This window comes from Ruegeria sp. D1(2025) (assembly GCF_056536425.1).
Genome location: NZ_JBQFPO010000007.1, coordinates 173,015 through 218,770 on the forward strand (window position 1 = coordinate 173,015; position 45,756 = coordinate 218,770).

General features: G+C 53.7%; 38 protein-coding genes, 1 tRNA gene and 1 pseudogene (1 of these 40 running past the window's edge). 12 read left to right on the forward strand and 28 right to left on the reverse strand.

All coding sequences use genetic code 11. The annotated features are described in order from the left end of the window. The 8 genes from ACR1XU_RS16555 to ACR1XU_RS16590 all read right to left on the reverse strand — a co-directional run. Positions 1 to 324 carry the start of a protein kinase domain-containing protein gene (locus ACR1XU_RS16555; RefSeq protein ID WP_480813522.1) on the reverse strand. It extends 1,896 nt beyond the left edge of the window, so the window shows 324 of its 2,220 coding nt (coding positions 1-324); it begins with the start codon at positions 322 to 324; its stop codon lies off the left edge, out of view. 338 nt (positions 325 to 662) lie between these two features. After that, complete coding sequence (locus tag ACR1XU_RS16560) at positions 663 to 1,955, reverse strand: dynamin family protein (protein WP_170681371.1); 1,293 nt, start codon at positions 1,953 to 1,955, stop codon at positions 663 to 665. Then, complete coding sequence (locus tag ACR1XU_RS16565; protein WP_480908791.1) at positions 1,952 to 3,949, reverse strand: dynamin family protein; 1,998 nt, start codon at positions 3,947 to 3,949, stop codon at positions 1,952 to 1,954. Before ACR1XU_RS16565 ends, ACR1XU_RS16560 begins: the two co-directional genes overlap by 4 nt. 112 nt (positions 3,950 to 4,061) lie before the next feature. Next, the gene (locus ACR1XU_RS16570; protein WP_480908790.1) at positions 4,062 to 4,916 is read right to left on the reverse strand and encodes a hypothetical protein; all 855 of its coding nucleotides are present in this window, start codon (positions 4,914 to 4,916) and stop codon (positions 4,062 to 4,064) included. Between the two features lie 22 nt (positions 4,917 to 4,938). Further along, entirely contained in the window at positions 4,939 to 5,340 is a 402-nt protein-coding gene (locus tag ACR1XU_RS16575) for a hypothetical protein (protein WP_170681377.1), read from the reverse strand. Positions 5,341 to 5,392: 52 nt separating this feature from the next. Further along, positions 5,393 to 7,120 carry a dynamin family protein gene (locus ACR1XU_RS16580; protein WP_480908789.1) on the reverse strand — a complete coding sequence of 576 codons (1,728 nt, stop codon included), beginning with the start codon at positions 7,118 to 7,120 and terminating at the stop codon, positions 5,393 to 5,395. An 8-nt stretch (positions 7,121 to 7,128) separates the two neighbouring features. Beyond that, entirely contained in the window at positions 7,129 to 9,141 is a 2,013-nt protein-coding gene (locus ACR1XU_RS16585; RefSeq protein WP_480908788.1) for a dynamin family protein, read from the reverse strand. Positions 9,142 to 9,144: 3 nt separating this feature from the next. Further along, positions 9,145 to 9,636 (reverse strand): hypothetical protein, encoded by a 492-nt coding sequence (locus ACR1XU_RS16590; protein WP_480441549.1) that lies wholly within the window; start codon positions 9,634 to 9,636, stop codon positions 9,145 to 9,147. A 303-nt stretch (positions 9,637 to 9,939) separates the two neighbouring features. Here ACR1XU_RS16590 and ACR1XU_RS16595 point away from each other — a divergent pair, with 303 nt between their 5' ends. Beyond that, on the forward strand, positions 9,940 to 11,436 hold the full coding sequence (locus ACR1XU_RS16595) for a trimethylamine methyltransferase family protein (RefSeq protein ID WP_480908787.1): 1,497 nt from the start codon (positions 9,940 to 9,942) through the stop codon (positions 11,434 to 11,436). 422 nt (positions 11,437 to 11,858) lie between these two features. Then, a tRNA-Leu gene (locus ACR1XU_RS16600) sits at positions 11,859 to 11,943 on the forward strand. Between the two features lie 399 nt (positions 11,944 to 12,342). Here the strand turns inward: ACR1XU_RS16600 and ACR1XU_RS16605 are convergent. After that, a pseudogene (locus tag ACR1XU_RS16605) lies at positions 12,343 to 13,100 on the reverse strand (IS5 family transposase). A 305-nt stretch (positions 13,101 to 13,405) separates the two neighbouring features. On the opposite strand from ACR1XU_RS16605, the gene ACR1XU_RS16610 reads away from it, so the two are divergent. Continuing rightward, entirely contained in the window at positions 13,406 to 13,609 is a 204-nt protein-coding gene (locus tag ACR1XU_RS16610) for a hypothetical protein (RefSeq protein WP_170807619.1), read from the forward strand. 54 nt (positions 13,610 to 13,663) lie between these two features. Here the strand turns inward: ACR1XU_RS16610 and ACR1XU_RS16615 are convergent, their stop codons facing one another. From ACR1XU_RS16615 to ACR1XU_RS16630, 4 genes are all read right to left on the reverse strand, one after another. After that, positions 13,664 to 13,894 carry a hypothetical protein gene (locus ACR1XU_RS16615; RefSeq protein ID WP_170807620.1) on the reverse strand — a complete coding sequence of 77 codons (231 nt, stop codon included), beginning with the start codon at positions 13,892 to 13,894 and terminating at the stop codon, positions 13,664 to 13,666. 163 nt (positions 13,895 to 14,057) lie between these two features. Beyond that, complete coding sequence (locus ACR1XU_RS16620; RefSeq protein WP_480813514.1) at positions 14,058 to 14,441, reverse strand: hypothetical protein; 384 nt, start codon at positions 14,439 to 14,441, stop codon at positions 14,058 to 14,060. A gap of 668 nt (positions 14,442 to 15,109) precedes the next feature. Then, on the reverse strand, positions 15,110 to 16,735 hold the full coding sequence (locus tag ACR1XU_RS16625) for a hypothetical protein (RefSeq protein WP_170807622.1): 1,626 nt from the start codon (positions 16,733 to 16,735) through the stop codon (positions 15,110 to 15,112). A gap of 191 nt (positions 16,736 to 16,926) precedes the next feature. Further along, positions 16,927 to 17,871, reverse strand: a complete 945-nt coding sequence (locus tag ACR1XU_RS16630) for a helix-turn-helix domain-containing protein (protein ID WP_170807623.1) — start codon at positions 17,869 to 17,871, stop codon at positions 16,927 to 16,929. Between the two features lie 158 nt (positions 17,872 to 18,029). Between ACR1XU_RS16630 and ACR1XU_RS16635 the strand changes: the two genes are divergently transcribed. The 4 genes from ACR1XU_RS16635 (at position 18,030) to ACR1XU_RS16650 (ending at position 22,089) form a co-directional block, all read left to right on the forward strand. Next, entirely contained in the window at positions 18,030 to 19,772 is a 1,743-nt protein-coding gene (locus ACR1XU_RS16635; RefSeq protein WP_170619764.1) for an amidohydrolase family protein, read from the forward strand. 64 nt (positions 19,773 to 19,836) lie between these two features. Continuing rightward, positions 19,837 to 20,262: a putative quinol monooxygenase gene (locus ACR1XU_RS16640; protein WP_480915637.1), complete on the forward strand. Its 426-nt coding sequence runs from the start codon at positions 19,837 to 19,839 to the stop codon at positions 20,260 to 20,262. 66 nt (positions 20,263 to 20,328) lie between these two features. Continuing rightward, entirely contained in the window at positions 20,329 to 21,156 is an 828-nt protein-coding gene (locus tag ACR1XU_RS16645) for a hypothetical protein (RefSeq protein ID WP_170807626.1), read from the forward strand. A gap of 144 nt (positions 21,157 to 21,300) precedes the next feature. Next, the gene (locus tag ACR1XU_RS16650; RefSeq protein WP_170613821.1) at positions 21,301 to 22,089 is read left to right on the forward strand and encodes a DUF3299 domain-containing protein; all 789 of its coding nucleotides are present in this window, start codon (positions 21,301 to 21,303) and stop codon (positions 22,087 to 22,089) included. 559 nt (positions 22,090 to 22,648) lie between these two features. Here the strand turns inward: ACR1XU_RS16650 and ACR1XU_RS16655 are convergent. Then, on the reverse strand, positions 22,649 to 23,536 hold the full coding sequence (locus ACR1XU_RS16655) for a LysR family transcriptional regulator (protein ID WP_170807627.1): 888 nt from the start codon (positions 23,534 to 23,536) through the stop codon (positions 22,649 to 22,651). A gap of 78 nt (positions 23,537 to 23,614) precedes the next feature. Between ACR1XU_RS16655 and ACR1XU_RS16660 the strand changes: the two genes are divergently transcribed. The 3 genes from ACR1XU_RS16660 to ACR1XU_RS16670 are packed head-to-tail and all read left to right on the forward strand — an operon-like array spanning position 23,615 to position 25,693. Then, the gene (locus tag ACR1XU_RS16660; protein ID WP_480908785.1) at positions 23,615 to 24,502 is read left to right on the forward strand and encodes an SDR family NAD(P)-dependent oxidoreductase; all 888 of its coding nucleotides are present in this window, start codon (positions 23,615 to 23,617) and stop codon (positions 24,500 to 24,502) included. Then, complete coding sequence (locus tag ACR1XU_RS16665) at positions 24,499 to 24,876, forward strand: DoxX family protein (protein WP_480908784.1); 378 nt, start codon at positions 24,499 to 24,501, stop codon at positions 24,874 to 24,876. Before ACR1XU_RS16660 ends, ACR1XU_RS16665 begins: the two co-directional genes overlap by 4 nt. Before the next feature lie 46 nt (positions 24,877 to 24,922). Next, positions 24,923 to 25,693 (forward strand): nuclear transport factor 2 family protein, encoded by a 771-nt coding sequence (locus ACR1XU_RS16670; protein ID WP_480908783.1) that lies wholly within the window; start codon positions 24,923 to 24,925, stop codon positions 25,691 to 25,693. A 178-nt stretch (positions 25,694 to 25,871) separates the two neighbouring features. Here ACR1XU_RS16670 and ACR1XU_RS16675 read toward each other — a convergent pair whose 3' ends face one another. The 6 genes from ACR1XU_RS16675 to ACR1XU_RS16700 form a co-directional block, all read right to left on the reverse strand. Continuing rightward, entirely contained in the window at positions 25,872 to 27,176 is a 1,305-nt protein-coding gene (locus ACR1XU_RS16675) for a mechanosensitive ion channel family protein (RefSeq protein ID WP_480908782.1), read from the reverse strand. A 131-nt stretch (positions 27,177 to 27,307) separates the two neighbouring features. Next, a complete protein-coding gene (locus ACR1XU_RS16680) occupies positions 27,308 to 28,066 on the reverse strand; it encodes a DUF3299 domain-containing protein (protein ID WP_480908781.1) in 759 nt (252 codons plus the stop codon). A gap of 255 nt (positions 28,067 to 28,321) precedes the next feature. Next, a complete protein-coding gene (locus ACR1XU_RS16685; RefSeq protein ID WP_480908780.1) occupies positions 28,322 to 28,702 on the reverse strand; it encodes a hypothetical protein in 381 nt (126 codons plus the stop codon). 24 nt (positions 28,703 to 28,726) lie between these two features. Beyond that, on the reverse strand, positions 28,727 to 29,125 hold the full coding sequence (locus ACR1XU_RS16690; protein WP_170463053.1) for a hypothetical protein: 399 nt from the start codon (positions 29,123 to 29,125) through the stop codon (positions 28,727 to 28,729). 64 nt (positions 29,126 to 29,189) lie between these two features. Beyond that, positions 29,190 to 30,581: a metal-dependent hydrolase family protein gene (locus tag ACR1XU_RS16695; protein WP_480908779.1), complete on the reverse strand. Its 1,392-nt coding sequence runs from the start codon at positions 30,579 to 30,581 to the stop codon at positions 29,190 to 29,192. 69 nt (positions 30,582 to 30,650) lie between these two features. Beyond that, a complete protein-coding gene (locus ACR1XU_RS16700; RefSeq protein WP_480908778.1) occupies positions 30,651 to 32,012 on the reverse strand; it encodes a metal-dependent hydrolase family protein in 1,362 nt (453 codons plus the stop codon). Between the two features lie 182 nt (positions 32,013 to 32,194). Here ACR1XU_RS16700 and ACR1XU_RS16705 point away from each other — a divergent pair, with 182 nt between their 5' ends. Beyond that, positions 32,195 to 33,220 carry a helix-turn-helix domain-containing protein gene (locus tag ACR1XU_RS16705; protein ID WP_480908777.1) on the forward strand — a complete coding sequence of 342 codons (1,026 nt, stop codon included), beginning with the start codon at positions 32,195 to 32,197 and terminating at the stop codon, positions 33,218 to 33,220. 276 nt (positions 33,221 to 33,496) lie between these two features. On the opposite strand, the gene ACR1XU_RS16710 is transcribed toward ACR1XU_RS16705, so the two are convergent. Together ACR1XU_RS16710 and ACR1XU_RS16715 are read right to left on the reverse strand one after the other, a co-directional pair. Further along, complete coding sequence (locus tag ACR1XU_RS16710; RefSeq protein WP_480908776.1) at positions 33,497 to 35,356, reverse strand: adenylate/guanylate cyclase domain-containing protein; 1,860 nt, start codon at positions 35,354 to 35,356, stop codon at positions 33,497 to 33,499. Positions 35,357 to 35,490: 134 nt separating this feature from the next. Next, complete coding sequence (locus tag ACR1XU_RS16715) at positions 35,491 to 36,123, reverse strand: tyrosine-type recombinase/integrase (RefSeq protein WP_170807636.1); 633 nt, start codon at positions 36,121 to 36,123, stop codon at positions 35,491 to 35,493. Between the two features lie 208 nt (positions 36,124 to 36,331). Here ACR1XU_RS16715 and ACR1XU_RS16720 point away from each other — a divergent pair, with 208 nt between their 5' ends. Further along, entirely contained in the window at positions 36,332 to 38,212 is a 1,881-nt protein-coding gene (locus ACR1XU_RS16720; RefSeq protein ID WP_480908775.1) for a tetratricopeptide repeat protein, read from the forward strand. Between the two features lie 358 nt (positions 38,213 to 38,570). Here the strand turns inward: ACR1XU_RS16720 and ACR1XU_RS16725 are convergent, their stop codons facing one another. The 6 genes from ACR1XU_RS16725 to ACR1XU_RS16750 form a co-directional block, all read right to left on the reverse strand. Then, positions 38,571 to 39,428, reverse strand: a complete 858-nt coding sequence (locus ACR1XU_RS16725; protein ID WP_480908774.1) for a DUF302 domain-containing protein — start codon at positions 39,426 to 39,428, stop codon at positions 38,571 to 38,573. A 1-nt stretch (position 39,429) separates the two neighbouring features. Beyond that, positions 39,430 to 39,819, reverse strand: a complete 390-nt coding sequence (locus tag ACR1XU_RS16730; RefSeq protein ID WP_480908773.1) for a DUF4345 domain-containing protein — start codon at positions 39,817 to 39,819, stop codon at positions 39,430 to 39,432. Between the two features lie 126 nt (positions 39,820 to 39,945). After that, positions 39,946 to 41,508 (reverse strand): arylsulfatase, encoded by a 1,563-nt coding sequence (locus ACR1XU_RS16735; protein ID WP_480908772.1) that lies wholly within the window; start codon positions 41,506 to 41,508, stop codon positions 39,946 to 39,948. A 343-nt stretch (positions 41,509 to 41,851) separates the two neighbouring features. Next, positions 41,852 to 42,673: an ankyrin repeat domain-containing protein gene (locus ACR1XU_RS16740; protein ID WP_480908771.1), complete on the reverse strand. Its 822-nt coding sequence runs from the start codon at positions 42,671 to 42,673 to the stop codon at positions 41,852 to 41,854. A gap of 591 nt (positions 42,674 to 43,264) precedes the next feature. Next, positions 43,265 to 44,038 (reverse strand): SDR family NAD(P)-dependent oxidoreductase, encoded by a 774-nt coding sequence (locus ACR1XU_RS16745; protein WP_480908796.1) that lies wholly within the window; start codon positions 44,036 to 44,038, stop codon positions 43,265 to 43,267. Positions 44,039 to 44,342: 304 nt separating this feature from the next. Then, on the reverse strand, positions 44,343 to 45,422 hold the full coding sequence (locus tag ACR1XU_RS16750) for an AI-2E family transporter (protein WP_170681394.1): 1,080 nt from the start codon (positions 45,420 to 45,422) through the stop codon (positions 44,343 to 44,345). Positions 45,423 to 45,756: the final 334 nt, after the last annotated feature.

Genomic DNA, 45,756 nt, shown 5'->3' on the forward strand with positions numbered 1-45,756 from the left:
ATCGACGATATTGGGGTGGACAAGCCGCGCGTGGTTGCGGGCTTCCTGAATGAACAGGTCGATGATCGCGCGCAGGTCTTCTTGATACGAGGGGTCGTTGGGTTCCACCAGATCGCCATTCCGGCGGCAAAGGGCACCGGGATAGCATTCCTTGATCACCACATCGCGCTCCAGGCTGTCGCGCGCCAGATAGGTAATCCCAAATCCGCCGTTGCTGAGATAGCGAAGGATTTCATACTGGCCGCGCAACAGCTTTGCGCCCGGTTCCAATCCTTCAATTTTCGGTTCGTCGTGCGATGCACCGACTGCCTGGTTGCGGCTCATTCTTTCCACCCGTTCTAAACTTTGCGGCGTAATGACAACCGGGCAAATGGCCCTCGAACTCACAACCAGAAACAACCGCAGAACACTTGAGAACGGTTAGACGTTTCAAATTTGACTTTATTGGGGCCACCTGATGGCTTCACTAAGGATCGTTTTTGATCAAAAACTACATACAGTAACAGAGGCGGGTGTTGTAGCTATATGTTGTGTTCCAGCTCGTCAAGCGTGTGAACTGATCGTCCGCTAAACGCTCTTGGTCCACGAATTAGAAACAATAAAAGCCCGATTCTGCCGAGCTCGATTCGCGATATCCAAGATCAATTTTAAAGAGAAAATTGTCAGGTGCCGGTTTTCGGTTGTGGTGAGGAAACCTTGCTTCCGGCCCAGGCCAGGTTGTCGCCCAGTTGCGCCAAGATGCTGATCGCGTCCTTGAGCGGCGCATCGCCACTTTCGAACTGAAGCAACAGCAGCAGGTCGGTGGCCTTTTCGAACTCACCCGGTATCCAGTCTGCCTCGGGGTCGATTTCATCCCCCTGTTCCAGACGTTCGGCGAAGTCTTCGACAATATCCTGACAGCTTTGAAGGAAGGCTGCGGGTTCGATACTGGACGATTCCCGCAGGTCCTCGTAGATGCTGGTGATTGCGGCCAGCCAGTCTTCCAGGATGGGGTTGTCCAATGGGGGCAGTGCAGTCCCCAACGCCGTGTGCATTGCCGACGCATCGGTGCTTTCTGGCTCTGGCGCCGGTTCCTCACCGGGCAGGCTTTCCAGATAGGGCAGAAATTGTTGCCGCAGGTCGGTGCGAGCAGCCTCCAGATCCTTCAGGCGTCGGTCGGATGCGACCTGCAATACCTGTTCCGCCAAATTTTGCCCGCCGCATGTTTCCCATAGGTCGAAATCGGGCTCGGGCTCTTGCGCCATTGCCTTGACCGCTATCGGTGTGCCGATAGGGACAACCGCACGGAACAGGTTGCCCTTTTCCTTGTTCAACCGAGCCAGAACACGATCCAGCGCATCGCGGACCGGCGGCAGATCGGTATGAGTAACGGCCAGCAGGCTGTTTGCCCGCAGTTCTTCCGGAACCCGGGCCCACAGATGGCGTTCGGTTTCGCGCCAAGCATTGGTTCCGTTTGTGCACCAGATCGCGCAGTCGACAAACTTCAGAAGGTCCAGCGTTTGCTTGTACGTATCGTCAAGCGCACCTGACCCCGGCAGATCGAACAGCGAGATTTCCTTGAGTGCAGGTGTATTCAGCCCGACTGAGATGAAATCTGGATTGTCCGCAGCCGCCTTCTCAAGCGCTATGCCAGAGTACACCCTTGGCTCTTTATCCCACCATCCGACGGTTGTTTCCGGTGTATCGGCATAGGCAACAATCACCAAAGGCAGTTTCAGATGTTGCGGCCCGGTCGGCAGTATGTCGGCCCCGGCCAGCATGTTGGCCAGACTGGATTTGCCAGCCCCGAACTCGCCCGCGAAACCGATATTGACAGCATTGGACAACCGTTCGGCGTGGGCCAGCGCACGCTCGCGCATTTTGTCCAGCGCCGTATCGGAAGGCAATGCCTCCGTCGCGGTCAGAAAGCGCTCAAGCTGGCGCACTTCCTTTTCGGTTCCGGGAAATTCAATCATTCAGCAGCCTCTGCTTGTGTGTTTTCCGCCAAATTCGGTCCGAAAACGGAACCCAGTTCATCGGCAATCCGCCGGGCGCGATCATATGCGGTCTGCGCCTGTGTTCTCGCATTTGCCTCACCGCTACCGGCGCGATGTTCAAGATGTCCGGCCAACAGAGCCATGTAGTGATCCAGAACAGTATTCAGACGTTCCAGTAAATCCCCGCGCGCGGTGTCGACCAGATCATCTCCGATCATCTCGAATTCCTGAACGATCATTCGTTCGGCCCTGGATACCACACTATTACGCGATATCAGGCGAGAGAGCCAGTTCACACGCAACTCTACCGTGATTCCGCGTGTCAGGGCGGTTGTGTCCGGCCGGTACCACCGCACGGCACTGGTGTTCATGCGGTTGTCAGCCGGATCATGCCAGCCTGCCAGTGTCCGCAGTGCCGCGTTGCATTGCATGTCGATGGCGTAAAGTTCGCTCAGCATCCGTTGACGGACGACCTGCGTCGCCCCCTGAACCAGTTCCCGCATCCGGTCGCGCAGCGGGGTAAAGTTCAATTCGGTATCGCCGCCCCTGATCAGCAGCGGCGATTGCCCGTTCGGTCCGCGCACCACGCCCGATACGGATTCAGCCACCGTGTCATCCATGACACCTCGCAGATTGGCCAGAACGTCGTCCATATCATTTGTGATTTCGCTGGTTTTTTCGACCACCAAGGCGCGAAGATCGCCCAGCGTCTTGTCGTTTTCATCCGCACTTGAAGTGTCTTTGCCGGAATCGACTTCTAAAGCGCGAAGATGCGCGCCAGAGCGTTCAACCTCGCCCTTGGCGAAACTGTTCAGGTGCTGCCACGCCATGCGCATCTGTTCGTTCCGGGGGCCCTCGGTGAGGGCGCGGGTCACATGCCGGCGCAGATCCGGAAGGCCCGAGGCGATCATGGCCGCAAAGCGCAGGACACCTTCGCGACTGATGGGACCGGGCCCCTGTTTGATCTCCTCAACACCTTTCAGATATTGCTTCATCTGTTCGGGATGGGCTCGCAACCAGGCAAGAACGTGATCGTGATTGATCCCGGTGTCATCTCCAGTGAGGGCATAATGTGCCCATTGGGCACTGCCCATCAAAACGTCGATATCCGAGTTTCCAAGGGCTTTCTCAAGTCCGTCGCGAACATCCGCACGCACTTTCGTGGCATCTTCGGCACCACCGCCCAGTTCGTCCACGCGGTTGATGAACACGACGATCTGGCCCAACTCCAACGCCTGCATCAAACGGAAGAGTTTCAGGTCAGCCCGGGACAGGGCCTGATGCGCCGACAGAACCACAACAAAAAAGTCGGATTCCTTCAGATACTGGCGCGAGATTTCCTCGCGGATCAGCAGCGGGTCGTTGACACCGGGTGTGTCCGTGACGGTCAGCGGGAACGGAAAGTGGCCGATGTCAAAATAGACTTCGGCCTTGCGGGTAATGTCACTGTAGAGGCCCCGGTCAGAACCGGGGTCGTGCGTTTCAGTATCGGTTGGATCATCCCCGGCGCAGACATAGCGCGCCAGATCGTCCGTATTGAGATGTTCCAGATCGTGGTGCTGACCCAGCAGTTGTTCATAGCTTTCGCCCAGACGCAGCCGGGCGCGGGTTTTCATCGCCTCGACCTGTTCCTCGATCATCTCGCGCTTATAGCTGTCCTCGTCATCGGGGAACATGTTGCGCAGTTCTTCACCTTCGGCGATCAGCGCCTGCCATTGGCGATTGTCGAAGAAATGAAACTCGGCCCCGTCCGTCCGGCCCGAAGGATGCCCGAAATGCATATCGGTGATTACGGTGGTCCAGGGGTTTACATCCGACGGAAGGAACTCGGCCTGCCCGGTGAAGCCATTGATCAGACGAGACTTACCGGCCTTGATCTGACCGACAAAAGCGATGGAGGGCCTCAGATTTGTAAGGTCTCTGACAATACGCGAAATGAACTGACGGGTCTCGTCATTGCTCACTTCATTCATGTCTTCTGCGATGCGAATTAACTCGCGACGATTATTTTCACTCATAACGTTATACCTGTTTACTCGTACTCACGGATTGAATTATTCGAAAAATTGATTGTTTTGGGCGCGGTCATTCCTCTGATCCCTTCAGAGAGGTCCACAGATTGACCGCTGAACCCAGCTTGCGCGCCTCATGCAAGGCGACCGCGAATTGATCACCATGCTGCAGAACCGCCAGACCGGCTCCTTTACCGCCGGACGGACGCATGACAATTAGTTGCGGCTTTTCGGGATCGATAGCCAGATCGGCGTTCCATCCGCTCAAATCCTTCGCAAATTGTGCAAGAAGTTCCTGATCTGGCCCAGCGCTATGGCCGGGTGCGCAAATACCATCGGATTGCAATTCGCGCCCATCTGAGCTTTCCGCCAGAATGCGTCCCAGCGCAAATTTGTCGGCCGCGTCAAAGAACCTTGCCGCCAGTGTATCCGGTTGAGGTGCAGGCGGTTGCGGGTCCGGCTGGACATCAGGCACAATCGAAACAATTGGTTCGGTGGGAAACTCAATACTCTGGCAGGCAACCTGAATTTCGCTGAGGGTTATCCCAACATCATCTGCTTCCAGCGCAGTATCCGGTTGTAATGACGTCAGTTCCAGCGGGGCAGGGGCAGCGGCAATGTCCGACACCAGATGGGCCAGCCTGTCGGTCAACACGTCCCGGGCTTCGGTTTCAAAATCCGGCACCAAACCGGACCGGACGCGAAAGACATCCGTGACCCTTGAACTGTTGACCTCAATTGCAAGGCAATCTCCATTTGCAGCCGTAAATTCTAGGCGGCGCGGCAATACGGTTCGGCGAATGGCGCGCAATACTTCAGCGCGACGTGTTAAGGGCGTGTCGCCCACTAGGGTCACAGCCGGAGAAAGCCGGGCAACAGATGACCGCCCGATGTCTTCGAGCATGTCAAGTATGTCAGTATCCATCATGTCTTGACCCCCTCAGGTCGAACTAGACTGCAGCCGCCACCGACCCCAGACTCAGATGTGATTTCGCCAGCGCCAACCCGACATTCGCGCTGCTGTGACAGACGTAGCAGACAACATGATCGGGATATTCCCGGGTCCGCAGAAAAATATTGAGCCGATCATTGGAAAACACTGCAATCTCGCCAAAGCCGGAACCGTCTGGGCTTTCTGGTTCTGCCTGCCGCAGAAGCTGCTCAAAGGCCCGTACTCCCCGGCCCTGAAACAGGTTGGCGACAGCAACTGCAAGTGTGTCCAATGCGTCGCCACCTTCCGGGTCAGCGACTTTTGTCCCGAGCAACATCCCGGTTTCCATATCGATATACCCGGCTGCGATGCAGTCGGGTATTGATTCCATTGCAGTGGTCAACGCAGCTTCGATCGACATCTAACACCTGGCAATTCTGTCGAAACTGTCCGTCAGGACAATGTTTCCGGGACTAAAGCACATGCCATTCCGCCCTGCTGTTTTCACTGGTTTTTGCCATTGGGCGCAACGCCTCTTTGGTCTGCTGCTCGTTGTGCTCAACGGCGATCTTGTCAAACTCAGCCAGAAACGCCGTGAATACGTTCTTTAAGCCTTCGGCATCTTCCGGCAGGTCTTCGTCCTTCGCAACCTCGCGCCACATGGCGGATGCGCTGAGCGAGCTTTCCTTAGGCGCCGACATCTGGCCAGCTATCGCATCGATGTTCTCGGATTCGCGGTTCGGCGCTTCGGCATTTCCGCCCGGCATGGACAAAATCTCGGCTTCGGCCGGGCTAAGGTCTTCAGGCTCAGGTTCGTATTCCTGGTCTGACTTGTCCGATTGCTGGGCCAGCAAAGCGGTGATCGACGAGACCGAAACCTCAATTCCCTCTTCTTTTTCAGCTTCCTCCTCGACCGAGTCTTCAGGCGCATCCGCTTGATTATCTTCAGCCGTCGCGATCAGGTTTTCAGACTCTTCCCAATCTTCGGGTTCACTGGTTGCAATCGCCGGGTCGCGGGCCTCTTCATCCAGTTCGTCTTCGTCCAGCAGATCGAACTCGTCTTCATCCGAAGTGGATCTGGCCAGTGCCGTCAGGTCCAGCGGACCCTCCGACGTTTTGCGGAAAAAGGTCCGCAGATCGTCGTCGTCTTCGCCGTCTTTGCTCGAGTCTACGGTATCGGGCACCATCTCAGCCCGCAGTCGTTCGGCCTCAGCCGCGTCAATTCGCGGTCGTTCCGAATCCTCGCCTTGCCGCTCCACACGTGCAGGACGCACTGGAAAGCTGGTGACGACCTTGGGTTCGTCGCTTTCGTCGGCAAGGGGGTTTACCAGCTGGAGGGGCGCCGCTTCACTTTCGGGCCGTTTGTCCGCCTCGCCGTCGGTTTTACGCGACGGACGCAGCGGCTGAACCCTGGGTTCGTTGGACAGCGTCTTGTCTATCTGATAGCGGGACAGCTGTTCGGCCCGGTTGTCCATGATGTGCTCGGTGATCTCCAGAAAGCTGTCGACCATCTTACCGCCACCACTGCGTGACCAAAGCTCGGCATCACCGGTTTTGTCCCGGGCCGTTATGGCATCGCGCGCAGAAAACAGGATTGACCTGTTGAACAGATGTCCGGCTTCCCGATTGACCCGCCGCAGCACTTTCTGGCGGTCTTTGACATCAAGTGCATCGACACGGGTGACCAGCAACAGGGAGTTGTTCTGCAAACGCTCGGGCAGGGATACCCAGGTTGCGCGTTCAGTCTCGCGCCAGGCCTGCGTTGCATGGGTACACCACAGAACGCCATTGGCCTGACCGATCGCGCGCCGCCACACATCGGTCGAAATCTTGGGATCCGAAATGCCCGGGGTATCGATCAGGTCGACAGCTTCCAGAATGTCGGCCTCGAGATAGATGCGAATGAACTGCGCATCATTCACGCCAACACTTTCAAGCTGATCCAGCGTGATACTTTCCGTGCTGCCATCATGCCGTTTTACAAATGCAGGTTTGTTGCCCCAACTGAACCAGATGGGCGGCAATTGCGTCGCCGTGACCTGTGTCGGCAGTGCCTGCGTGCGCAAGAGAAAATTCATCAGCGTCGATTTCCCGGCGCTGAATTCCCCCATTAGCGCAAAGACCGGCTTGCGGCGGGACCACTGCTCGATGCGTTCCCAGGCCTTTGGTGACACGAAGCGGTTTTGTGAGTCTTTTGTCATATCTCTACTTATGCTGCCTCGTTACTTAGATCTTTAAGGATGCTACCCAGGATTTCGTCCCGCGATTTCTGCAGTTGGATGCCTGCCATCAATGCGGTGTTGCGTCCGGGATCCTGCTCCGCCGTAGCCGAGATGTTCAGCAGGGTCTCTTTCTGTTCACGCATGAAATCGGACAGAGTAGCCCTGACGTTTTCCAGAACGGCTGCGATCTGGTTTTCTTCGATATCCTTGGTGATCGAGTTCGCTTCGGAGGCGATCAGGCGGGTGTAATCCGCCGCATAAGCCTCGAATCCCTTGCGGCGTTTCCACCAGCGGCGCCACCAGGTGCTTTGCAAATCAAGCGCAATGGTTCGCCCGATGCCGAATGGCGGCGGGACGCGCGGTACAATCGGGGCTTCGATCTTGAATTCACCCAAATGGTTGCCCAGCAACCTGTGATACAGGGCTTCCACGTCCGTTGCGGCGGTTGCGTACAGCGCTCCGGCTTCCTTGCGCATGGATCGGGCGAAGCTGAAATAGGCGGCCTTCTGCAGGGTGCGCAGCCCGGCCGGATCATACTGCCAGGTGCCTTGTTCGCCGTTCTGTTCCAGATGGGAAATCAGGGAATCCGTCGCCCGTTTGACAAAGTTCGCCTCGGCCGATGCCAACCGTTCGAGCACCTTGTCGCGCAGCGACGTGGTCAGGTCAGCGACCTTCTTTTCGTATTCGGCGGCTACGGTGGAAATGGCGTCTTCTGGCGATACTCCGTCCAGATCCCGAACCACTCCTTCGCCACCAGACAGTGTCTTGGCGACGGCCGTGGCCCGAATCTGGCTGGCAATGTTTCGGGCCCGGTGGCGCACACGATCCAGCAGACGGGTACCAGCTCCTTCGGCAATGCGTTCATTCATGGCCAGCAGAAGGTCAGGCAGACCGGACAACGCCCAGATTTTGTCAAGCGAAGGTGCCTGATCGCCAAATCCGGCCGCCAGGTAGAACGTGTTCAGCGCCTGTCGAGATTCTTCTGTCAGGATGTCGGGGTTGCCAGTCAGTGCGGCCTCGGCCCACAAAGCGCTTCCAAATACAACGCTGGTGTTTGTGTCGATGTTGTTCTGTTTCAGCGTGTCTTGAATCCGGTCGCGGATTTCCGGAACCTGATTGACGGGATCGGCCAGCTCGTCGATCCGGTTCACGAACAGGATGATCTGACGGTGTTCGAACTGGGCGATGATCCGCATCAGCGCCATATCCATGGTGGTCAGCGCCTGACTGGCCGCGAGAACCACAATACAGACCTCGGATCCGCGCAAGCTGCGCAAGGTGATCTGTTCGCGCACCATGAAAGTATCGTTCACACCGGGCGTGTCGCAGAGCTTCAGCGAGATCGGGTATTGGGGAATATCCATGAACAGTTCCGCTGATTTGGTGACATCGGCGAACCGCCCCGTTTTTGGGTTAATATCCGGGTCGTCTTCGTCCCCCAGACACACATAGCGCTGGATCAGTTCCTCATCGAAATAGTCGTACTGGTGGCTCTGGCCGAGAATCAAGTCGAAGTGCTTTCCCAACCGCGCTTCGGACTTGGACTTCATCTCATTGATCTGACGCCGGATATCGTCCATTTCGTCGTCCGCACCAGCCCGGTTGGCCAGTTCGCCTAGCCGGCCGCCGCCAACCATCAGATTGTCCCACTCCTCCTGCTCGAAGAAGGTAAACCTGGACTTGGTGCCGCCCTGCGTACGGGTGTTTATGTTCAGGGTGGTGACAACCGAGGTCCATGGGTTCACATCCGACGGCAGCAGGGCTGGACGGCCCGCAAGGATGTTCACGATCGAGGATTTACCGGCCTTCACCTGCCCGACCAGCGTCACGGACGCGGTAAAGTTCTCCATCCGCGTCTTGAGTGTCGCCAGCCGCGCCGAAGAGCGCGCATCGGCCACTTCCGTCAATTGGTCGATCTGAGCCGTCAGGGACGTCATGGCCGACGTCATAGGTGACAGGGCCTCATTACCTACGGACAGAAGATGTTCGTTGCGCGCCATGGATCAGCCTCCGGTTCCAGTTGCGGCGATTTGCAGGGTTTCCGGCATACGGCCAGAAGGCGCGCGGGTCAGGGTGTCGATCCGGGCAATCAAATCCAGAGCGTTGCCCAGAATTTCGGCTTCGGCGCGCGGAGAAATGTTTTCATATGCTCCGGCATCGGCCAGAACTTCGATCAGACTGAAATGATCACCATTTTCCAGGCGTGCAACCTGGCGTCCAGTGGGAAACCCTTCGGATTTGACGGAAGGCAAAGGCATCCGTGCATTTGCCAGCAGATAGTGGTCGCCGGAATGGGTTCGCAACGCAATGCCAAATCCCGTGTCAGGGTAATCGCGGTTCAGTGTTTTGAGTTCACCAAGAAAACTTTGACGTGCAAAAACGACAGCGTCTTGCTCGGCAGCGGCGGAGTTCATCATGTCGGTCACGGTAAAGACCCTTGTGCTGGAGTTGAGTGAAACACTGGTACAGCGCAGCAGATGCGCAAAAAGACTCATTAACTCCTGTGCCCAAGAAGAACCCTCAAGGCGGTGTTATTTTGACGCGAATAAGATATTTTAACGTTTGAATTGTGGCGCGAATGTGGTGAGGCGCGCATAAGAATGCCTCAACCCATGGGAGAGTTCGCTTGATTTCCTTCCCGGCAACAAGAAAAAGGACGTCCCGTCGTTCAGGGCGGGTGGTGGGCCCGGCCTGCCTTGAGCGAAATAATTTCACGAAATTATGCAACTAATAGAATTGAGCTTGAAAGTGGCGCTTCCTAATATGCCTCCGCATGGGGATCCACATAGGATGTAGACATGCGGCGATCACGATCCGGTCGGGGCTTGGCACTTTCTGCGCACCAAATGACGCCGCCACCTTTCGGTGGGCGGTTCAGACCGCTGGACGAGGGCAAGCTTGCCCAAATTACCAACGCCGCGTTTGATATTCTGGAACGGACAGGAGTGTCGGGTGCGTCCCGTGACATCCGTGATCTGGCGCTGGACAACGGCGCGTTGCAGCGGGCGGACGGGCGTATCACCTTTCCCCGCGCTTTGGTCGAAGAGGTGATTTCTAAGGCCTGCAAGCGGGTCGAACTGCCCGGGTTCATCAAGGATCGCGGGATCGAGATTGGCGGTGGAAAGGTTCATATAGGTACCGGCGGCGCGGCCGTACACATCCTTGATTCCGAAACCAATACATATCGCGACAGCACGCTGAAGGACCTATATGGCCTGATGCGGATCGTCGATTCCTGTGATGCGATTCACTATTCTTTGCGCCCGGTGGTCGCGCGGGATCTGGAAGATCCGTTGACGTTGGATATCAACACCGCCTTTGCGGCAATGAAGGCGACATCAAAGCCCATCGGCACCAGCTTTTTTGACCCGGCGCACGTCGCCCCAGTGATCGAGATGTTTGATCAAGCGTTGGGGGCAGAAGGGGGTTTCGGGAGCCAACCGTTTTGTTTTGCCTCGGTATGTCATGTGGTGCCGCCGTTGACGCTGGCCGAAGAAGCATGTGGTGTCATGCGCGAATGCGTGCGTCTTGGGATGCCGCTCCAGATCTGTTCGGCGGCTCAGGCGGGGGCAACCAGCCCCGCCTCTCTGGCCGGAGCGCTGGCGCAAGGTCTGGCAGAATCGCTGGCGGGTCTGGTGCTGGTCAACATGATGAGGTCCGGCTTTCCCTGCATCCTTGCCTTTCTACCATTCATCTCGGATTTGCGCACCGGGGCCATGACCGGCGGATCGGGTGAAGCCGCAATCGCCAATGCCGCCGCCGCGCAGCTGTTGCTGAACCTCGGCTTGCCATCGACTGTTTCCGCCGGGATGACTGACGCCAAGACGGCTGACGCGCAGTCAGGATACGAGAAGGGCTATACCATCGCTCTGGCCGCGCAGTCCGGGGCGGACATGATCAACCTTTCGGTCGGCATGCTGGGCTCGATCATGGCCGCCAGCAAAGAGGCGCTGGTGATCGACAACGACATGTGCGGTGCGATCCTGCGGTCTGTTCGCGGGGTCGAGATGTGTGACAACTCGATTGATCTTGACCTGATTGAAGAGGTCGTCACAGGCGACGGGCACTATCTTGGCACCGCTCAAACACTGAACCTGATGACCCGCGAATATGTCTACCCCTCTCTGGGCGACCGCCAAAGCGTCAATGACTGGCTGGAAAGCGGTGCGCAGACAGTATGGGACCGCGCCATCGCCCGCGTTGCCCAGATCGAGGAACAACCCGCGCCCGACCATCTGCCCGCCAAGGCCGAGGAGGCTTTGCGTGCGCGACTGCCTATTCGCCTGAAGATTTGAGCACCCCACGCGTCAGCGGAAATCGGAATTGCCGGTAGTGGGCGGACTCGCATTGGTTTTTCTGCTTTGGTGCGCAGAGTTCTGATTGATTGGACCCAGCGGACTTTGCGAAGCAGAAATGCTCGCGCAGATGACTTCATGAACACCTCATCCGATTGCGCACCTATACTGCCGATCATCTCAGTAGAGACGAATAAACTCAGCAGGGCTTGTTCAATTGTATCGCTATGTCATTGTTTCTACACGGCATTGAACAGGAGTTCGTTCAACTGACGGTTGCCATGAAAGAATTTGGATCAGTACCTTGATCAGGCGTAATATTGCGAACGGGAATAAACTTTGGCGGCGCCTGCAATTCCCTCTCGCACTTGGTTTCAAGCTTTGATATTGACCGCGTCAATCCGGCGCGCAAATGCCGGAATGCGGGTGTGGCGAAATTGGTAGACGCACCAGATTTAGGTTCTGGCGCCGCAAGGCGTGGGGGTTCAAGTCCCTCCACCCGCACCATATTACTTAAAAATTTACATAATTATCAGTAATTTAAGTTTTGCAATCTACTGTCAGACCACCTTTTAGCCCACCTTCTGAGAATAACTTCTTCGCCTAAGTCGTGTGCTGTTCAAAAAATCAGCGCGAGTGCCGACTGAGGCTTACGAATTTGGTTTTCTCGGAGTCTTGTGACACTTCCACCAGTGAACTGACGGCTCTTAACTGTCGAAAAACAATCTGAATCTTGAAACTCTGCACCTAAAGCCAATGGAAGAACCTTTAGTTTTCAAGTTCGTCCGAAATCTAAGCATTCCGAGATAAACATAGGTGGCGCTTCGGTGAGCATCCAAAATCAGGGCTTAATTTAAACTGCAGTATTTTCTCCAACACTGGCTAGGTTTAGGAGTCGTTCTTGATTTAAAGCCAGAACATAACGGTTGCGGCCAATGCGATGGCTGAGAGGAAGACCTTTGGGCAACGATCATATCGGGTCGCGATACGGCGCCAGTCCTTGAGCCTGCCGAACATGATCTCGATCCGATTGCGACGCTTGTATCGCCGTTTTTCGTAGCGCACGGCGGTCTTGCGTTGCTTGCGATCGGGGATGCAGGCACGTATCCCTTTGTCTTTCAATGCTTCCCGGAACCAATCGGCGTCATAGCCGCGCTCCCCGAGGAGCCATTCCGCTTTTGGCGAGCTGCCCAGCGGAGCCCGCGCTCTGATATAGTCGCTGACCTGCCCGGCGGTCACGAACAGGTTGAGCGGGCGTCCCAGGCTGTCACATATGGCGTGCAGCTTGGTATTTATGCCGACCTTGGTCCGGCCAATCAGGCGGCCAAGCCCCCCTTTTTCACGCCCAGGCTGGACACCCTGCGATGTGCCTTCAGATAGGTTGCGTCGATCATCACAGTTTTCTCTTCGCTGTGTTCGGCAGCCAGCCCCGCCATGATCTGGGCAAAGACACCCCTAATGCTCCAACGCTTCCAGCGGTTGTACAGTGTCTTGTGTGGGCCGTATTCCCCAGCGGCATCCTGCCAGCGTAAGCCATTGCGGTTGATGAAGATAATCCCGCTCAGGACACGCCGATTATCGACGCGAGGCTTGCCGTGGGACTTCGGGAAATAGGGCTAAAGTCGCGCCATCTGCGCGTCGCTCAACCAGAAAAGGTCAGACATGTCACCGCTCTGTTTTCAGACGGTGAATCACGCTGAACCGATGAAATCAATGGGTCCTGACCCTAGTCACTTATATCGTTCTGGTTACCTAGTAGCGCAACAAAAAGGCCCTGTTGTGGTCAAAGGCGCGTTAGCGGCAGGAAAAGAAGTGGTTTGTCGGCATCTTACAGCCAATGGTCAACACAAGGAGATAAGGTTCTTCAGCGAACACCCATATCTCAAGGAAAGTGCTGGGAGAAACGACTCAATCTATGCAATTCTGTACAGGTATAAACCCGGCTAATATTAACATATCAGGTGTTTAAATGCTGAAACGGATATGGGCAAAGATCACCGGACAACCCACGGCGGAATGGCCGAATGGTTTCATTTGCCTGACTCCTTATCTGCAGAACCTGGATCCGATTGATAACCCCCGCACACGCATCCGCGAGGATGGCCGGTCAGAAAAGGAGGTTGGAAGGGACAAGAAAACCGACAAGACGATCTGGTTGCCGCTTTCCGATTAAGCGGCCTTTGTGGGCCAGCGCGTGCGGAACAATTGCGCCATTGGAGCAGAGGTTCTAGGTCGAAATCTCGGGTGGGGCTTTGAGAACCATCTGGTTTCGCACATCCGGCCACGCGATCAGACGGTCCACGCCGATCCGTTCCAATGCCTGCAGCTCGGCGTCCGCCAATTGCGCCACCGCTGCAGCCTGCCGCTCCAGATCGCCTGCTGACCACTTGCTCACCGTTGACCGGTGATAGCGGAGCCAGTGATCCAACACGGTTGCCTCTATCTCGCCCAGTGTCATCTGCTCAGGTCCTTTTGTGGTCTGAAACCCACCGTACTGTTCTAAGCAGATAACTCAACAAAACTGGTTTGCACCCAAGACAATACGCGTGCTCGTGACGGCCCAGAAAAGGAAGGCGCTCCCCTCGATGCAAAGGGGAGCGATGTTGGCGTCGATCTGGCCGTCAGTGCGACTTCAGGCTGTAGACCAATCGGAAGCAAATTTTCATAGATTTGTACTTTCCATCGCTATCAGCCGCAAAGAGACCGGCTTGGGGTTGTTCCGTCGGGATCATATAGTCACACGGCCCCGTGAAGCGGGCACCATTGATGGCAAAGCCTTTTTGAGCAACCCATTCGCTCACCCAGACGGAGCGGACCACGTCCAGCCCCTTGGGTGACGTATCAATGGGCAGTTCGGCGCAGTCGAATCTCAGGGTCCATTTTTGAAACTCGTTTTCCGGCATGTACTCTGGGGGCTGTTTCGTGTCCGGGTGGTATGGCTTTCCTTCGGGATCGTAAAAAACGGCCAGTCTGCCGTCTTTAGGGCCCAACGGTATGGTTGCCAATAAACCGTCAGGCTTCGGGGGGCCAAATTTTCAAGCCCGTTTGCCAATTCAACAAATTCCTGCTCTTCCGGAAGGCGGATTACCCTGACCCACCCGTGCCGGAAACCCAAGACCTTCGTTTCTCGGCGTTGACCAGCTAAAATGGCAGCCGCGATTGGCATAGAACAAGCGGAGGGAGCGCTCTTCATCAATTTCTTTTTCTTATTCTTTGTCTATGTCTTGATGGTAGTACGTTTGCACCACGTTCGTAGAAAACACGCATTGATTTCATTGCAAAATTCCCGACAATCTTTGTTTTGACGATCACCCTTCCTCCGACACTCTCCCTTCCACCGGGGCTGGTTTGTGCAACAAAACGTCCGCTTTGCAGACGTTCACCCGGACCGAACGTCCCGCTGTACTGCGAATGGCAGCTTCGTTGCGCTCGTTTCCAGTTCGCCGAGTGTAATGCGAATGGCCCCGATCTCCGGCAACGGGCGTTCGTGCTTTGAGCGGCGAAGGTTCCAGGAGAGCCCAAAGCGACCCTGAAAAATGACGCAACTCGTCGCCCGTGGTGAATGTAGATAGCGAGCTTTAGGTTGGGTCGTGGTAGAATATCGAAAGGCGAGAACGTCTTACATATCTGCCATTCGATAATTAGCCTACGCTTTAGTACCCCATCTAAGCCTCTATGCTTGGATCGGTTCACCTGGCAACCCTATAGCCTCTCTGATGGGGTCAGGCAGATGAAGATTTTGTGCGAGGATATCCGCTTTTTCTGACAGCGCTTCCGCACGTTCTGCAGCAGTTTCTGCTTGGGGATGCATTCCCGACTTCCTGAGTATCCACGCCTTCACTAACCAAAAGTGTCTGCAGTAGGGGCGCATTTCAGTAGCGTCTGAAATTGCTTCGATCGCGAGTTGCTTATCACCTGCCATCATGTGGGCAATCGAAAGGGGATAAAGCCGGTACGGAAGAAACGGATCCTCGGTGGAACGACTCACGGCCTTCGCTAAACTTTTCCGAGCAGCTTCCCAGTTGCCGGCAATAACTTCGGTGTAACCGCTCGCCTCCATACCCAAAACGTAGCTGGGATTCAGTCTGAAAATCCTATCAATGTCCTTCCGGGCGCCATGCAGATCACCCGCGAGGCGCGCGCGCACCTGCGCCCGCGTATACCAGCAGTAGTCAGAGCGAGGCGCAGCCTGAACGGCCTTGTTTGATGACTCTATGATCCGCATTCGCAAATCAGGATCAGCCTCGCGATAGCATGCTTCTAAGGGGTACAATTTGGCTTCACACCACATTGCAAGCCCGGACCCGTTCTCGGGATCAAGTCGAAGCGCTCGCTCCAGCAATTTACCCGCATGCTTATAGTCCTCGACGGTGGCACGGTAAAACAGCATTGCCGCTCGGGATCTCAACTCACTTGGGCTCAATTGATCGTCTGGAATGTCATTAAGACGGTCACCGTCAAACGCATTGATCTGCAGACGTAAATCGTCTGACAGCTGTTCTGCAGCCCGGTCGCTTAGTTCAAACAAATCCTTTGAATCTCCGTTTAGGAAGCGCGACCAGGTTACCTGTCCATCTCCCAACCGAGTAAGGCTGGACGATATCCTTGCTTCAGTCTCCCGGCAGCGCAACCTGCACCTCAGGCTGTAGGTTGCTTTGGTCTCGGATGTTGAATCTGTTGCAATTACACGCACACCTGTGCGGCGCGAAAGACTGTGAACCAACTGCTCCTGCAGGTCAGCGCAAACCTCAAGAGTCTCTCTCGTTTCGGGAGCACTTGTGACCGGCTCGACCGCAATGGAAGGCAATTCGGTTAGTTCAATTTCACGCTGCGTGGCGGGCCGCCATTGAAACCCATTCACCGGATTAGCAAGATTCTTCAAATCGAACGTGCCCGCATCGCTGAAACCCGCCGAGAACTTATCGTCCAACTGCCGCTTAAGGTCTTCGGAGATCATCACACCACCGGGTGGCGCTTCGGTTTGCAGGCGGGCGGTGATATTTATACCGGCGCCATAAATGTCGGCCTCGTCTTGAACGATCTCACCGAGATGCGCTGCCATCCTCAGCCTGATTTTCTTATGGTCGACCAATCCCAATTGCACAAATTGAGCGGTTTCGATTGCCGCTGATACTGAAGGAAAGGCAATAATCCATCCATCGCCCATACGCTTCAGTATTTCGCCGCCTCTTTGTACGGCCTCTGGTTCCAGTAGTTTATCCCGAAGTTCGTGGACCAGCTCGATTGCGAGCGACTGATCCGCCTCCATTGCGGACGTATAGCCGACCAGGTCAGCCATCAAGATTACGGCCAGGCGAGCTCTCATAAAGCAAGGTTAAGACAACGCTCAGGTATTGTCATCTTTTGAAACGGGTGAAGCGGCCTCTGGGCACCATCAAAGCAATGCAACGAATGGCGGCTTCGTCCGTGCAGTAGTCATTGAACGGATTTGATCGAACATCCGCTTCGAGCCCAAAGTGGACTTTCGTCTTAAGAAGCTCCTGCACATGAACCATTTTTTGGTCGGGACGCGGTTTCTATCGGGGTCTCACCGAAGAATTGGTGGTAGGCAACTGATGTCCGGCCTAGGTGACTAAAACCTGCCTCGCCGATGAGCTTCGAAACGACACCTTTCTCATAGGTGCTTTCCTGCAGAAGCGACCTTAGTCGATGCAGTTGGACGATCGATTGGAACTTGCTTGGGCCAACACCAAGCTGTTTTTCAAAGGCCAGAAAGAGTGAACGCCTGGATACCCCGAGTTCGCGACACAGTTCTTGAACCGTTAGTTTTGTGCCAGCCGGGTTTTCTGAAAAAAACTCTTCTGCCGCCAAAACGATCTTCCACTGACTATGGCTCGCTTTTTCTGCGGGCATTTGTGGTTCGGCACAGTAAAGAAATTCACCTGCCAAGTTTTCGAGGTTCTCGAGAACGTCATTCAACATCCAAGCATCTTCCGCATCCACGGTAGTTTGTTTGTGGCAAAGACACATTTCAATGCGCTGAACAAAAGCATTCAGACGGCCAGATCTAGTAATGCGGATGGGTGTTTCAAATGTTGCCCATCCACGCTTCTCGACCTGTAGCCACGGAACTTCCAGCAGGTATATCTGAGTGCCAGCTTCGGCCACGTAGTCATACTCTGTTGGCTTTTGCCCTTGCCAGAACACAAGAAACGGATCCTCATATAGAGTTCCCTGAAATCGAACCGGTTCGCCGTTGGGCAAGACTAAACCGAGGAAGACTGTGTCGCCGTGTTGAACTTCTTGGAAACGAATACGCGAAAAATATTCCTCGCAAAAAAGGCTAAAACCATTGTGTTGGGCCACGCGCCAATTCAGCTTCGGACCCTGTGGAGAGAGAGCGAGCGCTTCGAGTTGGACGCCGGTGTAATCAGGCAGGTGATCCACTGAACGTATTTTCTTGGACAGTAACATAGCGCCTCAGTTAACCCTTACTGCGACCGGCTCTGGCAGCAGCACATTGAAATTCAATTATTCATAATAGTTTGCACGATTCGGATAGCCAGTCACAAACTCAGGTTACACTATCGATCTCGAACACAGAAAACCTGTCAATGTCCTCGGAGTGCCTTATGAAGAAGCCAACACTTTCCATTGCTGCGCTATTGGTATCATCAACGTCTCTCTATGCGCAGGCCGCCGATCTGGTCTTTACCAACGCTTCCGTCCTTACCATGAACGACGATGTGCCGACCGCGCAGGCCGTTGCGGTCACGGGTAACCAGATAAGCTATGTTGGCGATGTCGCGGGGGCAGAGGCGCTGGTTGGCGAAAACACCGAAGTTTTGGACTTGGGCGGGGATACCCTGCTGCCGGGCTTTGTGTCAGGCCACGATCACATCGTTGCATCGGGCTGGACGTCGCGCGGTGTAAGTTTGTTTGGAATTGAAACGCTTGAGGAGGCCTTGGCGGCCATCAAGGAATATGCCGATGCAAACCCCGACGAAGAGTTGATCCTCGGCTATGGGTTCAATCAGGTAGCTTATGGCGGGTGGCCCACAAAAGAAGATCTGGATTCGGTGGTTTCTGACCGTCCGGCCTTTATCCTCGACTTCACAATTCATGACGTTTGGATGAACTCCAAAGCGTTTGAAGCGGGTCAAGTCAGTCCTGACGAAGAGGATCAGGTGCCGGGCGTTATGTTCTGGCAGCGTGACGCGGAAGGCAACCAGACCGGAATCGGAATTGAGTTCCAGTGGGCTGCGGCATTTCGAAATGCAGGCGCTTGGGACCCGGCAGGTGAAATTCCTGATATCCAGAAAAACCTCTACGATCAGGCGGTCAAAACCGGAATCACAGCAGTGCACGTGCCTTTGATGGCTATGCCGACAGTTACCGATCTGTCGCTTGTGAAAGATGATGAGAAACTCGCACTGGCCCATCTGCACGAACTGGAAAAGAACGGTGAGTTGACGATCCGCACTTTTGTTGCGACGGGGTTCAAGGACCCGACCGCCACTGCTGACGAAATCGTGGAACACACACTCGAATTACGCGAGCAGTACGACAGCGACATGCTGCGCATCTGGGGCATAAAGATCCATCCGGAAGGGAACTGGAGTTCAAAAACCGCCTGGATGCTGGACGACTACGCGGACGGGTCTGCGACGCGCGGTGCGGCTGCCATTGAAGGACCAATGATAACTTCGGTCTATCTGCATGCCAATCAGAACGGGCTTCCGGTGGGCACTCACGTCGATGGATCACAAACAGTACGCAACACGGTGGACGCGATCATGACCGCGCGCGGCGCTGGTTATGACGTTCCCAACAACCTGCTACACCATTATTTCTGGGTGTCCGATCAGGACCATGAAACAGTCATTGAGAATGGAATCATGGTAAATACGACGCCTATTTTCCACGTTGATTGGGAAAACCAGGATGTTAACGCTTTGGACCTGTTGGGGCGCGCAAAGGTCGAAGCGATTTTTGCCCGCTATTCCTCGCTGATGGCCCTTGGGCACAACGTATCGATCTCTTCGGACGTACCATCTTCGCCGATTGATTTGATCGGTCCACTGCTAAATGTTGAGATTGCGATGACATTGCAGGACCCACTGAATCCGGACAGCAAGCCGTTCCCGTTGTCCCGCAAACCGGCCTCATTGGAAGAGTCTTTGAAAGCAGTCACGATCTATCCTGCCGCGCAGCAAGCGATGGAGGACAAAATAGGCTCCATCGAAGTGGGAAAATATGCCGACCTTGTTGTTCTTGATCAGGACATAACTGCAGTCGAACCGCGTGATATTTCAAACATCAAGGTGTTAGGCACGCTTATGGATGGGCGGTTCACGCATCGTGACGGTATTTAACTGTCAAGGCAGTTGAGGCTGGGGGCGAACAATGCCCCTCGCTATTTCAGAGAGGAAGCCAGAAATGAGACGACTGGCCCGATCCACAGTAGCCTTACTGGCCGCAAACCTTTCAATGGTGGCTCATGCTCACGCAGAAGAAGTCGCATTTATAGCCATACTGAGCGTTCCGGCTGAAAACGCACAGGCTTTTGATACATTGGCCAGAGACATGGTTGAGGCATCGACCTCCGATGACGGGCTTTTAGTTTACGAATTCGCCCGAGTTGGCGAAACGGTTTATGGCTATGAACGTTACGTGGATGCGGCTGCCCACGCCCGGCACGAAGCGTTGATTGGGCCCTTCATTCCGCAGTTGGTTGAGTTGGCGCAGTTCGAGAAGATAGTCACCCTATCGCGGCTTACGGATGACCATCAGGAACTGTTCCGAGGCATTGGGGCAGAGATCGGCCAACCAATTGCCGCAGCGGCGCGAAGGGCATCCGATTAATCGCGATTGCGACGAATGTTCAAGGGCAGCCTAACGACAAATCAAAACGGGGTACGATAGCAAAATATGAAAAGCCTTCTTTACACTTATGCACTGCTCTTCGCCGGGCTGATCGGTGTTCAAGCCAATGAAGCCCATGCTTGTGACGCGGCTTGTCAGGCAGCGCGGAAGGCTGCGAACCCGCTTGCGGACACAAAAGCACTAATCACGGATAATACAATCGCCTTCAGGACCGGGACGAACGATGACGAAAGCTACAACTTTCAGCTACAGCCCGTATATTCAGTTCCACTGACAGACTCCACATTGGTGCTTCGGGGCATTGTGCCGATCCAAGGTGTCCAGCCCGGAGCCGTATTGCCACCTGGAATTGTCCTTCCATCGACAGAAAATGATCTGACCTGGGGCATCGGTGATTCAACTGTACAGGCATTTTATTCACCTACGCCGGGAGAAAGCGGAATCGCGCTTGGCTATGGCCTGCAAGTTTCCCTGCCAACGCACACGAATGACGCCTTGCAAGGTGCCGGTTGGGGCGCTGGCCCTGCCTTTGTCATGTTTGGGCAAACTGGTGATCTGTCATGGGGTGGCGTTATTGCTCATATGTGGGGCGAGAACGATTTCAACGTAACCATCCTGCAACCCATTCTGAACTACGGTTTGGGAGAGGGCTGGTACATCGGGTACAACAACGTCCTTTCGTACAACTGGAATGCCGCTGGCAATGATGAAGCTTGGGCAATTCCACTGGGTTTGACCGCCGGTAAGACGTCGATCATCAATGAGACTAAGGGCACCGCTATGGATGTCAGTGTCGGATATTACACTTTAGAGCGCAGACCTGACGGCGGACCGGACAGACAACTAAAACTGGGTTTGTCGTTCTTTTTTTGATTGGCGGTTTAGAAGCATGATCCAGGAGACTGCTTTCAGCGAATGGGGACAACAAAAACACGAGAGAGAACGATCCTTTGCATATTGGACCCCGGCCGAAAACTGGAATCCGTCGCAACTATGAGGAACAAGTGGACCACTGAAATGACAACCAACCTGATCGCTCTAGTAATTTTAGTTCTTGCGTTCGCACACATTCAAGCTGCTCAGGCGGAGATTGCCCAAAGCCCACAAAAACCTGCTGCCCAATCTTCTCCTTCAGGGGCAAAGCGTTTTGACATGTCTGAGCGCTTACTTGATTTGGCCATTGCCTCACGCTCCTCATCGCTAGACGAGTCTATTCAGGAACATGTTGCAATTAGCTGGCGCGATTTGAAGCCGGCCCTAAAGTCTCTGGAAACCCCATTTGAAAAGCTGCCATATCCGTTGTTGAACGCTATGCGAACGCAAGTTCGTTGGCGAACATCCAGTACCAGCGAGCGCTCTAATCCTGATCTAATTAAAGAATACAAGGCGGCCAATGGTGTTCTGTCCGCCCATGATGTCGACGTAGAAAGGCTCATGCAAGAGCGCCGAAAAATCATTGCGCAAAACAACTCAATCGGGCGCGGCCCAAATTTAGAAATTCTGGGGACCACAATCAGGCTGCCGGGGTACATAGTGCCACTGACAATCGATGGGGCAGTTGTAACCGAATTCTTGTTTGTTCCGGTTGCAGGTTCTTGCGTTCATACACCTTCGCCGCCACCGAACCAGATCATTCATGTAGTTTACCCTAAGGGCATCGAGTTCAAATCGATTTTCGATGCATATTGGATCGAAGGCGAACTGCTAGCTGAACGCCGAGTCAGCGACGTTACATTCTACGACGGCGCTACAAACGTGGAATCCATTTATGAACTCAACGCGCATATTGTTGAAGCATTCACCTAGTGATTTCGAAGAAGCTCATCCGCCAAAAAGCCGAGAGTCAATGTCGCGCTTCATTCGTTTCGCCTATTTGGATGGCAATACACTCATGACGCGCTAGACGGCGTAACAAAGGCTCACATCAGCGCAGAGTGCAGCCAATGTGTTCAGAGTTAAGAACGGCGGCTTTGTCCGCATAGCAGTCGCTCTCACCGAGTGCGGCGACTGTCTGCTTCGGAGTCCACTTTGACCGATGCTGCGCGATACCCCAATGACAGCTGTGCGCAGAAAGCGGACTTTGCAAATATTCGGCGTGCAGCCCAGAGCTGTCGTTGGGCAGGTTATCCGGATGCTGTTGACGTAGTTCGCGGAGCCGACATTCGAGCACAACGAAGCTGAACTACTGGAGGCTGTAATCTAGTCTCTGGGAAACCAGAAATCTGCGGCAAACTCAGTAGGGTCGACTTTGATTAACAAGAACTAACGCTGCCCTTGAAGTTCTCCTTCCTACGAGGTTGGCGAACAACATTACTGGCCTCATTGCACAGTTGGCACCGAAGAGCAGTACTAGATCCAATAAACGCTATGTTTCCAGTTGGCTACGGATCCAGCTGAGAAGGGGGGATCGTGTGTCTCGTTCGTGCCAAATTGCGCGTATCCCCAATTCCGGCAGGGGAAAAGGGCAATCGCGCGTGATTAGATTTCCGTTGATGGCGGCGGCTTGGGCAAGCGTTTCCGGCACAAATGCGATTAGATTTGTTCCTTCCAGGAAGGCGGGTTGCAGGTGCAGGCTATCCGTCACCAACCCGACCTGACGTAGGGGCAAACCCTGCTCCTTGCCATAGAGATGCACCGGGTCATCTTGTTTCGCCATCAGGCTCAGCCGGACATGTGGATATAGAAAGACTGTCTCAGCATTCCAGCTGTTCAAAGCTGGGTGGGTTCGGTCCAATAGGCACAGAAGGTGCTCGCGCAGTAGCAGCTTTTGAAGAAACTTCGGAATTGCCTGAAGTCCTGCGCCAATGATCAAATCGGCATCACCGGAATCGAGCATCTGGTAGCTGTGATCCGAATAGCTGTGAATTTCGAAAACGATCCCTGGTGCTTGCTCTCGAATGCGCCGAACCGCCTTTGCAAGGAAACTGGTGGCAATAAAATCATGGGCATGAATTCGAATAGTTGCGCTCGCGTTTTCAGGTGAGAACGTCACCGGTGCAGTCAGCACGCTGATCTCAGAAAGGATCGTGTTCAACCGTGCCGCAAGGTCCAGGGTGCGCGCCGTAGGCACCATTTCGCGCCCTTGCTTGACGAACAGAGGGTCGTCAAACAGGCGGCGCAACCTTGCCAGAGTATGACTCATGGCAGGTTGCGTTACGTTCATTCGCTGCGCAGCACGTCCAACATGCCGTTCCGAAATGAGTGCTTGCAAAGATTTCAGTAGATTGAGATCAATTCCATCAATTTCATTCATACTAAGAAGAAATAATGATTATTTCCAATTATGTCTATCGATTGCCATTTTCCTCTCGACCACAAGAGGAACAGAAAGATGAATATTCTGATCACTGGGGCCAGCAGCGGCTTCGGAAAAGAAATGGCCATCAGACTTGCGGGCGAAGGTCATTCTGTATTTGCCGGAATGCGTGCTTTGAAGGGGCGAAACGCCAAAGTGGCGGCCAGTCTAGAGGCAGTATCCGGGCAAATTTTCCCCATTGAACTGGATGTCAGCAGTGACGCCGGCGTAGACAGCGCAATTGCCAATCTGATGTTAAAGCTGGATGGTTCACTTGATGTCGTGATCAACAATGCCGGGATATATGTTGGGGGACTCAACGAGACCATTTCTGCGGCTCGGTTTCAGAACATGCTGAATGTGAACGTGCTGGGACCGGTTCGCGTGCTGCGCGCTGTGCTTCCCAACATGCGCGCCCAGGACTTTGGCACGGTGATCAGCATCACCAGTGACATGTCCCGATTAGCTTTGCCGATGAGCGGTTTTTACTCAGCCAGTAAAGCGGCGCTGGAACTGGTCGCCGAGACCTATGCTCTTGAACTCGCCCCTTTGGGACTGGAATCCCTTATCGTTCAACCCGGCGCATTTGACACTGGCATCATGCAGAAATCGCCGCCAACGGATGAACCGGAACGCATGGCTGGATACGGCCCAACATTGGAACAAGCACAGGCGATAGCCGGACGCTTCATGGGGTTGGCGCAAAAAAGCTTTGTTGAGGCGTCCCCTGCAATGGTTGCCGATGCCATCGCCGAACTGTTGAACCTGCCCTACGGCAAAAGACCGCTGAGAACTGTCGTCGACCCGTCGGACATTGGCGCTCTGGCCAGCGCAATGAATGCTGCCGTAGCCACCAAGCAGGAGAGGTTTCAGAACGCTCTCGGCGCCGAATTCTCCTTCCCCGTTCAGGAGGCTGCGGAATGAATGTGATCACTGTTTTCGTCGGACTGCTGTCTGTCTTCTTCCTCTTCGCAAGCTCGATCAAGATCTTCGGCTGGCAGAAGTTCATTTTCGAAACCCAATTGGCAATGTTCATCAAGTACGGGTTAAATCGCCAGATCATGGCCTTGGTTGGAGTGGTTGAATTGTTTGGTGCAATCGCGATCTGGCTTCAGGGATCCTGGGTCGGGACTTTGGGCGCGTTGGCTATTCTTGGCACATCCATCGGTGCAGTTGGTTGTCATCTGATCTGGGACACCTGGAAAGAAGGCATTCCCGCCATGGTCACAGGCACCTTGTCCGCAATCGTAGCCTGGTCTGGCCGTGAAACGGTGTTGAGCATTGTTGGTATTAGCTAAAAGCAATTCTTAACACAGGAGTCATGTTGTGACTGACAGTATCCGCGTGGCAAATGCCAAGGGCCTTTATCTGGAAGGCATTCGAGACGGCAAAATGTTTGAAGCGCTCGATAAATATACCGGGGATCGCTACACGCAACACTCAACGGGTGTACGCGACGGTAAAGAAGGTTTCATCGAGTTCTTCACGCCTTTTCTGGAGCGGAATCCGGTGCGCGACATTCAGGTTCTGCGCACCATCGAGGATGGAAACTTCGTATTCGTACATGTGTATCAAAGCCTCAACGGTGGTGAAGCGCAGTGGGTGACGGCCGATATCTTTGATACCGACGAAGACGGTAAAATCATCGAGCATTGGGATGTGATTGCCGCGTATAAGTGGCCAACCGTCTCGGGCCGCAGCATGGTGGATGGCCCAACCGAAATCGAAGATCTCGATTTCACCGAGGCCAACAAGACCGTGGTGCAAGGGTTCATCGACAATGTCTTGATGGCAGGGCGTACCGATCTTGTGAATGACTACATATCGACCGAGCAATACGTTCAGCACAACCCAGAAATAGACGACGGATTGGAAGCTTTCTCCATGCATCTTGGAGAGATGACAAGTGGCGGAAAAACCGCGCAATACGTCAAAGTTCACCGACTACTCGGCCAAGGAAATCTTGTGGTTGCTTATAGCCATGTAAAACAAGACGAAAACGATTGGGCCGTCTTTGACTTGTTCCGGCTCAAGGGTAGAAAGATCGTCGAACATTGGGATGTTCAGGAACAGATCGGCCCGAAAGAGACCTGGAACAACTCTGGCAAATTCTAATCGGCTGGAAAGACGGCCCTACACGCGCAAGTCGCCAAAACCACGCACTTTTGCGCGTTGAGCGTGTGATCGCCTTGGGTTCTCTTCCTCGATGTTTGAACAGTGGTATTTGATTGACCCAGCGCGACACCGCAGGTGCGCAGAATTGGCAGAATCCAGATTGCTAACGTCTTCAAGATTAGACCTCTTCGGCTGGTATCAGGTGAACATCGCGTTGCGGGAACGGAATGGATATACCTTCCTGATCAAAACGTTCCTTTGCTTGCCCGGTTAGGTCCCAGTACACCGCCCAATAGTCATCGGATTTAGACCACGGACGGCAGAATATGTTGACCGAGTTGTCCCCCAATTCTCCAACAAATACCTCGGCTGTTGGCGAGCTGAGGCAAAGATCGTGGTTTTTGACCAGTTCCTTCAAAACGGCAATGGCATGAGCGGCATTGTCAGAATATGCAATTCCAAACACGAGATCGACGCGCCGCTCGTCTGATGCGCTTACATTGGTAATCACGTCCCCCCAGATTTTGCTGTTTGGAACAACGATGATTTGATTGTCGAATGTACGGATCTTTGTGGAAACAACCGACATCTCATCCACAAACCCGGATGATCCGCCGACTTCGATGTAATCGCCGGTATCGAAGGGCTTGAGGACCATGATCATCAGACCGCTTGCAAGGTTGCCTAGAGTTTCCTGCAACGCGAAACCCAAAATGAACGACAAGCCGCCGAATACAGCGAATAACGGTGTTACGTTCACGCCGAACAAGGCCAGGACAACCAGGATACCCAATACAAAAACCGACCAAAAAACTGCGGTGGCCAGAAACCTCTTTAACATTCGAGACAGTGTCGGAACTCTATCAAGTCCGCGCTGTGCCATCCTGCGCACGAAGCGGGCAACAAACATCATCGTCCAGACAGCAACCAGAACGCCCAATACCCCAAGGACAATTCGCATCCCCCCGTCAAATGCGACCAGCCATGCGAGGGCGCTCTGCACCAGCGTCGTGAAATCAACCGATGTTATCGCACTGGTTTGAAGCGCCGACAGGTAATCAAGATGGGGTTTGAGATCCTCCGGGGCTGCTCCTTTTTTTGACCAAGCCTCAAGAACAGTTCTATATTTTTCGAGCGTCGCATTTGAGGTCGCGACAAAAGTTGACAGTTCTAATCTCAGTTTGTCTTCGTTTTCCTTATTTGCTTTCTGCAAGTTCAGATTTATCTGGGCAAATTCTTCGGCCTGATTGCGAACATGAGTCTGCCAAGCAGCTGATGCATCGGACAATTCTTCGGCGGTTAATGGCACGACTAGTATTTCGAGTTCATCAACGCTCGTGTTCTCATCAACTGCCAAAGCGAAAAACTCAGTTTCAGCAACGGATACTTCATCCGTTTCCTGGCCAAACGCATTGAATGGAAAGATAAACAGCAACGCGCAAAGGCAAACATGCATGATCCGATTTCGCGGGTTCCGGTTCATTTGAATGCTCCGTGGATGAATTTCGTGGCCACCCGAAGTGCGCCCTGTTTCACAATTTCGGGTGGGCTGGATTTTTGCAGTGGGCGACCGCAGACACCCGGCACCTGACAGCAAATCCAGCGAGGATTGCGTTAATCATCGTCTCTGGTAGCCCCGCCAGTCGCCTTGATCCTTCCCATCAATACACGTTCCCTATTAGTCGAAACCTCTTCGGAAGTCTGGATTGGTCCAAAAGTCTGTACGTCGTCGACCTCTATAGTAAACGCAGCCTTCATGAGGACGGGACCATCAACAACCAGCATTTCCTTCTGCGTCGGCTCGATCCTGATTTGACCAGTTACAACGATGGGCTCGTAGACTGTCGATGGTGCCCAGGAACCACTCAGGCGCAAGCGCACCATCTGGTTTGGTGGCGGAGGCGGTACGTGGCTGCACATTCCACGTTCCGGCACGATATATGCCATTTGGGTGCCATCTTCGTTGGGGGGTGCCGGGATCACAAACCCGCCCAATGAAACGGTCACGCCATCGATGTCGACGTTGGCGGCCGTGCCCGCCTTCTCACGTCGTTCCATCACAACCCAGCGTTGGGAAATCAGCCAGTCAGCATCAACGCCTTCCTCAGCAAGAGTTGCTTCGGTCGCTTCGAGATCCTCTTGAATCTGGTCAAGCTGTTCTGGCGTCGCCCCACCTTTTTCTTGCTGCGCGCGCAACCGGACCAATTTGCGAAGCGCGTTAAGCTGTTTGCCCGTCAATTCGACGAATGGATCTTCGTAGTTCTGAGCGGATTCATCGATCAGGTCTGACCACTCAACACGTGTGCCTTCCGAATGAACCGGCAAAGCCAGAAAGCACGCGGCTATTACTGCACAGGAAAAACGCATTATCATATGCTCCAAAGTTTCATCAGAACAGCGCCCATTGCCACTGGCTCTGACGGGTCATCATTCAGTTGCACCGGATTCCTGCGCGAGCAGGACGCGTGCTCACGAAAGGGTAGCAAGCGCAAAAAGTACAAGAAGGGCTTTTCCATCGCTAGGCCTGGTGTCCGGGTTTTGACCTTGGTCCGGGGTTCACAGAATGATCGCCCCGGCCAGCGTCAGGACAAACGAGGTAGTTCTTGCCCTGAAACATCGTACTTTCGTCTAGTTGAGAAGATCGCCGACGATGCCGACGGCATCAACAACGGTAGACAGGTCATTCGTAACTTCGAGGACTTCGCCATCGACCTGAATGTAGCGGTTTCCTTTGCTCGGCGCCTTCAGCTTCCATTTGGAAAGGTCCCCAATATCCTCGAACTCCAGATCAGATGGGAGCTTGGCACCGCGCGTGTAGCGCTTGATCTGACCAGGCGGCACAGCCTTTGGGCCTTTGCCGGGTTTGTCTTCTATCTGAATGCTGACATCACCGTTCTTGCCCCCCTTGTTCGGCTTTTTACCCTTGTTGTCTTTGGCGTGGGCATCGCTGCCTCCAAGGATGAAAAACACAACTGCTAAGGCTGCGAGAATTCCGTAGGCGATCTTCATAGATTGTTCCTTTGCTTCCCAACTTCATTCGACTGGCGTTGAAAATTCCGGCACGCGCTTCAGGGCTTCGATCATGTCCGCGCTCGTCATCAGCTCGATGAACGTGTAATCTTTCAGAACCCCTTGGCTCAGACGCGAAATATACATGGCCTGCACCATGCCCGGATCGTCCGGGAAACGGACGGTGATGTAGTTCTTTCCATCTGCCAGTCCCCAAAAATAACTGATCATCTCACCACCCATTGCGGCGAGCGCAGCCCCCATGTCTTTTTCCCGGTCGGTCGGATTGTCGATCATGATTTGCCAGGCATCGGGGTTTGGTTCCCCGATCCCCAGATAGTATCGGCTGTGAGGCTCCTCAGCCGCCGCTCCGGAGACACCAATCCCAACTGCGCAAAGAGCTACTGCGATTACCTTGTTCATTGATCGCTCCCCTGTTCAGGATCGACTGCGCAAGACGCAGGCGTCAAATTCCCGCATACTCCGCTCATTCGAGTGTATTCTTGTAGAAGACGCCGTCTTTCATGATCACGCGAATGGTCTCGAACCCCCGATCCCGCGGTGCTGCATCAAACCACTTTGGATTTGCTCCAAGAACCGACAGATCCTCCAGCGGGTTTCCGTCGACGATCAGGATGTCTGCATAGGCCCCTTCTTCGATCACGCCCAGTTTGTTGGGATAAGGGTTCCGCCGCCCAGTCAGTTGTGCCAACTCGCCACCAGTCGAGGTCGCTGCAACCAGGAAAGCATGGTTACCCAGCAATTCAGCGAAGTAGTATTTTTCAAAGTCCCGGTGCGCGCGTCCAAATCCAATGGTGGACAGCACGGTATCGACGTTATGCACGATCTTGGGCTTGTACTTTTTGATGTACTCAACGACGTTTTCTGACCCGACCAGATATTCTTCCAGTTTCGGTTTTACCGTTGGCATCGAGAAATTGGGGTGATCAAGCAGCGCCGGATCCATTCCAGCTACATTCAAGGCCCAGAAGATACCCTCATCCGCAATGCGTTTGACGGTCTCTTCGCTCACCATCTGAGCGTGCTCCAGCGACTTGACGCCGGCGTCCAGAGCCATTGTTACTGTTTCGTCCGTATAGGCGTGAACTGTCACATAGGTATCAAAGAAGGACGCAGCCTCGACCGCTGTCGAAATCTCATCAACGTTGTAAGCAACGGACCAGAGCGGATCGAGCTCGGATGACACGCCGCCACCGGCCATAAGTTTCAGGAAACTCGCCCCGTGCGCGAAGTTAAGCCGCGATGCCTTCCGGATTTCCTCGGCACCATCAGCAATATAGGACAGGTTGAACGTATTGGCGACGTCGTCCGATCCCATGTTGAAGGTTCGCTGCTCGGGGTTTCGCCAGTCACCGTGCCCGGATGTCGGGCCGATGGCCGCACCTGACGCATAGATGCGCGGGCCGTCTACAATCCCCTTGTCTATCAGTTCACGCAGACCTGATCCCATTCCGCCGGTATCCCGCACCGTGGTGTAACCATCGTAGAGATAGTCGCGGGCATTTTCAGCCGCTGTGGCCCCGATCTGATCCCATTTGGCGGCCTGAAGACCCGAGAAGGATTGCACGAGCCCTGTAGCGTAGAGATGCACGTGACTGTCAATCAACCCTGGCATCAGCGTGCGACCACCCCCGTCAACAAGCGTTGCGTCGGGCGCATCAATACCGTCGGTCGAGACTGTCTTTATGAGATTGCCTTCAACCAGAACATTCGCGTTTTCGATCCGCTCTTCACTAATTCCGTCAAAGATATGCACATTGGTGAACAAGGTTTGCGGGAGTGCGTCCTGCGCCAACGCGCCGCTTGCTGCCAAGGAAACAAATCCAGCGATTGCTGTCAGTGAGGCCAGTGTTTTCACGTGTCAGTACTCCCATTTGTCAAACTAAGGGGGCGCGGGATGTCGAGGTAAATTCACCCTGCGCGATACTCAATCGAGTGTATTCTTGTGGATCACGCCGTCTTTCATGATCAGGTCGATGTTGTTGGTGTAGTCGACCAGGATCTCGGCATCTTCGACCGGGTTTCCTTCAACAAGCAGCAGATCGGCGTATGCTCCCTGTTCGATCACACCCAGCGGGCCTGCTGTGTAGGGGTTGAGTTTTCCTGAAAGCGCCAGAAGTGCGGCGGACTTTGACGTGGCTTGTTGCAGGATTTCGTGTGAAGTCCATGCCTCCAGCCGGTATTTGAACTCATCGTTTTGCTTGGTCAGCGCGACGGGATCGCCGATAATGTCGGTTGAGAAAGCCACGTTCTCGATCCCGAAGTCTTTGATCAATTGCATCTGATTTCGTGCACCCGCTTGCACGCTGAGGAACTTTTCTGCGGCCCCTGGCCCAAGCGCGGAAATAACGGTTTGTTCGTCCAGCCCCAAAAGAGAGTAGAACGGAACGATCCAAGCATCTGCGTCCTTGATCGCTTGAGCCCCGACTTCGGTCATCAGTTGTCCATGTTCAATGCTGATCACACCTGCCTCAATCGAGCGCACGATGGATTCGTCTGTATAGGCGTGAACCATGACATAGGTTCCCCAATCGGCAGCGGCCCGAACCGACGCTTCCAGCTCTTCCGGCAGACCTTGAACGGTGTGTAACGGATCAACCTGAGAGGAGACCCCTCCGCCAGCCATCACCTTGATCTGGACAGCGCCAAGGCGCAGGGCTTCGCGGGTCGCGCGCAGTGTTTCCGGCACGCCATCGGCCAGGAACTCCAAGTGCTGGTTGAAGAAGGACGGTTGCGCCCCCATGAAATTGGGATGGGGTTCGGTGTAGACGCGATGTTCTCCATGCCCCGAGGTTTGCGAGATCACAGGCCCAGAGGCGTAGATACGCGGGCCAACGGCCTTACCCCGATCAATCGCTTTTTGCAGACCAATTGCCGGGCCGCCCGCATCCCGAACTGTGGTGAAACCCCGTAGCAGCATTTTCTCAGCTTCAATTGTTGATACTGCACCCCAGTACATCCAGTCGAAGTTATCGCGCAGGTCCGCCACCGGTTCAGTGACCGTCATATGCACATGTGCGTCGATCAGGCCCGGCATCAGGGTTCGACCACCACCGTCAATGATCTGGGCATTGGCGACGGCCAGCGGTTCCGCTGATACGTCTGCGATCAGGTTGTCCACGACCAGAACGTTTGCGTTCTCAAGTCGTTGTTCATCGACACCGTTAAACACGTGCACATTGGTAAAGAGGATCGGAAAGCTTTCTTCCTGCGCCAAACCTTGGCCCGCGATTGCCAGGCTTGCAGAAAAGGCTGTCGTGGCCACCAGGTGTTTGAATTTCGGTGTCATTGAGGCCCTCCAAATACGAATCACAGATGTATGTTTCTGAATATGATTTTAGAGTGATTGCCGGATTTTGCCTGACAGTATGGCAGGCTGCGCCAAATTGATTTGGCATTCTGCATGCTTTTGGCACCTTTTTGTGTGTTTTCTGTCTTTCTGTCGTTACCTTCATGATATTTGAGGGCGACATGGACGCATTTGACCAAAACACAAAGAAGGCCTTGCCGCTGGTTCGGGCGTCGGTTGCTGCACCGGTGGTAGCTGCTTTGCGTGGCGCCGGTGTAGAGCCAGCCTTCGTTCTGGACCCTCTGGGCGTGAGCGAAGCTCAGGTGATGGATCGCCAGAATTTCCTGCCTCACGAGACGATTTATAAAATCCATCAAGCCGCTGCTGACGCAACATCACCAGACTTCTGCGCGCTAGTTGGTCAATCAATTGACCTTGTTCGGTTTCTGCCTCTTGGTGACATGTTGGCCGAGGCGTTGACGCTGGGTGACTTCTTTACGCGATACACTCAAGCCGTCTCGAAAGAATCCAACGCGGTCACACAGTCTATGCTTGTGGAAGGCGAGCACGCTTATTTCAGTGCCAAGCGGAATTTCAAGTTTTCAGTTTCGCCGGGACAGACCGACGCATTTCTAGCGAGCATCTGGATATCATTACTGCACCGGGTTCTGGATTTTAGGTGGGACCCGAGCCAGATCATCTTACGGGTCAGCGAACCTGACGTGCTGCCCAAGCATTTTCATGGTGTTCAAGCCATCAAGTGTAGCCCTCAGGGCTTTTCGATCCGGTTTCCTTCACCCTGGCTGAGCCATCATTTGCTCTCGGAAACATTGGAAAACCCGTCAGACCTGACAGGCGCTACCCCCGACCAGCATGCGCCTCAAGATTTCTTAGCCGGGCTTCAGGGCCTGATCCGGATTCATCTTGGCGAGCCGGGATTTGGTGTAGACGAACTGGCGCGCCTATGCGGTTTCCACCGGGAAACATTGAACAATCGGCTGGCCCCTTACGGGCAATCAGCCTCTCAGGTCATATCTGGTGTCAAACTGGAAGAAGCAAAGAAGCTGTTGGGTTCGGCAGGGAAGTCCGTTGGTGAGACCGCACTGCGGCTTGGCTATGCAGACTCCACCGCGTTTTCGAGGGCCTTCCGAAAATGGTCTGGAATGTCGCCGTCGGATTTTAAGAAAACGGTAAAAGAACAAGGTTGAAACACCTGCGCCAGTGCGGTCGCATGTTGCTCGCCGTCGTTTCTTCGGGCATAGGATGAGAACACTGGCCGAATATATCCCAAATTGCGCGCACGTTGTGAAAATCTGGTCGAGCGCTTGCGACACCATTCACTCATGCCCGCTTCATGCTAAAAGCTGGAACTGCAAAGTCTTGTTTTGAATGTCTGCTTCGGGCTGCCATCGGCCGAAAAAACAGGGCCCAGAGAAACGCGTAATTGAGGCCGCGGCGGTTGGACAAAAGAGTAAATGTCGCCGTCAGCCGGTCATACCTGCCGCCCGTAGCCCATTGGTGAGAAGTTTAAAATCATCCGGTCGCCGCCACATAGACCGAAACCCGCGAGCAAGACTATCTAACGTATCATCCTCAACCACAATTCCTCGACTTGTGAACTCATCGTGACGTTCAGAAACAAATTCTTGCAATGCGTCAGAGGCGTCTCGCTCCCGTTTGAGCTGCGCGTAGGACGCGGCGACAAATGCTGTGGCCAACGAGTTAAGCCGCGCTGCTCCCATTAGAAAACTAAGCGCTGCTTCAAAGTTGCCGTTGAAAAATTCGACCTGCCCCATAATCCAGTCGATGGCAGGTGGATGTAGCGGGTCCAGCGCCATAGCTTCCGAAACTACTTCGCGCGCCTTTTCGTGCAAGCCGAGCAATAGGAAAGCGTAGCCGCACCATGCCATCGACTCCGCCTCGCTTTCTATCATGGAAAGTGTCTTGTTGAATTGCGCTTCGGCCTCGCTCCACAGCCCGGCACAGAGATAAGCAAACCCAAGCTGGTCTTGAATGTAGACGTCCCGGTTATCCAGTGCCACGCCCTTTCGGGCGATCTTCAACGTGTGGGCCGGTGCGTCAGCGTCTGCCAGACCAAGCCACAAGTCTATGACATACGTGTCCGAAAGATACATGTAAGATCGCGCGATGGTCGGATCGAGCGCGACCGCTCGTTCCAACAACGCTCTCGCCTTGGCCGTATCTCGTGCGTTCAAGCCGTCGCGTAGTGCCTTGCCCTTGAGCATCAGTTCATAGGCCTTCATCTGATCCGTTGGTTTCTGTGTCGAACGGTCGACAACATCGTGCTGGACCCTGCCTGGCAACACTGCGACGATACTTCGGGCCACCTCGTCTTGTACCGCCAGAACGTCCTCCAGTTCGTGGTCGTATCGATCCGACCAAAGTTGAGTACCTGTACGGGCGTCAGCGAGCTGTACCGAGATCCTAACGCGGCTGCCAGCCTTCCGCACGCTGCCTTCAACCAGGTAATCTGCGCCGAGAGCCTCCGCGATTTTGGCTGGATCTGTGTCCTGTGTCCGGAACCTGAAAGACGCATTTCTGGAAACAACCTTGAGCGTCCGAAAACGCGATAAGCCCACAATAATGTCTTCCGCAATCCCGTCGCTGAAGAAGGCCTGCTCGGGGTCATCGCTCATGTTGTGCAGTGGCAAGACCGCAATAGTGGCTGTTCCTGACGATTCAGGCCGATCCGGTTTAGCGCATACTGTGCTTGACCCGCCAATGCGCCAAGCATGTACCGGTTCGGCAACGTTCTTTACCGTGTGCTGACCAGCATCCTCCCAAGCAACCGGTATACGGTTTCCGACCACACGATATACAGCGTCCGACACCAACACACCGCCCGGTGGGGCAAGCTGCTCCAGTCTCGACGCCAGGTTCACACCGGAACCAAAAACATCTCCGTCGCGCACGATTATGTCCCCAAGAGTAACGCCAATACGAAATTGGAGAGGGTCCTTACCTGCCGCTGATGCGTTTTGCCATTCAACCGCACAGGAAACGGCGTCGACTGCGCTGTCGAAGCTGGCGAGCAGACCGTCACCCATCTGTTTGACGATGCGACCGTAATACCGACCGACAAGCGGAGCAGCAATATCGTCAATGTGCGCTGAAAGGACTTCGAGCGTGCCTTTCTCGTCCCGCTCCATCCGAGCGGTAAAGCCGACAAGGTCAGCAATCAGGATGGCCGCTAGCTTTCGCTCCACGTGTTGTCCTCCTTTCTGTTTAATACTGGTCGCTAAGTGTTTAGACCACGCGAAAATGAACAGGGTCGGTTTCTGACCTTGCTTGAAGTCGGTTTCAGCGTTGGGGAACTTTACCATTTGTCTGCGCGAAAGGCTTGGAGAACAAACAGCCGAATTGTCCTCGCCTTGAGTTGCGCCATGTCCGCTTTGGGGCTGAAAATTCTACTCTCGGGGTTCGCGCAAAAAAGGCCGCTCGAAAGCGGCCTGATAGATCACACCTCGGTGGCTTCCGCGATGGCGAGTGCGTCTTCGATGTCTACACCCAGGTAACGCACTGTACTGTCCATCTTGGTGTGACCAAGCAATAGCTGCACGGCTCGCAAGTTACCTGTTCTACGATAAATCTGCGCCACTTTTGTGCGTCGCATTGAATGGGTCCCATACTGACTGGGATCAAGCCCAATCGAAGCGACCCATGACTGAACCAACCTCGCGTACTGACGAGTAGAAATATGCAGCCGATGCTGAAAACGCCCTGGCCACAAGTACTCGGATCTTTTCATTGCAGGTTGTTTCAGCCAATTCAAAAGCGAGTTTCGCGTACCACTACTAATTTCAAAACGAACGGGTATCTTTGTCTTGCTTTGGTTGACAGACGCGCGTTCCTTTACTTGTCCAGCGGCAAATACGTCTGCAACTTTCAGGCGAACTAGATCGCAACCACGGAGCTTACTGTCTATTGCTAAATTGAACAGTGCTAAGTTCCTATGATCTTCTGAAATTTCTAAGCGAACGAGTATTGCCCAGACATGCCTTGGCAAAAGCGGGCGCTTCTGGCCAATAACCCGACCTTTGTTCCACGCAGATCGGCCAACTCGAATGACGGGTAGATTTAAAGCTTGCATGACGAATACTCCGCACCGCCATGCACCACCTCATCGCCCACACAGTGTCAGCGTCTATTGGTTACCATGCTTGGTCCCCGTCATTAAAAATCTGACTTTGTCGAAGCCTGACCGGCGCCACAAATTTGCGATTTGGTATAGGGCGAATAGCAGAACTATGGATTCAATAGATCAGGATGGATAATCTTGGGTGTAGGGGAGAACGGGTGTGGAACGCCGCCTTACCACTATCTTGAGTATTGACGTCGTGGGCTACTCGCGACTGATGGAACGCGATGAGGCAGCGACGCTGGCAGCACTAAAGTCGCATCGGTCTGAACTCATTGACCCCTTTGCGGCGAGTTATGGTGGCAAGACGATCAAATTGATAGGTGATGGTGCTCTACTGGAGTTCGAAAGCACCGTACAGGCAATGAAATTTGCCGTTTCTGTTCAAAACGAAATGCTCTCTCGAAATTCGGACGTTCCAGATAGCGAACGAATTGTGTTTCGGATCGGCATCAATATCGGAGATGTGATTGCCGAGGATGGAGACATTTATGGTGATGGCGTCAATGTCGCCGCTCGACTTGAAGGCTTGGCTGAGCCCGGAGGTATTTGCATTCACCGCAGCGTAAGGGACCAGGTACAGGACAAGCTGGATCTGAATTTCGAGGATCTGGGTGAGACCGAAGTCAAAAACATAGAGAGACCAGTCCGAGCCTTCGAAATCGTTCTGGATGACAAGGCCAAGGCTTTGGCTATTTCAGAGCCAGTTGCGCATACGAAACCACACATGTCCAAGTGGGTGCCAACTCTAATCGGTGCAGCATGCATCTGTTTGGTGCTGGTTTCGGTCGTATGGTGGCGATCCAGAGATGTGGCACCCCTGACCGAACAAGAGGAGTTGGCGCTTGCCATCCCAGACGAACCGTCCATCGTCGTTTTGCCCTTTGAGAACCGCTCAACAATTGAAGAGGTCGGCTATCTGGCAGAAGGTTTTGGAACAGCAATCACGACGCAGCTTTCGAAGTTTCCACAGCTATTTGTGATTGCTGGTTCTACTTCGATTACCTTTGCGGACAGCTTGGCCAAACCGCGAGAAATAGGTCGAGAGCTCGGTGTGCGATATGTTCTGTCAGGTAGCGTTCAGAGCGTTGGCGAGAATATTTCGATTAACTCAACACTGATAGAGACAGAGTCGGGGCACGCTCTATGGTCGGAACAATATGACGTTGGCGTCGAAGAATTGTTTTCCGCTCAGGCCGACCTTATTCGGGAAATCGCATCCACCCTGAAAATTGTAGTTGAGGAAGAAGAAATCGCTTCGCTTAGGAAACGGCCAACCGATGATCTAGAAGCGTATGAACTTTTTCTGAGGGCTGTCGCCAAAAGCAAGCTGCTGAATACTGCGAGTCGGCAAGAGGCAATTGAACTACTGGAACGAGCCATAGTGCTCGATCCAGACTACCTTTCTGCACATATTGAATTGAGCGGTCGCTACCTTAGCCTTTGGCGCTTTGGTGGGTCGGACGATCCAGAAACCGCGCTGAACAAAGCCCGCAGGCACGCACAGCGTGCGTTAGAACTGGATCAATCGGACTATCGCGTTCAACACCGCTTGGGCCAGCTACATTTGTTTGCTGACCACGATCATCAACTCGCATACCAGGCATTTCAGCGGGCAATACGGGAGAACCCCAATGATCCTGAGGTTCTATATGGTATGGGCTTTCTACGGTCGCTTATGGGTGAGCCAGCCGAAGCGATTGAGTGGAACAACAAGGCAAAAAAGGTCAACCCGCGTTATCCCGGCTGGTACAATTTTAACGCGGCCCTTTCTCATTTCTTAATCAGAGATTACAAACAGGCAATTCTGCTGGCAAAGACCGGTATCTCAACTTATCCAAAGTCGCTTCCTCCGCGCCGTATCTTGGTCGCAACCCTTGCTGAAATGGGACGTCTGGAAGATGCACAGGTTGAAGCAAAGAAATTACTCGAAATCCGGCCGGACTTCCGTGTTTCTACACACAGAAACACACCCTTTATGCATACTGAGGACCAGGACCGGTATTTTGGTGCGATGGTTGCTGGTGGATTGCCCGAATAGAAAGGTTTTCATATCCCGGATACTGGCTGTATGCGCGGTTTCCACTTTTGGTAGCATCGTTGCATGAACGGACCAATCCGCTCCTCGGGATCAACAAACATCGCTGATGAATGTCTGGTTTGGGCTGTCTCTAGTCACTGATGCGAAGGGCGGCGAACGTCGACTTCGAGCCCACATTGACCGATGCTGCGCTATGCCCCAATTACAGCAATGCGCAGAAAGCGGCCTTTGCAAAGTTTAACGAACGGCCCAAAGCGTGGTAGGCCTGTTGCGTTGAGAACCGCTGAAATCAACCCAAAGCGGACGACGAAAAGATGGCCAATCGGCAAAGGTTTTTTTTGCGTTTTCCTAACAGCGGCTACTCAATTGCAGTGCGAAATGTTGAGGTAAGCCGTTTGTTCAAACCGTAATGAGGTTCGGCTGAAGAACCGTAGTGCAATTCCGCCAATGCAGCGATGTCATTGAAAATCACTACGGAGCCGCCTTCTTCATTCGCGTAAACCAGTAGTTTTTGGCAAAAGGCATCCAAACCAATTGCCGGAAAGCCCGCCATAGCCACGCCACCGGGTGCTGGTCCGCCGAACAGTAAAAGTACCGCCTCCGGCAGGTCCACCCCCAGTTTGGACGCTTCCGTCGCAAAATCGATTTCCCCAAACCACACAGTATCGTCCTGCCCCGTCACAGCTGTCCTGAGACTTTCTACTGCCTCTGGTACGCTGAGCAGAGTTTGCAGTTCGATGACCCCATAGTCGGCAGTCAATCCGCTGGTTGGCGCTGGTGTTGCATCCAAGTCTTTTAGAACTTCGAGCATCTTGCTCTCAAATGCATTTAACGCTTGGGTGTCATTCAGGCCATGCCGCACTTTGAGAAACTGAGAGTCTGTGTAGGCGATCTGTGGACGACCATCCTGATCGAAGGAAAGAACTCGAAAAGGAAGGTCCAGACCTGCTCGCACGTTCTCTTTCAGAATGGGCGTGTTTATCTCTGGATCAGAGAAAATGAGCACACGGGACGCTGGCGTTTCTACGTCTTCAGCTTTGGCCAGACGCGAATGATCTATCGATGCGATTGGAGCAGCTCCCGCTTCAGAAACGGCAGTCTCAAGCTCTAAGAAGTTTTCGTCCACCGCGGTCTGGACAGATGAAGATTGTGCAAAAGCGGATGCCGAAACTGATAAAGTTGCGATCATCGAGAAAACAAAGCCAGACTTCACCATTTTACCACTTCCTGTTTCCTCGTACTTTTTTCAGAGAAACCGCCGCCAGAGCTGCAAAAGCTATCTCGGCTGCAAGATAAAAGAGAAGTACCCCGTTCGGAACTCCATCGATTAGGATGCTTAGTATGCGCCCAACGGCCAGTCCTGACATAAACAAAAATAGAACCCACAGCGCGGGGCGTTGTAACTCTGGTTTCGAAGCAGCCGCCAACCAAAACAGCGCGTTTGCCATGTAAAGACCCATAATCGCTCGGAAGACATGCGTCTGATTCGTCCCTTCCACTGAAAATCCCAGCAAAACTGGGATCGAACGGCCGGGCATCAGACCGTATGACACCGCAATTGGCACGAGGCCGACGGCAGCAAGCAGAAGGACTAATCTAGCACTCATGGAGGACTCCTTCTCGTAGAGGTTTCGCTTTTTGCGAAATTCCTAGTCGGTAATTTTGGGCATCCGATGATCCGAGCCGGATGCCCACGCTGCGGTGTGAAAGGCGTATTGGTTGCCTCGCTTCCTCTACTGAGAGATGCCGCCTTCGGTTGATGTTTGTTCTTCAACATGGTCTTGATTGGCGACCGGCTTCCCGCGCGGAGGGAACTCCTCGAAAGTAGCGAGATGCGCCTGCACTAACCGGGCGGCTGGGCCGAATGCCCACATTTTCTCACCCATCCAGCGGACGTACATACCGCTTTCCTCCGCAGCTTTTTCGTAGGGATCGCGGCGGAGGTTGAAAAGCAAGGGGGCGACCAATTCTTCCTTCGGGCCTGACCAGCCGTGGTTTTGAACGACAAAGTGCGCTTTCCAATCGTTGTAGCGTACTGCTTGGAGGTCCGTACCCTGATAGTAAATCAGCTCGCGGCGATTGCTCTCTTCATCCTCACCCGTCAGGTAAGATAGTTGATTGTAGCCATCGAGATGCACTTTATAGCCTTCATATCCCTCTAGGAGCTTTTCTCTTAGATCTGTCGGACCTCCAGCCGCAGCTACAAATGTTGGCATCCAGTCCATTCCGCTGAAGATGCCATTCAAGACTTGACCTTCTGGAATTTTGCCCGGCCAGCGAATAATCGCAGGAACTCTAAAGCCACCTTCCCAAGTAGTACCCTTTTCCCCATGAAACGGTGTCGTACCACCATCAGGCCACGTCAGTGTTTCCGGGCCATTGTCTGCGGTGAACATCACTATGGTATTATCGGCGACTCCCAGATCCTCAAGGTGGCTGAGAACGTTACCAACGTTGTTGTCCAACTCCTTCATGACAACATCCTGAAGTCCGCGCCCATTGCCCAACATAGCTTCGTATTCGGGGCTGAGGTGGGTCCAGACGTGTGCACGGGCTGGAGCCATCCAGACAAAAAACGGAGTGTCCGACTCTACCGCACGAGAAATGAAGTCCTTCGTGTAAGATGTCACTTCGTCATCCAAAGTCTTTTGGCGCTCAGGAGGCGCAGGCCCGTCATCAATAATGCGCTGCTTCCCGACTTTTCCAAATCGCGGGTCGACTGTTTCGTCTACTTCCTCTGTTGCAAATGAATGAATGATGTTGCGAGGCGCAAATTGCGCGTTGAATTCTGGGTCGTCTGGCCAATCCGGATCAGACGTATATTCCATAGCATTCAAGTGATAGAGCCAACCCCAATACTCGTCGAAACCTTTTGCAGTCGGTAGGAACTCATTGAGGTCGCCTAGGTGGTTTTTTCCGAACTGCCCCGTCGTATACCCCAACTTTTTCAGGAACATCGGAAGCGTTGGGTCATCTGGGTTTAAACCTATCGGATCTCCCGGCAGTCCAACCGTGTGCATACCAGTTCGTATTGGCAATTGTCCGGTCATGAAGGCTGATCGACCGGCAGTACAACTTGGCTCGGCATAATAATCTGTGAGACGAGCACCCTCAGAGGAGAGGCGATCCAAGTTCGGCGTCTCAATGCTTTTGACACCTCCGTGGTAAACGCCGACGCTCGCCCAACCTACGTCATCTGCCATGATGACAAGAATGTTGGGCGGGGTATGTTCGTCGGCCCAAACTCCATTGAAAGCAAAGCAGACGGCACCCGTTACTGAGATAAGCTTGTTCATTAAGACCTCCCGACTTGGTACTTCTTACCAACCATAGGAAAAACATCGGCTTAGAGGAACGGTCTGATTTGTTAACTTTTTGGGCTCAGCACCTTGGTGCAAGAAATTTCCTCGACCAAAAATCCCGCCAAGCCGGAATTGCAAAGCCCTGGGTTGAATGTCCGGTTTGGGCTTGGACCTGCCAAACATGCAAGTCGCGGAGAATGGCCGCATCGAGCCCAATGTGACCGATGCTTCATGGCAAACAATTTTCCGAGTGGGTGAAATGCAGACGTTCGCTGCATTTTGTCATCTCCCAGCAAAGCGGGACAAACTGGTCGCCATCCGAATTCAGCTCAGTCTCTCAATCTTTCAATGTTGCTAGATATGCAATGATATCCACGCGATCTTTTTCATTTTCAATTCCGAGCATCACTTTGGTCGTCCCGGGTACAAACTGATATGGGCTAGCGAGATAGCTATTCAGTGTATCTGCATCCCACACCAAACCTAATTCGCGCAAATAACTTGAATAAGAAAACTCGGGATCGGACGCAGTGCGTCGTTCGAATACTCCCCAAAAGTTGGGCCCATTATCACCTGTTATTCTCGTCGACGAAGGTTTGCCGTGGCAGACTTCGCACCCCCTGGCTAGAAACTCACCATTTGAAACATTGGCACCTTGCAACTTATCGGCAATCGGTTGGCTCTCTACTCGCTGAGGCGCTCCCGCTTCGATGAGCACCTCGGCGATTTCTATGTGCCCCGCTCTCAGCGCCTGATGCAAAGGAGTTGAGATATATGGTTCATAGCTGGCTGGATCCGCCCCAGCCTCAATGAGCACTTTTACTACTTCGATGTGACCATACCCGGCCGCATGGTGGAGAGCGGTTCCAACCGTATAAATATCATTTCCCTGATAGAAAAAAATTGTGGGATCGGCACCTCGTTCAAGAAGAAGTTCAACCAACTCAGTATGGCCGAATTTTGCCGCAACAAAAAGCGGTGTAACGCCCGGTGCACTTGTCATGTTCGTACTGCGAAGTTCGAGCGGCACACCCTTGTCTAGCTCCGCGAGAACGCCCTCAATATTTCCACGTTTGGCGTGAAGATGGATGATTTCCGCCAATGCCTTCTCAAACGGAAAGATAAACAGCGACAGAGTAACTATAATTAGTCGAAACATATGCGCATCCGAATTCAACGGCTTAAGCCAATCATAAGCAGATTGAGTCGTTGTACCAAATTCTACGGAAGAAATGGGTTCCTGTGCGACGTTCGCGCCAGTTCGTCAGCTTTGTGGTCGCTCGCAAAAGAAGTACTACCGCCATCGCAACGCATGATGGCTAAGCGGGCTGCATCCGCAGCAATTGAGTCAATTTTTGGATGTCGGCTCGGAGTCAAATTCGTGGGCCTGCTGCTTCGCACAGAACGACAGCTTTGTCCGCAAATAGGGGTTTGCAAAGCCCGCTGATGAATGTCTGGTTTGGGCTGCCATCGGCCGTCGACCAACAATGCAGCGAACAGCGACAACGATCCCTATCCTGCGTCGTCTTGCTCGTTGGTTACTGCACTGATACTCTGTAAACACGCTTGGCACGGAAGCCAAGCAATGGAGATTTTGTGTTTACGATTGCGGGAAACCGCTAAGTCCTGAACAGCAGGACGACCAAGCCAATTAGAACCTGCGCCAATGTGGCAGGCTTCCCTTTTTGCATGGCTCGTGAACACTCAAACTACAATCACCAATGCATGAGCTTTGCGCCCAAAGCCGACATCAGTTAAGGTGAATACCCCCGTCGATCACGACAGTTTGCCCAGTAATTGTATGGCTCTTACAAAACAACAGTGCCTGCTGTGCAACGTCGTCAATTGAGGTAGTTTTCCCAAGAAACGACCGATCTCGCCACATTGCAACGTACTCTTTGGTAGCCCCGCCAGACATTTGCGTCCCTTCCATCAAACCGGGAGATACGCAGTTCACCGTGATATCGGGTGCCAAGGCTGCAGACAGAAACCTTGTGAGAGGTACGACAGCAGCTTTGCTTGGCGCATAGGCTACTGCAGCACCCCAATCCCCATGCCCAATTGTAGATGAAATGTTTACAACTCTACCCCAAGTGGACGCTCGCAGATGAGGAGCGGCTGCTCTGGTAAGAAAATATGGACCGCTAAAGTTTGTCGTTAGCATTTCCGTCCAAATCTCCGGGGTGAGGGCTTCCAGATCACCAGTTGGCAAGTTGAGCCCGCCAGAGGCCATGCCGGCATTGTTCACCAGAATGTCCAGCCCGCCGAACTCGCTGACTATCCTGCCAATACAGGCATGCACTGAAGAAGGCTCGGTGAGGTCAAACTGTTCTGCGCGAGCCGTGCCGCCTTGGCTTTTGATGTCCGCGCAGACTGCTTCCGCGCGGTCCGATCCACTGCGGTATCCGACAACCACTTTGCTGCCGTTGCGAGCGAGGAGCCTACAGATCTTCGAGCCAAGCCCACCGCTGCCGCCACTAACAAAGGCGACGCTTCCAACGATTTCCAACCTTCGATCCTCCATCAATGACACTACCACTAATAGTCGGACGCCATTCTCTCTGGCAAAATCAAGTAACGCAAATGGGTTGGTTTAGCTGCGGATGAAATACTGCAGTGTCCTCAATTCGAACCCGGGGCTCTGCTAGCACAGTGTTCGGTTCTGAAGTAGGTGCTCATTAAGGTAAAAAGCGAACGCTGCCCCGTTGCCAGACATGTCGGCACTTAAGGATCGAGGAAGCCAGTGATTTATTCGGAATTCGCTGCGCAGTCTGCAAGGGCATCGGTCGCATGGTGTTCCCTTCAGAACCTTTTCAAACAGATTCAGGCTATTGGAGGTCTTCTTCGTTCAGCTCTCGAACCTCGTCATCGGAGCGTTCCGCGCCGAGCCACCAAAGAATCAACTCGAGACACAGTGCAAGAATGACAGGACCGAGGAATACCCCAACGACTCCCCAAAAAAGTAGCCCGCCGATAGCGCCAAGAAAAACCAGAATTGCCGGCAAGTCCGCTCCGCGCGATACAACAAGTGCTTTTACGAGGTTGTCGGAAAGCCCAACCGCGACAAGCCCCCAGAGAACCATAAAGGTCGCCATGACCGACTGATCATTCATCCAAAGCCAGATCGAAAGTGGTGCCCAAATCAGGATCGGGCCGACTTGCAGAAGGCCAAGCATAAAGGTTGCGAACGCCAGGAGTGGCCAATGTGGCGCGCCGACGAGCCAGTATGCGAAAGCAGCTACACAGGCCTGTACAGCCGCTGATCCAAGAACACCAAGCACGGTATAGCGGATCGTTAGGATCGAGCGAGCACCAAGGTCGGCGACCCGCGTTCCTCCAAGTTTTAGTGCCGCCTTGCCTGCGAGCAGGCTGAGATACTGCGAGTTATGTAGAATTACCCCCGCAAGGATCAGGCCCAGCAAAAACTCCAAAACAAAATAACCGATTAACCGACCTTCGAACACAATTGTCGAGAGAAGCAAACGCAGATCATCGCCAATCAAAGTGCGCAACGCCTCCAAGTCATCTCGTATTCCTATCCAAAGATCGCGCCAAGTTGCGGAGATACCGGCGGGAAGATCAACGCCAATCCATTCAAGGCTGTCTCTGTTTGCGGCGGCAATCGCTAATTCTGGCAAAATCCCTACAACGGAGCGAAAAAGTAACAACATCGGGACAAGTACGATGAGTATCAACCCGACGACAGTAAGGCCAGTCGCCAGCGCACGTCTTTGTCCAAGTTGGTTTGTAAGCTGCGCATGAAAGGGCAAAATGGCGACCGAAATAAAAAGGGCCCATAACAATGCAGGAAGGAATGGGCTGAGCGTCAGCACCCCTAACAGGAATATTAGCGCAAGCCCCCCAAGTGGGAGAGCCTTTTGAACTATATCTCGCATGTCTGCGAGCATTTCGACCTCACTACGACCAATGAAACGCGCAGTACACTATGGCCATCATTTGGCTAGTGGCCACTATTTTTTTGAAGGAAGTAACTTGCGCGAAGATGCCATTAGAGTCTCAGAATTTGCGAAAGCGTAGACAAAGGCAGCGTTGTCCGCGCAGCTGTCGTTCACGCCGAGCACAGCGAAGTCAAAAAGGCCTACGGCCGAGTTTCGGCCGCAACTTCTGTTCGTTGGAAGTGATTGCAGCATGCTTTGCTGATGCCTGATTGCGATCTCGTTGAATTGACAAGGTGTGATGATCTAGGATTATGGAAAGATGAGCAAAGTGCAACGCCCTCCG

What these genes read in the sequence shown, in the direction of transcription:
- ACR1XU_RS16560 (WP_170681371.1), bottom strand. Translation starts at nt 1,955, where the DNA reads ATGATTGAATTTCCCGGAACCGAAAAGGAAGTGCGCCAGCTTGAGCGC.
- ACR1XU_RS16565 (WP_480908791.1), bottom strand. Translation starts at nt 3,949, where the DNA reads ATGAATGAAGTGAGCAATGACGAGACCCGTCAGTTCATTTCGCGTATT.
- ACR1XU_RS16570 (WP_480908790.1), bottom strand. Translation starts at nt 4,916, where the DNA reads ATGATGGATACTGACATACTTGACATGCTCGAAGACATCGGGCGGTCA.
- ACR1XU_RS16575 (WP_170681377.1), bottom strand. Translation starts at nt 5,340, where the DNA reads ATGTCGATCGAAGCTGCGTTGACCACTGCAATGGAATCAATACCCGAC.
- ACR1XU_RS16580 (WP_480908789.1), bottom strand. Translation starts at nt 7,120, where the DNA reads ATGACAAAAGACTCACAAAACCGCTTCGTGTCACCAAAGGCCTGGGAA.
- ACR1XU_RS16585 (WP_480908788.1), bottom strand. Translation starts at nt 9,141, where the DNA reads ATGGCGCGCAACGAACATCTTCTGTCCGTAGGTAATGAGGCCCTGTCA.
- ACR1XU_RS16590 (WP_480441549.1), bottom strand. Translation starts at nt 9,636, where the DNA reads ATGAGTCTTTTTGCGCATCTGCTGCGCTGTACCAGTGTTTCACTCAAC.
- ACR1XU_RS16595 (WP_480908787.1), top strand. Translation starts at nt 9,940, where the DNA reads ATGCGGCGATCACGATCCGGTCGGGGCTTGGCACTTTCTGCGCACCAA.
- ACR1XU_RS16610 (WP_170807619.1), top strand. Translation starts at nt 13,406, where the DNA reads ATGCTGAAACGGATATGGGCAAAGATCACCGGACAACCCACGGCGGAA.
- ACR1XU_RS16615 (WP_170807620.1), bottom strand. Translation starts at nt 13,894, where the DNA reads ATGACACTGGGCGAGATAGAGGCAACCGTGTTGGATCACTGGCTCCGC.
- ACR1XU_RS16625 (WP_170807622.1), bottom strand. Translation starts at nt 16,735, where the DNA reads ATGGCTGACCTGGTCGGCTATACGTCCGCAATGGAGGCGGATCAGTCG.
- ACR1XU_RS16630 (WP_170807623.1), bottom strand. Translation starts at nt 17,871, where the DNA reads ATGTTACTGTCCAAGAAAATACGTTCAGTGGATCACCTGCCTGATTAC.
- ACR1XU_RS16635 (WP_170619764.1), top strand. Translation starts at nt 18,030, where the DNA reads ATGAAGAAGCCAACACTTTCCATTGCTGCGCTATTGGTATCATCAACG.
- ACR1XU_RS16640 (WP_480915637.1), top strand. Translation starts at nt 19,837, where the DNA reads ATGAGACGACTGGCCCGATCCACAGTAGCCTTACTGGCCGCAAACCTT.
- ACR1XU_RS16645 (WP_170807626.1), top strand. Translation starts at nt 20,329, where the DNA reads ATGAAAAGCCTTCTTTACACTTATGCACTGCTCTTCGCCGGGCTGATC.
- ACR1XU_RS16650 (WP_170613821.1), top strand. Translation starts at nt 21,301, where the DNA reads ATGACAACCAACCTGATCGCTCTAGTAATTTTAGTTCTTGCGTTCGCA.
- ACR1XU_RS16655 (WP_170807627.1), bottom strand. Translation starts at nt 23,536, where the DNA reads ATGAATGAAATTGATGGAATTGATCTCAATCTACTGAAATCTTTGCAA.
- ACR1XU_RS16660 (WP_480908785.1), top strand. Translation starts at nt 23,615, where the DNA reads ATGAATATTCTGATCACTGGGGCCAGCAGCGGCTTCGGAAAAGAAATG.
- ACR1XU_RS16665 (WP_480908784.1), top strand. Translation starts at nt 24,499, where the DNA reads ATGAATGTGATCACTGTTTTCGTCGGACTGCTGTCTGTCTTCTTCCTC.
- ACR1XU_RS16675 (WP_480908782.1), bottom strand. Translation starts at nt 27,176, where the DNA reads ATGAACCGGAACCCGCGAAATCGGATCATGCATGTTTGCCTTTGCGCG.
- ACR1XU_RS16680 (WP_480908781.1), bottom strand. Translation starts at nt 28,066, where the DNA reads ATGATAATGCGTTTTTCCTGTGCAGTAATAGCCGCGTGCTTTCTGGCT.
- ACR1XU_RS16685 (WP_480908780.1), bottom strand. Translation starts at nt 28,702, where the DNA reads ATGAAGATCGCCTACGGAATTCTCGCAGCCTTAGCAGTTGTGTTTTTC.
- ACR1XU_RS16690 (WP_170463053.1), bottom strand. Translation starts at nt 29,125, where the DNA reads ATGAACAAGGTAATCGCAGTAGCTCTTTGCGCAGTTGGGATTGGTGTC.
- ACR1XU_RS16700 (WP_480908778.1), bottom strand. Translation starts at nt 32,012, where the DNA reads ATGACACCGAAATTCAAACACCTGGTGGCCACGACAGCCTTTTCTGCA.
- ACR1XU_RS16705 (WP_480908777.1), top strand. Translation starts at nt 32,195, where the DNA reads ATGGACGCATTTGACCAAAACACAAAGAAGGCCTTGCCGCTGGTTCGG.
- ACR1XU_RS16710 (WP_480908776.1), bottom strand. Translation starts at nt 35,356, where the DNA reads ATGGTAAAGTTCCCCAACGCTGAAACCGACTTCAAGCAAGGTCAGAAA.
- ACR1XU_RS16715 (WP_170807636.1), bottom strand. Translation starts at nt 36,123, where the DNA reads ATGCAAGCTTTAAATCTACCCGTCATTCGAGTTGGCCGATCTGCGTGG.
- ACR1XU_RS16725 (WP_480908774.1), bottom strand. Translation starts at nt 39,428, where the DNA reads ATGGTGAAGTCTGGCTTTGTTTTCTCGATGATCGCAACTTTATCAGTT.
- ACR1XU_RS16730 (WP_480908773.1), bottom strand. Translation starts at nt 39,819, where the DNA reads ATGAGTGCTAGATTAGTCCTTCTGCTTGCTGCCGTCGGCCTCGTGCCA.
- ACR1XU_RS16735 (WP_480908772.1), bottom strand. Translation starts at nt 41,508, where the DNA reads ATGAACAAGCTTATCTCAGTAACGGGTGCCGTCTGCTTTGCTTTCAAT.
- ACR1XU_RS16740 (WP_480908771.1), bottom strand. Translation starts at nt 42,673, where the DNA reads ATGTTTCGACTAATTATAGTTACTCTGTCGCTGTTTATCTTTCCGTTT.
- ACR1XU_RS16745 (WP_480908796.1), bottom strand. Translation starts at nt 44,038, where the DNA reads ATGGAGGATCGAAGGTTGGAAATCGTTGGAAGCGTCGCCTTTGTTAGT.
- ACR1XU_RS16750 (WP_170681394.1), bottom strand. Translation starts at nt 45,422, where the DNA reads ATGCTCGCAGACATGCGAGATATAGTTCAAAAGGCTCTCCCACTTGGG.